Raw genomic sequence first — 57,671 nt, 5'->3', positions numbered from 1 at the left:
CCTTTCGCCTTCTAGTGCACCATGTGTCATCTGTGTAGGTGCTACATCTTATCGCGATAGTATTCAAAACCTAAATGGCGAGTGGAAAAAGTACTGGCCAGGACACGGAGGTGTGCGTGTGGAGCCATCGTCGGTCGGTCCTACTTTTGATGGACGTATGAAGCCGGACGTGATGGCACCTGGTAATAATATTATCTCGTCATACAGTTCTTATTATATGGAGAGTCATCCAAACAACAGAGACTTGACGTGGAATGTGGAGTGCTTTGATTTTAAAGGACGTACTTATGCCTGGAACAGTAACAGTGGCACTTCAATGGCATGTCCGGCTGTGGCTGGTGCAATCGCTTTATGGTTGCAGGCAAAGCCGGATTTGACTCCTGACGAGATAAAGACTGTGCTGAGTCATACCGCCCGTCATTATGATGAGTCATTGTTATGGCCCAACAACGAATATGGCTATGGTGAGATAGATGTTTATCGTGGACTATTATATATATTAGGTATAGATGGCGTTCCTGCTATTTCGCAGCAGCATACGAAGGCCCGTGTCTTTAGTTCTGGAAAACAAGTTCGTGTTGTGTTGCCAGAATTGTTGTCTGCACCTTTAAATATATGTATATATAATATGAGCGGTCACCTTGTGAAGGCAACCGCTCTTGATGCAGGGCAGACGGACTATGCCGTTCCTGTTAGTTATCTTCCTTCTGGAATCTATGCTGTCCAAATCAATGGTTCTTCAAAATATGATGGATCAACATTGATTAAGCTTTAGAAGCTTTCTCAAACTGTTCCATCAGCCAATTGTTCTGTTCTTCAATGGTCATGTGACTATTGTCGAGCAAAATGGCATCGTCAGCCTGGTGGAGGGGAGATACGTCACGATGTGAATCGATGTAGTCGCGCTCCTGCACATTTTTTAGAATATCAGCATAGTCGGCAGGCATGCCTTTCGCTTGCAACTCTTCAAAACGGCGCTGGGCACGTACCTCTGCTGAGGCCGTCACAAAGATTTTCAGTTCGGCATTGGGGAATACAGTGGTGCCAATGTCGCGACCATCCATCACGATGCCACCTTCCAATCCCATCTTCTGTTGCTGAGCTACGAGTGCTGTACGTACAAAAGGGATGGCAGCGATGGGACTTACGTGATTGCTTACTTCAAGATTACGAATCTCAAGTTCCACATTCTCGCCATTAAGAAACGTGGTGGTTTTGCCATCAATCAGTCGCTGGTCAATATTAATTTCTGGCATGGCCTGGCGCAATTGCTCCTCAAGTACGCTGCCGTCGGCATTAAACAGATTGTTGCGTAAGGCAAACAGCGTGACACAACGATACATGGCACCAGTATCAACATATACATAACCCACTTTGCGGGCCAAGTCTTTGGCCATTGTGCTTTTTCCGCACGACGAATGACCATCAATAGCTATAGTAATTTTTTTCATAATATATACGAGAAGTTAATCATCAAGGATGCGCTGCTTACATGGTATTTTCCATAAGCAATGTGAAGGGAAAGTCGCTCAAGCGTCATGCCAGCACCCAACGAAAGTGCTGCGCCATGAGAACTGCCACCAGAACTTTCTCCGCTCTTATCTTGACCGTCTGCAATCTTCATTTCTGAGGCTCGCATAGCATTGTATCCAGCTGCTATGTAGAATTGATTAGATAACATCAGGTCAGCTCCCAATACAAGATGTTTTCCTATTCCGTATTGCCAATCATTTAGGCGTACTAATGTAGCGGAGAAACGTAAAGGTGAGCCAATGAGGCGCTTGGTGATACCTACTTGGAGGTCAAGGGGCATGCGCTCAAAATCATCCTCATAGGCCGTTAGTTGTCCGCCCAAATTGCGGGCTACGGCTCCAATGCTCCATTCGGTATTGGCGTCGTAGTAGTTGAGGCCTAAGTCTACAGCTGCCGCTATGGAATTGTTATGACCGATATACGAGGCAACCATTTTGGCAGTAATGCCGCCATTGATATGTTCTGTGAGTCCGTATGCGAAAGTTCCGCCAACGGCAAAGTCTTTAGCATTAAATGTTCCTGTTTGTTGGTTGTCGTAGGTCGTTTCCTTCATTTCGCCATAGTTGATGAAACGCCCTTGAAGTCCCCAAGTACCACGGCTTCCAAAGGCTTGTGAATAAGATGCACTTCCAGTGACAGATCCTTGCATGTATGTCATCATATTGAGACCTAAAGTGCGGTCGCTGACATTGTTGACAAGTGCGGGATTATGGAACACCAGTGACGCATCATCGTCGCATAATGAAATATTGTCGCCTCCTAATGCTGCGGCATGGGCGCTGATGGGTAGTCTTAGAAAGTTGAAAACAGTCTGGCTGTCCTGCGCCTCTGTGTGAAGTGCAAGCAACGTGATGGCTGTGGTAAGAACTACTTTCTTCATCTTCTTCTGTAAGAAATCGGGCACAAAGATACGAAATAAACCACATATTACAAAAAGAAAAGTAATTTTTCGTTTTGTGTTTTGCTCACTTCTTCGTACCTTTGCACCCCGATGGAAGCGAAGAAAAGTAGAAAAGCTGATTTGGAGCGCGGATGGTTCGGAAGATTCGCGTTAGGCCTGATTGTTGCGCTTTCATGCATGTTTGTAGGCCTAAACTACAGCGTCGAACCCGACGACCCTTTGGACGATCCGGATTTGTTGGATATGTTCTCTATGGACGAGGACCTGTCGTCATTGATGCGTCCGGAAAATGAACTGGAATTGGCTCCCAAAGCAGAACCAGAACCCGCCAAGAAACTAGTGGTTGCTGACGAGGAGAAGCAAAGCGAACCATTGTCGGATGACGAGCCTGTGGAGACGGATATGAACAACGATATGAGTGCCTTGGACGATGAAGAACAGGATAATTCCAAACCAGAAGAGGACGAGGTGATTAGTTTCCGTGTGGTGGAAGACTTGCCTCAGTTTCCTGGAGGCGCTGTCGAGATGATGAAATGGCTGCAACGCAATCTGAAGTATCCTCCTGTAGTTCAGGAACGTAAGATACAGGGCAAGGTTGTTGCTGAGTTTATTGTCAATAAAGATGGGTCTTTGACTGATTTCAAGGTTGTTAAATCACTCAATTCTATGTGTGATCGTGAGGTGTTGCGAGTGTTACGTATGATGCCTCGTTGGACTGCAGGCGTACAAAACGACCAGCCTTGTCGTACAAAGGTTTGTATTCCTGTCGTTTTTAAAATGTAATTCTTAAAACCGATATAGTAATGATGACTTCTGCTGAGATTTTAAAAGTGGTGAATCAAGGTTTGGAATCCTTGTCTTACAATCGTAAGCCAACATCTCTTTATGAACCTATCCGTTATGTGCTTTCTTTGGGTGGAAAGCGTATTCGTCCAGTATTGATGTTGTTGAGTTATAATCTCTTTAAGGATAATCCTGAGACGATCCTAATGCCTGCTTTGGGTTTAGAGACTTATCATAACTATACATTACTCCATGACGACCTGATGGATAATGCTGATGTACGTCGAGGCTGTCCTACTGTTCACAAGAAATGGGATGCAAATACAGCTATCCTCAGTGGCGACTCTATGCTGGTATTGGCATATCAGCGTGTGGCTCAGTGTGAGGCGCAGTTCTTGCCACAGGTTCTTCATCTTTTCACAGAAACAGCATTGGAGATAGGTGAAGGACAACAATTTGATATGGATTTTGAATCGCGTTGCGATGTGACAGAAGATGAATATATTGAGATGATTCGTCTGAAGACAAGTGTTTTGCTGGCTTGTGCGCTGAAAATGGGCGCTCTTCTTGCTGGCGCTTCTGACAAGGATGCTGATTTGCTTTATCAGTTTGGAGAGAAAATTGGTCTAGCCTTTCAGTTGCAAGACGATCTGCTGGATGTCTATGGCAATCCGAAAGTTTTTGGAAAGGCTATTGGTGGCGATATCACTTCCAATAAGAAAACCTACATGCTCATTAATGCTGTGAACCGTGCTAACGATGCTCAGCGTGCCGAATTGTTGAAATGGATAGAGGCAAAACAGTTTGACCGTGCCGAGAAGGTGGCAGCTGTAACGCGCCTTTATGATGAGATAGGAATTCGCCAACTTTGCGAGGAAAAGATTAACTTCTATTTTGAACAAGGCAAACAGTTGTTGGAGCAGGTAAATGTTTCAAGTGATCGCAAGGAAGTGCTTCGTCAATATACAAATGCTATGATGCATCGCGAGAAGTAATATGGAGAAGGCTGTGATGTATGTTGATACGCATTGCCATTTGGATGGCGAAGAATTTAATGCGGATAGGGAAGAGGTGATGCAGAGAGCGCGTGAGGCTGGCTGTCAGGCAATCTTCCTTCCTGCCATAGACATGCCGTCTTCTCAGCGTATTTTGCATCTTTGCCAGCAATATCCTAATTACCTTTATCCTATGGTTGGCTTGCATCCTGAGGAAGTTCGTGGTGATTGGCGCGAACAGTTGGGTGCCATCAAACAGCTCTTTACACCTCAGGTAATAGCTATAGGTGAGGTGGGGCTAGATTTCTATTGGAGCCGTGAGTTTGAGAAAGAGCAGTTGGAAGCTTTTGAGGAACAAGTCCGTTGGTCTATTGACATGCAGTTGCCTTTGATGATTCATTGTCGCAAAGCACAGAACGAGATGGTTTCCATACTCAAGAAGTATGCCCAAGATTTGCCAGGAGGAGTATTTCATTGTTTCACAGGCAATGAGAAGGAAGCTGCGGAGTTGTTGCGGTTTGACCGTTTCGTTTTAGGTGTTGGCGGGGTGTTGACGTTTAAAAAGAGTCACCTGCCTGATGTCCTTCCGCAGGTCGTTCCTCTTGATCGTATTGTTCTTGAGACGGATGCTCCCTATATGGCACCCGTGCCGATGCGTGGACAGCGTAATGAGCCTTCCTATGTTCAGTATGTACTGCAGCGCATGGCCGAAGCTTATGGTATAAACGAGGAAGAATTAGCAAGAAAAACCAACGAGAATGTCGTACGTGTCTTTGATGTAAAAATATAAAGAATATTAAAAAATCGACATTCTTCATTCTACGCTCTTCTCTCTTCACTTTTTTTATTACCTTTGCATCCGCTTAACAGTAAGGAGAGGTGCTCGAGTGGTTGAAGAGGCACGCCTGGAAAGCGTGTAACCGGCAAAACCGGTTCGCAGGTTCGAATCCTGTTCTCTCCGCCAGGAAGAACAGGTTCAAAGCTTTTAGGCGAAATGTTCTCTCCGCCAGGAAGAACAGGTTCAAAGCTTTTAGGCGAAATGTTCTCTCCGCTCTTCCCCTGATTTTATAATGAGTAAGATGAATAGACTGAAAATGGTCCTTGTGTTAACTGTTATGTTGATACTGGGAATGACAATGCAGGCGCAGGATGCGTTGCCCATTGACTCGTTAGTTGGTGCAGATGATATGGCAGCCATAGAGGCTATGGCCAATGATGGCGAGTTAGGGTTTCATGATCAACTGAAAAACAAGTTTGTTGAGGGTGATCCTAAGTACATGTCATTGGTAGCTTTTGTGCTGGTGTTAGGTTTGGCCCTTTGTGTTGAACGTATTATCTATTTGACACTCTCGGAGATCAATACGAAGAAGTTGCTTGCCGATATTGAAAAGAAGGTAGAAGCAAACGATGTGGAAGGCGCCAAGTCTATTTGTCGTGATACACGCGGACCTGTTGCCAGTGTCTGTTATCAGGGCCTCCTTCATATAAACGAAAGTGCAGAGGACATTGAACGTAGCATCATTAGTTATGGTAGTCTTCTTACTGCACGTCTTGAAAGGGGATGCTCATGGATTAAACTATGTATTGCGGTTGCTCCTTCGCTCGGATTCCTTGGAACGGTGATTGGCATGGTTATGGCTTTCGATCAGATTCAGGCAGAAGGTGATATCAGTCCTACTATCGTGGCCGAAGGTATGAAAGTGGCGTTGATTACTACAATTTTCGGTATCATTGTGGCACTTATCCTGCAGGTGTTTTATAACTTTGTCAATACTCGTATTGACCGCCTTACCATGCAGATGGAGGAAGGTGCCATTAACCTCATGGATATCATTGCAAAGCATAAAACATCAAACGCATAAAAGAAAGTATTATGATTGACGTTCTGCTCTATACGATATATGTGCTGATGGCAGTGCTGGCGGTACTGGTTGTGTGGTCTGTTGTTCATCAGTATACCACGCATAACGATTAAGCATATTAAGCTAATAGGATTACAAGTCGTTTGCTGATGTTTGCACGTAGAAGAAGAGAGATGCCAGGTCTGAACACGACTTCAACAGCCGATATTTCATTCATGCTGTTGATCTTCTTCCTTGTTACTTCCTCAATGGATAGCGACTGGGGACTTCCCCGTCAGTTGCCAACTCCTGAAGATCATACTCAAGAACAAGAGGTTGTTGTCAAAAAGCGCAATGCACTTTGCCTTGTACTTGGTGCTGATGGCTTGTTGACATGCAATGGTGAATCTCTTAAGATTGATGACTTGTCAATGCGTGTGGAGGAATTTGTGGACAACGCAAAGAATGATCCTCTTCTTCCAGAGAAAAGTAAGCGTGAGGTTCATTTGCTTGGACTTTGTCAGGTTAGCGATCGTCATGTGATTATGATTGATGTTCATCCTGAAGCTACTTATGATGCCTATTTTCAAATGCAGAATGCTATTGTTCAGGGTTATAACAACCTGCGTAATCAATTGGCTATGCGTCGTTTTGGACGTCCATTAAATGCCTGTAGTACAGAACAGCGCGATGCCATTGGTATGGTCTATCCTCAGCGTATTAGTGAACAGACAATCAGTCAGGAAGGAGGTGCCAGATGAAAAGAGGAGTGTTCCGCCGTCGTCGCCGTGAAATGCCGGGTCTTAATACGGCAGCCTTGCCCGACTTGATTTTTACCGTCCTCTTCTTTTTTATGATTGTCACTCATATGCGTGATGTGGATCCTCAGGTGCGTTATCAAGTGCCTCAGGGTACGGAACTTCAGAAGTTGAATCATAAGTCTGCTGTCAGTTATGTCTATATCGGCCGTGTGACAGGTGCACCCGTTGACAGTTTCTATATCCAGTTGAACAACAAGTTGGCTACGATTGATGATATCAAAGCCTATGTTGAGCAGGAACGCTCGCAAATGTCATCGGAAGACCAGCCTCGTATGACAGTCTCCATTAAGGCCGACCGCGATGTACCATATGCTATTATTTCTGGGGTGAAACAGGCATTACAAGAGTCATTTGCTTTAAAAATCAACTACTCTGCGTCAAAAAAGTAACAAATTGTCGCTTTTTACAAGTTTTTTCTACATAAATTATTGCTATTATCATTTTTTATTGTTAACTTTGCATGTTCAATAAAAGAAAATGTATTATGGCAAATCAAAAACTTGACGGATTAGATAAGCAAATTCTAAAACTTATTGCAGCCGACGCTCGTATCCCATTCTTGGAGGTGGCACGAGCTTGTGATGTTAGTGGTGCAGCTATTCATCAGCGTATTCAGAAACTCACGAATATGGGTGTGTTGAATGGTTCGCAGTTTATTATTGAGCCCGAGAAGTTAGGCTACGAAACCTGTGCGTTTATTGGGCTGAATCTGAAGAACCCTGAGGACTTCGATACCGTTGTTGCAGAGTTGAAGCAGATTCCTGAGGTTACCGAGTGTCACTATACCACTGGTAACTTTGATATGTTCATTAAGATTTATGCGCAGAATAATCATCATCTGCTCACCATTATTCATGATAAACTGCAGCCTTTAGGTCTTAGCAGTTCACAGACACTGATCTCTTTCCATTCAGCATTCGAGCGTCAGTTGCCTATCATGGAGATGATGGATATGGACGATTAATTTTGGGTGAAAGACAAATGAAAAAGCGTGAGCATCCTGCTCACGCTTTTTTGTTATCTATTTGACGTAGTCAACAAAACTGTAGGCCTGCGCATGACGTTCGTCTATAGGATGCTCTTCTCGCCAGATCTCTTTCCATTCGCTGTAGTCAGGAAAGAATGTGTCTGCTTGTGCGGGCGTGTCGTCTACTTCGGTTAGACACAGACGGTCGGCCTTGTTCAGCAGATCGCGATAGAGGCTTGCTCCACCTATTATATATATATCCTCGTCAGCCTTGCATGACTTGATGAAACTGTCCCAATCGTTGAAACACTCGCAGCCGGGCAATTCATTGAGGCTGCGTGTCAGCACGCAGTTGCGACGGTTGGGTAGCGCACCTTTTGGCAGACTCTCAAATGTCTTTCGTCCCATAACAATGGTGTGTCCTGTTGTCAGGGCTTTAAAACGCTTGAGGTCGTTGGGCAGCCAGTATATCAGCTTGTTTTCAAAGCCGATGGCCCTGTTACGAGCCACGGCAGCAATCATATTAATCATTTTTCTATGCGTAGTTTTTTTATGCGCAAAGCATCATTATACGTGCAGGTCTAAAACAAATCGCGTTCCTTTGGTGAACTTAGGATCAAGTTCCAAATCACCATTCATCTTTAGTGCCATCTGTTTGCAAATGGGCAGGCCCAAACCATCACCCTTGGTCAGATCATGCATCTCTACAAACGGCTTGAACAGGTCATCACGTTTCTCTTCGGGAATTGCCTCGCCCGTGTTTGATACAAGGAACTGATAGGTGTGTGGACTGCGTTTCTTAAACTCCAGACTGATAACACCTTCCTCTGATGTGTATTTTGCAGCATTGTTCAGCAAGTGGAGCAGAATGTGTGTGACATAGTCTTTGTTGATGCTAACACTCATCTTCTGAGCATTCACCGACAGAGAGACATTGCTCTTCACTTTATCCTTGATTTGTTCCATGATAGACTCGCAGAACGGGTGAATCTGTGTCTCTTCCAGTACCACAGCCTCTTGAGGGGTGTTCTCCAACTCAGACAATGTTTGAATATGACTGGTAAAGTTGAGCATAGCCTTTACGTTGGCATTGTTAGCATCCAACTTCTTAAGGCTTGGTTCCAGGTGAGACGAGATATTACTGATAAACTTAGCCTTCAGAGCATTGGTCTCGTTGGCCAACTGAATCGTTTTCTTCTGCTTGCGTGTCAATACGATGAAGCGCAGCAGGATGATGGTACCCACCACCAACGCACCTGCCAGGATGGCTGCCAGAACGCCAAGACTGATGATGATGGCCTGTCGGCTGGCCAGTGAACTGTCTTTCTCTTCGATAGTGGCCTCGTGGTCGGCAATCTGCTTATTCAAAGCGCCAATCTGATCGGCCACCTTCATGGCATTGGCAGAGTCTTTCCAAGCAATATAGTTGCTATACGACTGGGCCACCATGTTGGCATTGCCAGAACGACGACCATTAGCTATCAGCGTCTGATATACCTCGTCAACCTTATCGTATTCCTTTGATGCTGTGAGCTTGGCAGCCATCTCTTGGAACACTGCATTGCCCTGAGCATTCTGGCCGAAAGTGTAATAGAAGATAGCTTTGCTATACAGCAGGTCGTTGTCAATGCTCTCGTCACCAGCTTGTCTGGTAAGTCCCTCCAAAATGTTGAGCTGGTCTTTTGCACTCTCGCTTCTTCTCATCTTCATGTACATCTGCATGCGTTCCTTGGTTGCCAGATAGTGCATGGCAGCCTTCTCGCTGTTTGCCAATTTGGAGTCGGCATTAATCACCTGATCAATACGACGCAGCAGGTCGAAAGCTTCTTTGTAGAAATTTTCCTTATAGTACATGGCAGCGCCCTTAACGCCACACTCTACTCCCAGCTTGGTTTGGCCTTTGCTGGCATAATCGTTGAAGGCATGGATATACAAAGAACGTGCCTTCGCTATGTTCTGACTAGCATCAACAGCCTCGGCTTGTTTCTGCAACTCGCTCTTTTCCTGTGCGCTGATAATACCGCAAACGAGCAGACCGAAAAGTATAACAAAGATTCTCTTATTCATGGCAATATGATGTTAAATTATAAATTGTCATTTTCGTTACATTTTAAATTTAAACAGATACCTCTGCCTTGATGTGGGGCCACGGATCGTAGCCTTCCAATTGGAAGTCCTCGTACTTAAAGTCGAAGATGCTCTTCACATCTGGATTAATCTTCATTGTGGGCAGTGGTCGTGGCTCGCGTGTCAGTTGAAGGCGGGCCTGCTCCAGGTGGTTTAGATACAGATGCGTGTCGCCTGTGGTATGAATGAACTCACCAGGTTTTAATCCGCATACCTGCGCCATCATCATACACAATAGGGCATACGATGCGATATTGAAGGGTACACCCAAGAAGGTATCTGCACTACGCTGATAGAGCTGTAATGACAACTTGCCATCAGCTACATAGAACTGGAAGATTGTGTGACAGGGAGGCAACGCCATCTTATTCACTTCAGCCACGTTCCATGCCGACACAATCATACGACGCGAATTGGGGTTGTTCTTAATCTGATCCACCACATATTTTATCTGATCTATCGTGCCTCCGTCGTAGTCGGGCCATGAACGCCACTGATGTCCATAGACAGGCCCCAGCTCACCATTCTCATCGGCCCACTCGTTCCAGATTCTTACACCGTTGTCCTGAAGGTACTTCACGTTTGTGTCGCCATTCAGAAACCACAGCAACTCATAGATAATAGACTTCAGATGCAACTTCTTTGTGGTGAGCAGAGGGAAACCCTTGCTCAGGTCATAACGACTCTGTGTGCCAAAGACGCTCAATGTGCCCGTACCAGTGCGATCGCCTTTCTGCGTTCCTTCTTTCAGTATACGGTCCAGTATGTCAAGGTATTGTTTCATTTAAGTTTTTTGTTTTTATGGTACAAAGGTAGTGCAAAGCAATTGAAATGCAAAACAAAAAGGCATTTATTTCATTTAACTTAGCCAAATTGCAGTTCTTTTTTGCATGATAGGAACAATGTTTGGTGGTGCAGTGAGAAATGAGTTCCTTTGCAGTAAGTTTTTTAATTCAGAAACAAAGAAATGGCAAACGAAAAGATTGTTTTGGTGACAGGTGCCAACAAGGGCATCGGCTTTGGCATTGCAAAGCATCTGGGATTAAGCGGATGGAACGTGATTCTTGGTGCGCGCAACGAGCAGCGTGCAGAAAAGGCTATCAGCGAACTGAAGGCAGCAGGCATCAATGTGTTGGGCTATGTGAATATCGAACTGAAGGACCTGAATGGTGTCAGTCAGGCGGCAAAGGAAATCAGTGAGAAATATCCTGGCCTTTCACTCCTTGTCAACAATGCCGGCATTCCTGGCGATATGAGTGTGGATAGTGCTCATACGGAGTTGAGCGATATTCGCGAGACACTGGACGTGAACTTCATTGGCACATGGGCGCTGACGAAAGCCCTGCTCCCAATATTGACCAGCAACAATGGTCGCATCGTGAATATCACCGTGCCTTCAGAAATCAGTCCCTACTGGCATCCGTTGGCTTATGTAGCCAGTAAGGCAGCCCAGAATGCCATGATGGGGGTGATGGCTATAGAATTCCAGCAGAGCAAAACGTCCGTAGAGATTTTCTCAGTACATCCAGGTCCTACCACCACCGACCTGAATGGCAATATGTCTCTGCCTGGTTTCCACGATATCGAGACAGTAGGTCAGAAAACTGCCGAACTGATTAATGACGGACAAAACCATCAGGGTGAGTTCATCGAACTTTATCCAATCGTAGAGGAGTAAGTAATTATAAAAACAATTTTCGATAAGAAATGCAAGAGAAAAGTTCGTTTTTCTTTTGCATTTCTTTTGTTTAATACTATCTTTGCACACATAAACCAAAACTATGATGATGAGGAAACCTTTTTTGATGGCTATGCTCGTCCTGTCGATATGGGCAGGAAAGGCAGAGGCACGCGATTATAATATTGTGGCGTATGGTGCAAAGGCGGATACCACGGTGCTCAGTACGAAAGCCGTGCAGCAGGCGATAGACGACTGTGCGAAGGCGGGAGGCGGCAGAGTGGTGGTGCCCACGGGCCAGTATAAGATAGGTTCCATCGTATTGAAGTCTGACGTTCACCTCTACCTTGAACAAGGGGCTACGCTCTATGGCAGTACAGACCTGAAGGACTACCTGCCGATGAAGTCCGACTACATCTCATTGCGCACACAGACATCAACCATTCAGTTGATCTATGCCGATAAGGTGAAGAATGTAGTGATTGATGGCTTTGGCACCATCGACGGACGAGGACGCGCCTTCAAAAAACTCACTTGGAACGATGAGGGTATCACTCGTCCACATCTCATTCGTTTTATCCAGAGTCAGGACATCATTATCAAAGATGTTACCCTCAAGAACTCTGGTTGCTGGATGCAGCACTACCTGGCTTGCGACCGTGTGAGAATAGACGGCATCAAGGTATTCAATCGCAACAACTATAACAACGATGCAGTCGATATCGATGGCTGTCATGAGGTCATCGTCAGGGGTGTCATGGCCGACAGCGACGATGATGGTATCGCACTGAAGAGTACCTCGCCCCGTCTTTGCGAGAATATTCTTATTAGCGACTGCGTGATATCCAGTCATTGCAATGCCGTGAAGCTGGGCACAGAGACCAACGGTGGCTTCCGCAATATCAATATCAGTGGTATTGTGGTGAAACCCAGTAGCGACCAGTCCAGTCAGTTCTTTGGCGCTCCTTCGAAAATAGGCACTTCCGCCCTCTCGCTCGAGATTGTTGATGGTGGCTTGCTCGAGAATGTCAGTGCTTCAGACTTCACCGTTGAAGGCACTGAGTCGCCCATCTTCATTCGCTTGGGCAATCGCGGACGAGGCTATCAACTGAGAGAAACAGCCAAAGGACTAAGTGGAAAAGGCAATGATGATACCATTTCAGAACTGATTCCTATTGACCACGTGGGCCGTATCGACGGTATCCGTTTGGATAACTTTCAGATTCGAAATGCAGGTGCTGTGGGCTGTTCTATCACAGGTCTGCCTGGCTATCCTGTGCGCAACGTGTGGCTCTCGAATATCTCCATCCATCATCAGGGAGGCGTGAAAGAAGGTGACCTCAAAGCCATCAATGATTCCATTGTCAATGAGAAAGAAAAGGCCTACCCAGAGGCTACGATGTGGGGCAACCTGCCTGCCAAGGGTTTTTATCTGCGTCACACCCGTCATATACACTTCGATAACGTCGAAGTCAGAACGGAAGCCCCCGATGCCCGTCCGGACTTTGTTCGTGTGGATGCCGAGGGGTGGGGCGATCAGGGCGACGGCACCTACCGTAACCCTGTGCTTAATATTGATTTCTCAGACCCTGACGTTATCCGCGTAGGTGAGAAATATTATATGGTCGCCTCCGATTTTCATTTCCTGGGCATGCAGGTGCTGGAGTCTGAAGATATGGTCAACTGGCAGTATATCAGTCAGATATACCATCGTTTCGATGCACCAGGATGGGATGATAATAAACACTATGCAGGTGGTTCGTGGGCGCCTGCTATTCGCTATCACGACGGCCTCTACTACGTCTATTTCTGTACCCCAGAAGAAGGTCTTTATATGAGCACGGCGAAAGATCCGCATGGACCTTGGGCCCCTTTGCATCTGGTTAAGCGTGTGGAGAAGTGGGAAGACCCATGTCCTTTCTGGGATGAGGACGGCAGTGCATATCTTGGCCGTAGTCGCTATGGCGCAGGTCCCATCATCATTCACCGTATGTCGGCCGACGGCAGGCAACTGCTTGACGACGGCATCACTGTCTATGAGGGGCCTGTGGCCGAAGGTACTAAATTCCTAAAACGCCATGGCTATTACTATCTGGTTATTCCAGAGGGAGGTGTTACCTCAGGATGGCAAACGGTGCTTCGCTCAAAAAATATCTATGGACCATACGAACGGAAAATCGTGCTGGAACAGGGCTCTACCAATGTTAATGGTCCTCATCAGGGCGCTCTGGTCGATGCTCCTGACGGCAGTTGGTGGTTTTATCATTTTCAGGAGACGCCAGTCTTAGGGCGTGTGGTCCACTTGCAACCCGTTCGCTGGCAGGACGATTGGCCCCTGATGGGTGTAGACTATGACGGCAATGGTGTTGGTGAACCTGTGGCGGAATGGCAAAAGCCCATAGCATCGTCGTCAGCATTCCTGCCCCAGACTGCTGACGACTTCAATGGAACTGACCTGGGACTGCAATGGCAGTGGAACCACAATTCTGTTGACACTCATTGGAGCCTGAAGGAGAAAAAGGGTTGGTTGACGCTGAAAGCCCTTCCTGCCGACAGTTTGAAACTCTGTCGAAATATGCTAACGCAGAAAGTTGTGGGCTATCAGAGTGAGAGTACCACATTGCTCACCATTGCGGGCCATTGTTATGCTGGTCTTTGTTGTAGTGGGAAATACTTCAGGGGCATTGGCTTGTGTAAAGAAGGTGTCTTTGTTGAGTCTCAAGGACAGCGCGAGGTCATCCAAAAGGGCAAGTTCCAGAAGCTCTGGGTGCGCGTTCAAAATGATTGTGTGGCCAATAGGCATCAGTTCTTCTATAGCACCGATGGAATTCATTTCGTAAAAGTAGGCGATGCCTTCCCCATGCGTTCTGGCTATTGGAAAGGCATCCGTGTGGGACTTTTCTGCTATGGAAACAGTGGAAAGGCCTCGTTCGATGATTTTACGCAAAGGGTTAGTCCATGAAACGAAGCACAGGCTCGTAGTCCTGAGGTACGTGCGTTGTCTTGATGCGCCATTCCTTAGGATAGAGGTTGTTGGCACGGTTCCCAATGTTTTTTACCAAACCAAGTGGGTGATTCATGAAGCATACCTCCACCAGTCCGCGAGGCGTGTCAGGTGATAACATAATAGCTTCGTGACGCAGATAGGCCATTGCCTGTTGATAAGATAATGGGTATTGTGGGTACCCACTTTTGGTATCCTCACTACCAAGCCTTGGTAGTGTGGCTACCAAGCCTTGGTAGCCTGAGTACCGACGCTTGGTAGCCTGGCTACCAAGGCTTGGTACTGACGCTACCAAAGTTTGGTACTCATCTTGGTACTGTTGTTTCTGAAGGACACACATGAAGAGTCCCTCGCTTCGTGTAATGCCTGGGATAAAGCGATATACGGGTTCGTTGAAACCATCGAGTAGCGAACCAGTGATGTTCCATTCCGTCTTGGTGTCAACGGGCAGTACCTTGGCACCCAGTTCTTCCATCATCCAACGGACGTTCTCCTCGTTTTCCTTTGTATTAAAGGTACACGTACTATATATAAGTAAGCCACCTTCGTTGAGGCACTGCCAGGCTTCACTCACAATGTCACGTTGTAACTGCCAGCATTTCTCCACGTTTTGTGTGCTCCATTCCTTGATGGTGGCCTCGTCTTTGCGAAACATGCCTTCGCCCGAGCAGGGAACATCACACAGAATCACGTCGAACTTCATCTTTGACTTCCGATAGTCCTTGGGAAAGAGGTTCGTGACGTGATGGTTAGCATAGCCCCACTTTTGGACATTCTCCAGCAAAATGCTGGCCCTGTTGCGCATGGGCTCATTACTATAGAGCACGCATTCCTCTGGTAATACTGCACGCAGGAGGGTTGACTTGCCGCCTGGTGCTGCACAAAGGTCAAGTGCCATGTTAACGGTATTCGGCAGATGCTGGCGCAAGGCCTGGTCGAGAAACATGGATGCGGCTTCCTGAACATAATAGCATCCGGCATGAAACAGCGGATCGAACGTGAAGTTGGGTCTGCTTTTCAGATAGAAGGCATTGCGACACCATGGAACAGGCACCATATCATCCTTCAGACATCTTTCTGCCGATGTCTTCTTGGGGTTCAGACGTATGCTCACTGGGGTGTCTTCTTCGAACGAATGCAGGTATTGTTCGAAGCGTTCGCGGCCCATCAAGGCCTCTGTGGTCTGTATGAATTCTGCAGGTAATTGCATAATTGCTTGCAAAATTAAAAAAAAAAACGCACCTTTGCAACTTATTAGGAAAAAGATACGTCAAACATACGGAAATAAAACAAAAAAGGATATGGATATGAAAAAGATTTTATGGACTTTAGCGCTTGTATTCACCTTTCAAGTGATGGCCGTTTCTGTTCAGGCCGCACCCAAGAACTCTGCTAGCCGTCAGGTGGTGGCCTATTCAGACACAACCTCGCTCGATTCTGCCATGACTGCTGCCATGGGTAACTGGGACGATGCAGATGATTGGGACGATTGGGATGAGTGGGAACATGCTAACTCTACCTCGCTGATGGAGAAGATGGGCGTGGAGAATGTGCTGTTAGATGGCATCGGTGGCATGTTTTTTGTGATTGTGGTGCTTATCATCATCTTTATATTAGCGCCTGTGGCCTTGATAGGCATTATTCTCTATTTTGTCTTTAGGAACCGCAGGGAGAAAATGAAACTTATGGAGATGGCTATCAAGAATGGTAAGACGATCCCTTTGGATGCCATGGGAACACCTTGTGCTGGTGGCGACGATTATCTGTGGAACAAAGGTATCAGGCAGGTATTTGTGGGTGCTGGTCTCGCCCTTCTGCTGTGGTTCATTCTTGATGGACTGGGATTGGCCATCGGTGGCTTTGTGATGATATTGGGCTTTGGCAATATGGCCATTGGACATAATGTCATGAAGAGAAAAAAGGAGCAGGAATTGCGTGACCAATATTATCGTCAGAACAGAGAAGAAACAACTTCAGAGGAACAGAAGTAATCAATGAAGTCGTTCAGCGATATCACTCTTGTAGCACAGGTGGCGGTGTTCCACAACCAGCGGGCGTTCGATCAACTGGTTAGGAAATACCAGTCGCCTGTGCGCCGATTCCTGCTTAACCTTACGTTGGGCAACGAAACGCTGAGCGACGACTTGGCACAGGACACGTTCCTGAAAGCCTACGAGCACATCACGCAGTTCAAGGGTATAGCCTCGTTTCAAACGTGGCTCTTTCGCATTGCATATAATGTGTTCTATGACTATAAGCGAAAGAAGACGGAACTGACGCACGACCAGCAGCCAGCGTCCTCTTATACCTCTTCTGCCTCGCTCAAAATGGATATCCGCACAGCGCTGGCTCAGTTGAAGGAAGATGAGCGCGCCTGCGTTACCCTGCAGTTGATTGATGGTTATTCGATTGATGAGATAGCGAATATACTGGGAATGCCTGCCAATACTGTGAAGAGTCATCTTCGCAGGGGAAAGGAGAAACTAACAAATTACCTTAAAGCTAATGGATATGACGGAAATAGATAATAGTTTACTTGAGAAATTCTTTGAACCTGCCCGACAGCAGCATATCGATGACGAGGGTTTTACAGAGAAGGTGATGCGTCAACTCCCTGATAGGGCTATGTGCCTGTCGCATTGGTGGACCTTTTTCTGTGCTGTCCTTGGCATTGTCCTTTTCTTTGTCTTTGAGGGATGGCAGCCATTGCTGGTAAGTGTTATCAAGATGGTATACACTTTCTCATGGAGTGATATTCATCCCATTCCATGCTTCATGACGTTAGGGGTGATTACTTGTTTGGCTCTGCTTGAGCTGGTGCATCGGATGGAGCGGATGCAGGTGTAACAGCCATGCCATAGGTTGTACGTAGTACGATAAACTCTGTACGGCGGTTCAACTGGTTGCATATCTCTTGTTTCTCCTCGTCGTCAAGGGCGCGGATAAACTCTTCTGTCAGCACATCGCCTTCCTTCAGCCAAGGATATTTTTCTGTTAACTTGCGTTTGATAACCTTGGGCTTCATCTTTCCATAGCCCATGGGCGACAAACGGTCTTCTGCGATGCCATGCTCTATAAGATAGTTTACCACACTCTCGGCTCTGCGCTGTGACAAACGCTCATTATAGGATGCCGAACCGCGGTAGTCAGTATGTGCACTTAATTCGATAGTGACATTGGGGTTCTCGTTAAGCAGACTGATTAGCTTGTCGAGGGCTTCCGTAGATTCTGGTCGCAGTGTGGCTTTGTCAAAGTCGTAGAATATATTGTCGATGAGTACGGGGGCAGTGATCGAGGCCAATGGGAACTGCAAGACATATTCTTCTGACTCGAGCACGGGCTCTACGCGCAACTCTTCAGTATGGTTCAGATATCCTTTACAGGTACCAAGGAATACATAGTCTACGCCAGGTTTAATATATTCTGTGAACGATCCGTCGCCCTTGACGCTTAGCTTGAGGTTTGTTCCATCGTTTCCTACCATATAAACCAATGCCTCGGGCAACTCATAACCGTCTTTCTCGTACACCCAGCCCTTCACCGTTTGCACCACCTCTTGCTTCTCAAACGAGTAGATGTGGTCCCAGCCGCGTGCATCGCCACGGTTCGAGCAGAAATAACCGCGGTTGTGCAGACCTTCGAATGTCATGCCGAAGTCGTCGCCAGCAGAGTTTAGTGGTGCACCTGGATGCTCCAACTCCCAGTGAGTGCTGTCTGGTTTGGCAATAAAGACATCTAATCCTCCAAAGCCAGGGTGACCATCGCTTGAGAAATAGAGGTCGCCGTTGGGGCGGAAGGTTGGAAACATCTCGTTGCCTGGCGTGTTGATGGGGGCATCAAGGTTTTCCAGTCCGATAAGTCCATGACTGGTCATCTGTATGCGCCATATATCGTAGCCTCCCATTCCGCCAGGCATGTCGCTGACAAAATAGAGCCACATGCCGTCTGGTGATACTGCCGGATGGGCGAAAGTGGACAATGTGTCTTTGGTTATTTCAAGGGGTGTGGCTTTGCTCCATGAGGCGTCACTTCGTTGGGCAGTGACTATTTGAGCAAAGCGGGGATAGCTGGGATCAGTCTTACAGAGTGTAAGATACATGGTCTTGGAATCGGGCGTAAAGGCGCAGGCTCCCTCGTCAAGTTCTGTATTTAGCTCACTTTCAATGGGTTCTGGCTTCGACCATTTCCCCTTGTCGTCTTTCTGTGAGAAGAAAATATCAGCATTCTTCGTACCTGTGATGCCACTTAATTCATCGCCTTTGGCCTGGTTACGTGTGCTACTGAAATATAATTGGCTATAATCATCGCCTGCCAATACGGGTGAATACTCCGCACGGCGAGAGTTAAATAACTCTTGTTTCTTCACTGTATAGCCAGAATATTGTGCTTCTGACTTCCATTTGGGAGCCATGCGGGCTGATTGTAGTCCGTTCTTTACTAAAATATTCTGGGGCATGGAGTCTTGCAACATCACAAAGGTTTTCTCGGCTTCTTTGTATGAACCGTTCTTCAGTTGCAGACGTCCTAGGTGTAATAATGCTGTTGAGTCAACCTGTTTGTAGCGTACAGCATTATTATAGGATGCAATGGCTTTCTGTGTGTAGTTGATGCGACGATAGCAGTCGGCCATCTTCAGCGCACGTTGACCGCGCAGGGGCTTTTCTTTTGATTTTGTTTGCGAGTAGGCTTTCTTATATTGCGTGGCAGCATCATAGTATTCTCCTAAGGCGAAGAATTTGTCGCCCTTTCTCATGGCCGCATCGGCTCCACATCCCATAATGAGGAGACAGGTCATGCCTGCAAATATGATATTGAATAGTTTGCGCATACCTTATTATAACGTAGGCCACTCTCTTTTATTGTGTTCGAGCGAAACTCACACTCGAAAGCGGATGTAGGCGCGGTCGTCGAATGAGTTGTTGCCTAAGGCAAAGGCCTTTGTGGCTTTAAACTCGCCAATGTTCAAGGGGTCGTTCTTGCGTTGCCAGTCTAGGCGTGATTCTGAGGCCTCAAGGGTTGACTCCAGAAAAGGATAGCCATCACTGGCTAACACAATGTCCCATGGCTGGAAGTCGAGCGTGATGACGCGGACATGCTGTGGCGGAATGGAGAATCCATCGACTACAGCATAATCTTTGTTCTGCTGTTTCATGGCTTCAAGCATGCGGGGAATGATGGCTTCGCGAGCTGTGTCGTGTTCCAGGAATTGTTCAGTTGCTTCCTTGTGCTGGTTAATGATGGCAGCTCGCTGCTCGGCCAGTTCTTGTTCATAGGGTTTGGGGTTGTCATAATACGTATCGCCCACCAAACACTGACAGTCACCAATCATCCAAATCTCTCTGTTTAGTCGGCTGAACACGATAACCGATGCCGTGAGTCGTTCTTCAGGATGCTCGGCTAAATGTGCAATATCGCTCTTCTTATAGTGGCTGGCAATAGCACGCGAGACATCATTGCAGAACTGTTGGCACGTGAGATTCCCTTTGGCCTGGCGGATAAAGCGGCTGATAATCTGCATGGCGTAACGACCATTACTGCGAAAAAGGCTATAACGTCGGTTGGTCTTCGATGTTGAACCGTCAATAACGGCAATATAATCTTTCGTGACGACAATGCCGTCCTCGCTTTTCTTCTTGGGATTCTTGGCAACGAGTACCTGTTCTATGATTTCCATTTATTTATCTTCTATCGGTTGACGGAACGTACATCCTTCTTTCCAGCGTGAGCAGCCATAGGCTGTTTTACCTTTGATAATAGTGCCTTGACCGCATACGGGACAGGGCTTTCCTATCAGAGGATCGGTGGGCGCGGCTGATTGCTCCGTCTTTTTTTTGCGTGATGTTCTTGGCTTTTTTGTCTCACCTTTGGCTTTAGATTTGTTGTCAGCCTTGGGCTGTTCCACCTCTATTGGTACTCGACGATTGCTTTGGTCGCCCATCACCTGCATCACGATATCACTTACCTGTTGTTTCAGTTCATCAAGGAACTGTTTTGGATCGTATTTCTCAGCTTCGATGTCGCGCAGTTTCTTTTCCCAGATACCTGTTAATTCGGCGCTTTTGAGGAGCTCCTCGCGAATTAAGTCAATGAGTTCTATGCCTGTGGGCGTTGCTACCAGGTTTTTGCGTTCCTTTTTAATATAGCGGCGTTTGAAGAGGGTCTCGATAATGGCAGCTCGTGTTGATGGTCTACCGATACCGTTCTCTTTCATGGCACGGCGCAACTCTTCGTCCTCAACCAGTTTTCCTGCTGTTTCCATGGCGCGCAGCAGAGTGGCCTCTGTATAGAACTTTGGAGGTGTAGTCATCTTTTCGGTCAGGGTTGGCGTGTGTGGTCCTTTCTCGCCTTTCTGGAAATCGGGTAGTGTGCGCTCCTCTTCATCGGGCTTTTTGTCCTCGTCGTCGGTTTGCGTGTCTTTGGCATAGACAGCACGCCAACCGGCATCCAGAATGGTACGGCCGGTTACCTTGAACTCGACGGTTTGCTCTGTGGGTTGCGACTCTGTTGCTGCAGAACGAACTTCTCCTAATACCGTTGTCTGTGCAAACTTGCAATCAGGATAGAAGACCGCGATAAATCTTCGCGCAATGAGGTCGTACACCTTGCGCTGCAAATCGGTGAGGTTCTGGGGCACAATGCCTGTGGGAATAATGGCATGGTGATCGGTGACCTTCGAAGAGTCGAATACTTTCTTTGACTTGAGCAGTGGTTTGCCGCCCAAAGGGCGTACTAACTCTGCATAAGGCGACTGTCCTGCAAACTTTACTTGGAAGAGTCCGTTCATGGTTTGTGGACATTTGCCGTAGACGTCATCAGGAAGGAAGGTTGTGTCCACACGAGGATAAGTGGTCAACTTCTGCTCGTAGAGCTGCTGAATAAGGTTCAGCGTCATCTCTGCAGAGAAACCGTATTTTTTGTTGCAATCTACCTGTAATGAGGTTAGGTCGTAGAGTGATGGTGGCACCTCTTTGCCGTTCTTCTTCTCAACTTTTGTTACTTCGAAGGGCTTCCCTTCAATGGTGGCAAAGGCCTGCTCGCCTTCTTCTTTTGATGTGAATTTCCCAGAGGTGGCTGTGAATGTCGTGTCACGATATACAGTGGCCAGCACCCAATATGGCTCTGGTTTAAAATTGTCAATCTCCTTTTGGCGGTTGACGATGAGTGCCAGGGTAGGGGTTTGAACACGACCGATACTCAGTACCTGTCGGTTCTGACCATATTTAATAGTATATAGGCGCGTGCAGTTAATTCCTAAAAGCCAATCGCCAACGGCACGTGAGAGTCCTGCAAGATATAGCGACTGATATTGATTCTGATCTTTCAGATTAGCAAAACCTTCGCGTATAGCCTCATCGGTCATGGATGAAATCCAAAGACGTTGAACAGGACATTTTGCTTGTGCTTTCTGCATCACCCAACGCTGAATAAGTTCACCTTCCTGACCGGCGTCACCGCAGTTGATGATGCTGTCGGCTTTCGACATCAGTCGTTCAATGGTGGCAAACTGCTTCTTGATGCCTTCGTCATCCTTTAGTCGGATGCCGAACTTGGGTGGAATCATTGGCAGTGCCGACAGACTCCACGATTTCCAAACGGGTGTGTAGTCTTCGGGCATTTTTAACTCACACAGGTGACCAAAAGTCCATGTCACTTGGTAGCCATTGCCCTCCATATAGCCGTCGTGCGAGGTCGTTGCACCGATAATTCTTGCAATGTCTTTTGCAACGCTTGGCTTCTCTGCAATGCATACAATCATTCTTTTTTTTTATTTTTATGCTGCAAAGTTAGCAAGAAAAACTGAATATATTCGCTTTTTTGTCCCTTTTTTAGTATCTTTGCGCCCGAATTGAATAAAGATACTCTAGTGAAAATGATAAATATACATCTTTTATGCGCCAAGAAGTGGCTCGTTGGCTTATCGTGTGTGTGTCTGTTGACGTCTTGTAACCATGATCAAGTTCAACCTGCTAGGGAAAATGCTGTTGACAGTTTGCTTGACGAGTTGTCTAACACGCGTGATTTCGATCGCATGATTACGATGGTTGACAGTCTTGAGTCGGAAGGTGATATTCGCGAGATTGATGCGAACCTGAAGCGAGGCTGGGCATATCACAAGATGAGGAAGTTTAATAAGGCTGAGGAGTATTATAATAAGGTGTTAACATCTAATATCTCTACAGTCTTTGAACAGGAGACTTATGAAGATGCTGCTGCTTATTTGGCCGACCTATATTATATTAAGCATGACTATGAGGGTGCACTCCACGTGGCAGTACCATTGATGCATCAAATTGAGGAGCGTGGCTGCCAATCGGATGATGCAATGATTCTGTTGCTCACGTCTATCGGACGTTGTCAGATGAAGTTGGACCGTGTTGGCGAGGCTGCTGTTACTTTTGAAAAAGCATATCAGCGTAATCTACAAGCTATCAAGGCTGACTCTACACGCTCTTCGTTGCGTAATGCTATTGTCCACACGGCCAATATTGGTATACGTTTCCTTAACGCGAAATCGTTCTCATCAGCCAATATGTGGCTCGACCGTACTGAGACGTTACTTGATCAGTTGGCAGTGCGTTTTCACGGTGAGGAGACTTTTGTTACGGAGTATCGGGCACGTCTCCATATCTATCGTGCCTATGCTCTTGAGAGTTTAGGACGTAGCGAGGAAGCTGCTGCCGAATATGATGCTTTCACAGGTTCCGTTTATGCAAAATGTGACGATGGTCGCTTTGATGCTTGTGAATATCTTATTGCGGCTCATCGTTATGATGAGGCTGCCGACATCCTCACAGACCTTGACCGTATGATTGGTGAATGGGACTATGATCTGACACTTGATTGTCTGCAGAGCTATTTCTTGCCGAAGTTCCGTGCTAATGTAGGGGCTGGTCGTCACGACTCTGCTTATGCTGTGGCTGCACAGATTTGCGAGTCGCTCGATTCTGCTATTTATTGGCAGAAGCATAGCGATGCTGCTGAGTTAGCCACGATTTATGATATGCAACAGAAGGAAAACACCATCACTCGCCAGCAGGCCGACATCAAACAGGCTCGTTTGCTCGCCATAGGAATCATTCTGGGCCTTCTTTCATTGTTCCTTATATTCTATATCCTTTATCGTCGTAATACTATGCACCGCTTGGCAGAGAAGAATGCTGAGCTTAAATTGGCCAATGCCCGTGCAAAGGAGTCGTCAGAGATGAAGTCTGACTTTATTAAGCAAATCTCTCATGAGATTCGTACACCATTGAACATCCTTTCTGGTTTCACGCAGGTTCTTACATCAACGGGTATGGATATTGATGAAAACACACGTAGTGATATTAATCGCCAGATAACTGAGAATACGAATCGTATTACGGGACTTGTGAATAAGATGCTGGCACTTAGCGATGCGGGCAGTAAGATGGTTATTGAGCAAAACGACGATGTGTCGCCTTTGCAGATTGCTACACAAGCGGCTAGTGATGCAGGGATTAATGAGGCAAAGCGCATAGTCTTTGATCTTCAGGTTGACGACGAAGCTAAAACAATCATGCTTCATACCAATCTTCAGCAGTCGGTGAGTGCATTGTCGTTGCTGCTTGATAATGCGTTGAAGTTTACGAAACAGGGAAGAGTCACTTTGCGTGTGGCTATTCAGTCGTTGGCTTCAGAACATAACATCTTGTTTACTGTCGAGGATACTGGTATTGGTGTTCCACCAGAGGAGGCAGAACACATCTTTGAAGAATTCGTGCAACTTGATAACTATTACAATGGCACGGGTATTGGTCTTACTATTGCCCGTTCAATAGCCCGTCGATTAGGGGGAGACATCGTGCTCGACACTAGCTATACGGAAGGTGCTCGTTTCGTGATGTCGCTGAAGGCATAAGAAAAAGCGGGAGCTAATTGTTTGTGGCTCCCGCTTTTTTATATTTAGTAGGCATGTTCATCTTTCTCTATCTCTTCAATATCTATCTTTTGGCTGTCAATCTTGCGCCATGCATAGACTATATAAGCCAGAACAAAAGGCACCAAGAGTGAAACCCAGAACATGGTGTTGAGGGTGAAATAACTGCTGCAGGAGTTCTCAAGCGTTAGTGATGATTGAAGGTCGGCCGTGGAGGGATAGTAGGCGGTGTGGTTCCAGGCTGACAACAACAGTAGTGGCGTAACAGTCAGCACTGTGCCAATACCAGCGAACCATATGCCGCATTTGGTATCTTTAAGATAGTCGCTGGCTATACCCCAAAGAACGAGAACAATTCCGACGAGCATCACAAGGGTGAGGTACCACATGTCAATGGCATTGTGAAGGTACTTGTATGGCTCGATAAAAATTATACCGCTATCGTCGAAGGCGTAGCCGTCCTTAGTGAGTAGATGAATTAGATAGATTACAAAGAGTACTACAAAGATGGAGGCATTAATCAATAAATGTTTGTGGCTGCGCTGATGGATGGCTTTGTCAGCTACATTGTTGCGTACATAGAGAATGCCTAATGTACGAGCAAGGAAAAGTACTGCCAGCCCAAATGCTAGTATCCATGGGTTGAGCAGAGCATCAAGACCATGCGTGGCATTGGCCCAACGACTGATGACGGGTGTCACGGCGTAGTCGTTGATAAGATTACTCTTTTCGACGATGAAATTGGAACCCTCGAAGAAGGTTGCTACGGCACCGCCTAAGAGTAGTGGTCCGATAATACCATTTAGTACAAGGAAAAACTGAAAGGTCTTGGTACCTATGATATTTCCAATCTTATTCTGAAACTCATAGCTTACGGCTTGCAGGACAAACGAGAAAAGTATGAGCATCCATAGCCAATATGCGCCACCAAACGATGTGGAATAGAATAGGGGATAAGAGGCGAAAAACGCTCCGCCAAAAGTTACCAACGTTGTGAAGGTAAACTCCCATTTCCTTCCAGTTGAATTGACAAGTAGACGACGCTCTTGTTTTGTGTCCCCTAAAGAGAATATGATGGAGTTGGCTCCTTGAACAAAAAGCAAGAAGACTAATATGGCTCCTAGTAGCGATACGATGAAGCACCAATAGTGTTGTAGGAATGTGTATGTCATAATGCAGGCCCTTTCTTTATTTGTTTAATGAGAATGTTGATTTCTATCACCAGCATGGTGGTGAAGAGAATAAGGAAGATAAAGAACGTTGCCATGATACTCGATGACTGGAGGTCGCTGACGGCTACCCATGTAGGCAGCATGTCTTGTATGGTCCATGGCTGACGGCCAAACTCGGCTACTAACCATCCGCTTTCTGATGCCAGGTATGCCAATGGAACCATAGTGATGGCTACCCAACAAAGCCATCGTGGCATGGCCTCGGCACCTGATACTTTGTCGGATGCTGTCTCGGGTATTAAGCCAATGGCAGATAGTAATCGACGGCATATTTGAGAAAGATATGGAATGTCGTAAATAAGGATATAGATGAGTCCAAAGAACAATATAAATAGACAGCCTAAACCTACCATTATGCGAAAAGCCCAGAAGTTAATTGGAATCGATGGAATTAGGTCTTTTTTATCTTTGACGTAACCATACCCAAAGTATTGATAGTTTGTTTCCAGGAGAGCAAGCTGCTCGGCAAGTGTGGCTTCGTCTGCACCATCGGCTTTGGCTTTTCGATAATTGGCTAATGCTTGGATGGCAATCTTACCTCGATGAATTTTCTCGTCGGCCGAGGGCTCAATTGTTCCATCATTTTTTATATATCCATTAAGTAGGTTGTTGATGCCTGGCACGTAGCCGTCAAGTGTGTTGGTGGCCATCATTGATAGGGCATACGGAATTTCGATACCTTCCACTATCTTTAATCCCTGTTCTGTACCTCCTTCATGGAGTGCCTCCATAGCAGCAAGTTTCATTGGTTGTACCTGTGCGATGGTTTGTCCACTCTTGTGACCAGTAAGACCTGCTCCAAGAGCTGCAAAAAGTCCTACTACGACGGCTATCCTAATACTTTGAATAGCCATACAGACATGACGTTTTTTGAGCAGGAACCAACAACTGACAGCTATAACAAAGACTGCCCCAATGATCCAGGAAGAAATGACGGTGTGACAGAATTTGTCGATGGCAAATGGTGATAGAGCAACGTCGAAGAACGACGTCATCTCGTTTCGCATCGTATCGGGATTGAAAGTACAACCTATGGGATATTGCATCCATGCATTGGCCACAAGAATCCACCAGGCCGAAATCGTGGCACCTGCACCTGTGAGCCATGTTGAAGCAAGATGGAATCCTGCTGAAACTTTCTTCCATCCGAAAAACATAACCGCAACGAAGGTTGACTCCATGAAAAATGCTACAATACCCTCAATGGCTAATGGCGCACCAAAGATGTCGCCTACAAACCAAGAGTAGTTGCTCCAGTTGGTGCCAAACTCAAACTCGAGGATAATACCCGTTGCTACGCCCATGGCAAAGTTTACACCGAAGAGCCGTTGCCAAAATTGGGTCGTCTCCTTCCAGAAACTGGTTCTCTTTCTGTAATAGATGGTTTCTGCAATGCCCATGATGATGGCTAATCCGAGTGTCAGTGGTACGAAAAGCCAATGATAGATGGCCGTGAGAGCAAATTGTGCTCTCGACCAATCAATGGTACCGGCATCAATACTTAAAAATAGGTTAGTCATGCTACTTGAGATTTATTATTGTTATTAGATTTACTTTAGAAATTCGGGCTCGTCTTGGTGGTTTTCATGACAATTACGATGCTCGTTCTATCAACTCGTTGGCTACATATTCTGATTCTCCTCCATCGGGTGTGTGTTCTTTTAAATAGTTTGGGAAAAAGAATATTTTAAGGATGACGAAGATAATAAAGAGCTTGATGAGGACTATGACCCAAAGGGTTCTCCCCAGTGTCATATTGCGGAAACCTTCGTAGTACAGGTTGAAGGCACGGTACAAAAAACCATTTTTAGTCATAGGCAGAACAAAAAAATGTTTTCAAGGGCAAAGATAGTGAAATAAAATTTAATGACCAAATTTGAAGTGGTATTTTTTTTGGCGTTTTAAAAGAAAACCATTATCTTTGCAGGCGTTATATAACATATTATAAGGTAACTATGAAGAAAGTTTTGATTGCTGTGGCGGTAGTAGTCATCTTGGCGATGGCAGCTGTAGTCTTTTATTTGTTGATGGACAATAGAAATCTGGAACAGGAGAAACTGGAGATGCAGGAACTTGCTGAGCTGGACAAGCAGGAGATGGAGAATGACTACGAAAGACTGTCGTTACAGTATAGCGAAATGATGACGCAAATAAACAATGACTCAATCATTGCACAGTTGACACAGGAACAGATGCGCACCCAGCAGTTACTTCAAGAACTGAAAAATGTGAAGGCGAGTGATGCTCGTGAGATTACCCGCTTGAAGAAAGAACTGGCTACGGTGCGTGAGGTTTTACGTTCGTATATTCGTCAGGTGGATTCTCTTAATCAGGTTAATATGAGCCTGATGGCTGAGAATGATCGTGTGAAGGATGCTTTAGCTCAATCAAATCAGGCCAATGAAGGATTGCGCCAAGAGAAGCAGAACCTAACAGAGAAAGTGGCTATTGCCGCTCAGTTGGATGCATCGGGTATCTCAATGCAATTACTGAACAAACGTCAGAAGACAGCCAAGAAAATTAAAGACTGTAAGACTATTCAGGTAAACTTTACGATTGCACGCAACGTGACGGCTGAGAATGGTAACCGTACTCTCTATGTACGTATTCAGACTCCTGCCGGACAGGTGCTTACGGCAGGTTCATTCCCTTACGAGAATCGCCAACTGGAGTATTCAATGAAGAAGGTTATAGAATATGCTGGCGAAGAAGTTGGGGTGCAGACTTTCTGGCAGGTGGGCGAATATCTGGAAGCTGGCCAGTATCGTGTTAGTATCTTTGCCGACGGCAATATGATAGGTTCTAAAACATTTACCTTTAATTGATATGAAGAAATACATTGCTTTTGGCCTTCTGCTTTTTGCCGTTGGTATACAGAATATCGGAGCACAGCAGATGCTTTGCTTGGATAGCTGTAGGGCTATGGCTCTGCGTAACAATAAGCAAATGGGTGTTTCACAATTGAAACAGGAGGTGGCCGTTAACTTGAGAAAATCGGCACGTACAAAGTACCTGCCTCATGTCAGCGCTATTGGCTCGTATCAGTTTACTAGTGAGGAAGTGTCATTGCTTAATAATGAACAGAAGTCCTCGCTAAGCAACCTTGGTACTACGATGGCAGGTAGCCTTCAGGGCTTAGGTAACGGTCTGAACAGTGCGATGGCCCAGATAGGAAGTATGCTAACTCAACTGGGAGTGCCTGCTGCGTCATTTCAGGAAATGGCAGGTAATCTTCAGCAGAATATGCAGCAGGGCATCACTAATACGGCAGGATTGCTGAATACGGAGGGACAGAAGATTGTTGATGCTTTTCGTACGGATACAAGAAATATTTTTGCCGGGTCGGTTCTGGTGACACAGCCTGTCTTTATGGGAGGTGGTATCGTTGCATTAAACAAACTAGCGGATATCAATGAGGATTTTGCTGCTAATTCTGCTGCCGCTCGCCGTCAGGCTGTTGTTTATGCTACGGATCAGGCTTATTGGCAGGTGGTATCTTTGAAGCATAAGCAGCGATTAGCCGAAAGTTATTTGTCTTTGATTAAGAAATTTGATGGTGATGTCCAAAAGATGATAGTCGAGGGTGTAGCCACAAAGAGTGATGGCTTGAGCGTTAGTGTGAAAGTTAATGAGGCTGAGATGACTCTGCAGCGTGTGAACGATGGCTTGGTGCTGTCGAAGATGCTCCTTTGCCAGATGATTGGATTGCCTATGAACGAACAGATTACACTGGTTGACGAGGATTCTGAAGATTTGGCTGTCGTTACGTTGAAGCCCCAATTGGATGTGGAGCGGGCTATTGAAAATCGTCCAGAACTGAAAATGCTCAGCAATACAGTTGATATGACTAAGCAGACTACGAATATCTTGAAGGCGGCAAATTTACCTCAAGTAGCACTGATGGGCGGTTATGCTGTAAGTAATCCAAATGTACTAAATGGTTTTGAGAAGAAATTTGGTGGTTTTTGGAATGTTGGCGTCTTGGTGCGCGTTCCGCTGTGGAATTGGGGAGATGTGGCTTATAAGGTACGTGCTTCGAAGGGGGCCACGGCCATTGCACATCTTGAACTAGCAGAGGCTCGTGAGAAAATTGAGTTGCAGGTGAACCAGAATACTTTCAAAGTGGACGAGTCGAACAAACGCTTGGCAATGGCACAGACAGGCATTGAACGTGCTAACGAGAATCTGCGTACTGCTAATTTAGGTTTTAGTGAAGGCGTTATCTCGCCGACAGTTGTGATGGAGGCTCAGACGGCTTGGTTGCAAGCTCAGTCACAACTTATCGACGCGCAGATAGCTGTTAAACTCAGTCAGGTGGAGTTGCAGAAGGCACTTGGTGCTTTGGAATATGGTAATTGAAACGAAAAAGGAGAATATAAGATATGAGTAATCAAGCAAAAAAACAGCATCATAACATCCTGTATGCCATCATGGGTTTTGCAGGTGTTGTTATTGTAGTGGCACTGATTGGATTCTTTGTCTTGGGTCGTGATCCTGAGTTGATTCAGGGCCAGGTAGAGGTCTCGGAATATAGAGTGTCAAGTAAGGTGCCTGGTCGTATTTTGGAACTTAGAGTCAAAGAGGGTGATTATGTACATGCCGGTGATACACTAGCTATATTGGATTGCCCCGAAGTGAAAGCTAAGATGCAGCAGGCTCAGGGTGCAGAAGGTGCGGCAGCAGCGATTGAGAAAATGGCAAAGAATGGAGCACGTAAGGAGCAGGTACAAGGCGCCTTCCAGTTGCTACAGCAAGCAAAAGCAGGCTTGGAGATTGCTGAAAAATCATATAATCGTGTGCAACGTCTGTTTGACGAGGGTGTGATGAGTGCTCAGAAACGTGACGAGGCTTTGGCTATGTTCAAAGCCTCTGAGGCACAGGTGAAAGCTGCACAGAGTCAGTATGATATGGCTGTAAATGGCGCTCGTCAAGAAGAGAGATTGGCTGCTCAGGCTCAGTTGGATCGCGCCAAGGGCGCAGTCCAAGAGGTTAATGCCTATGTCGGTGAAACGGTTCAAATAGCTCAGATGGACGGTGAGGTAAGTAGTATCTATCCCAAAATCGGTGAGCTGGTAGGAACAGGTAGCCCAATCATGACAATCTCGATGATGAATGATCTTTGGGGAACCTTTAATGTTCGCGAAGACCAATTGAATGGGATGCAGGTGGGTACGGAGTTTTCTGCCTATGTGCCTGCATTTGATAAGGAGGTGAAGATGAAGGTCTACCATATGAAGGACCAGGGATCGTATGCTGTGTGGAAGGCTACAAAAGCTAATGGCCAATATGATTTGAAGACATTCGAAGTCAAGGCCCGCCCAACAGAGACTCTTGAGGGCCTGCGTCCAGGTATGTCGCTGATAATAAGATAAGAGACCATTGAAGACGATTCGATTATTATATCAGATAGGTTTGCGTGAATTGTTGATTCTTAAGCGCAACCGTGTCTATGGGTTTTGTATGGTGGTATTCCCACTCATGGTGATGGTTTTCTTTACCTCACTGATGGATGATGGACTGCCAACAGAGATGCCTGTAGGCGTGGTGGACTTGGATAATACGTCGACATCGCGTTCGTTGACTCATCGTCTTGATGCTTTTCAAATGTCACGAGTAGTTGCCCATTATCCAAGTGTGACGGAAGCTCGAAGGGCGATTCAGAAGAATGAAATATATGCATTTTTCTATATTCCCAAAGGAACGACCAGTGATTTGCTGGCTAGTCGTCAGCCTAAGGTGTCGTTTTATTACTCGTATACGACGCTAGCATCCGGTGCTTTGCTGATGAAGGATCTAAAGACCATTTCAACGTTAGGGTCTGCTGCCGTCGGTCAAGCCACTATGCGTGCGAAGGGCTATACAGATAGTCAGATTCAAACGTTCTTGCAGCCTATCAAGATAGACTTACATCAGATAGCTAATCCATGGACAAGCTATAATTCTTATCTGTCAACGATGTTGGTGCCAGGAATGATAATGCTGTTTATATTTCTTATATCGGCCTATTCTTTGGGTACAGAGTTAAAGTTCGGTACATCGAAGGAATGGCTCGAGTTGGCGGATAATCGCATTGTGGTGGCTTTGGTAGGTAAGTTCCTGCCCCAAACGCTCATATGGCTAGCGATTGTCTACGGCTATGAGTTTTACGTCTTTTATGTGCTTCACTTCCCCCATCTGGGTAGTCCTTGGATGCTCTTGTTGCTGGGTTTTATGCAGGTGTTAGCAGCTCAGGGTTTCGGTATCTTTATCTTTGGTTTGATGCCTTCGTTACGTATGTCGATGAGTGTTTGTTCTCTGTGGGCAGTACTCAGTTTCTCAATGGTAGGCTCTGCTTTCCCAGTGATGGGTATGGACGGTCCGTTACAGTCGCTCTCATGGCTGTTTCCCCTACGTCATTACTATATGGTTTACCAGATATCGGTTTTTAATGGCTTCCCGCTTCTTGAGGCATGGTTCCATTTTGCTGGACTGGCAGCCTTTACATTGTTGCCTTGGCTGGTAATAAGGAAAATTAAGAATGCAATGCTGACTTATGTCTACATACCATAATAGTTTTAGAAGAAGGATTGACGACACCTTGTATATTTGGCGACAAGAGATGCTGCAGGTGTTCAAGGATGAGGGAGTGCTTATCTTCTTCATCATCGTTCCATTGGTTTATCCTCTGCTTTATTCTTGGATTTATAATAACGAGACTGTGCATGAGGTGCCTGTGGTTGTAGTTGACGATTCTCATACAAGTCTCTCAAGACAATTTATTCGTATGTGTGACGCATCACCAGATGTTCATGTGGCGTATTACGCTCAGGATCTGGATGAGGCTAAGTCGCTGGTGAGTAGGCAACTTGTGAGGGGAGTTTATTTGATTCCCAGTGATTTTGAGACGAAGGTTAATCGGATGGAGCAAGCTACAATCAGTGTGTATTGTGACATGAGCCTGATGCTGACATATAAAGCAATTTTCCAAACAGCTCAGTTGGTGTCCATGCAGATGGGGTCTGCCATACAGACAAAACTTGGGCAGCACTATACAAAACGTGAAGAGGTTATTGCAGCACGTCCATTGGCTTGTGACGAGGTTCCCATTTTTAATCCATCGGGTGGTTATGGCTCTTTTGTGTTGCCTGGAGTGCTGATATTGATTCTTCAGCAGACATTGATCCTAGGTATTGGTATGTCGGCGGGAACTGCCCGTGAACGTAATCGCTATCGTCAGCTAATACCAATTAGTAGGCCATATCAGAATGTTTTCCGCATAGTTTTTGGTAAGTCACTATGCTACTTTATGATATATGCTCTTATGGGGGCTTGGCTGGTTATTCTTGTTCCACGCCTGTTCCACTTCCCGCAGTTGGCTACGTGGCAACCTCTTTTGTGGTTGATGTTACCTTACACATTAGCTTGTATCTTCTTTGGTATGGTGGTGTCATGTATTGTAAGGTATCGTGAGAATGTGATGCTGCTCATGGTGTTCGTGTCTGTTCCTTTGCTTTTTATGACGGGTGTTAGTTGGCCTTTGTCAAATATTTCAGGCTTTTGGCAGGGAGTATCATGGGTATTTCCGTCAACCTTTGGTGTAAAGGCCTATGTGCGCTTGAACTCTATGGGTGCTTGTGTTGGTGATGTGTCGACAGAGATAATGGTTCTTTGGCTGCATACTTTTTTGTACTTCTGGCTAGCATGCGTGGTGTACGGATACCAAATCTATGTTACCAGATACGATGCTTTCTGGCGTTACCGCGAGATGAAAGCACGTAAAAGTGTCTTGGCAAGAAACAAGTGAGACTTCATAAACAGAACGCCCGCAGTCAAATGGCTGCGGGCATTCTGTTTATGAAGTTATTATGATTAACCTTTCATTTCGACAATCTTTGTTTTTGGCATTTCTTTGTTCCTGCGGTTAACCACGGTTACAACAGCCTGAGCTAAGTTGATAAAGGCCTGCCCCGTGATGGTATCAACTTTCGTGGCAGCGGGTGTTCCTTCATCGCCGTTCTCACAGATGCTTTGTACTAAGGGAATCTGTGCGAGGAGTGGAACGTTCATTTCTTGTGCTAGTTGTTTGCATCCCTCTTTTCCAAAGATATAGTATTTGTTCTCTGGTAACTCTGCGGGTGTGAACCATGCCATATTTTCAATAAGACCTAAGATAGGAACATTGACCTTGTCATTGTGGTACATGTCAATACCTTTACGAGCATCGGCCAAGGCTACTTGTTGTGGGGTTGATACGATGATGGCACCTGTGATACTGAGCGTTTGAAGTAGGGTTAGATGAATATCGCTAGTACCTGGAGGGGTGTCTAAGATAAAATAGTCAAGTTCTCCCCAGTCAGCATCTGCAATGAGTTGCTTCAAAGCACTGGTGGCCATTCCGCCGCGCCATAGTGTGGCAGTATCTGGATTGACAAAGAATCCAATGCTAAGCAGTTTGACACCATATTGCTCTACAGGTTCAATGAGGTCGCGGCCATCTTTGTTGATGGCATAAGGACGTGCATCCTCAACATGAAACATCTTGGGTACTGATGGTCCAAAAATGTCGGTATCTAAAAGACCGACTTTATAACCTAAACGTGCCAATGCAATAGCTAGGTTGGCTGCTACGGTACTCTTTCCGACGCCTCCTTTTCCACTACTTACAGCAATGATGTTTTTAACTTGCGGAAGTAGTTTCTCAACTTCTGGACGAGGCTTGGATTTGAACTCAGTCTCGATTGTTACTTCTACATCTTGTCCACAGTGATATTTGATAGCTGCTTCAGCAGCCTTAACGGTCGACTTAAGAAACGGATCGGTATCGCGGGGAAACACGAGGATTACTTTTACACTCTGTCCGTTGATGCTTGGCGTGTCGGCAACCATTTCGCTTTCAACCAAATTTTTTTTTGTGCCAGCATAGGTTACCGTTGCTAGCGCATCCATAATGAGTTTTGGATATAATGTCATCGTATTACTTGTTTATCCTGTTATATATGATTCTTAGTTTTGTTCAACTATTTGTGCCAGTTTCTTCCATGACTTTTCACTCTGGTATTTGTTTTTTGCACCGCGTGGTACAATGATACGACATGCATTGTTGGCGATGCCCTTGAAAGTGCTGTTTGTGATGTTTGGTGGCAGGGGAGAACCAACAGCTATCTCATAGAGTGCTGAGCATTTGGCAAATGCATTTCCGCCGATTTTCTTGATTGCTGCGGGGAGTTCCAATCGGGTGAGTGCACTACAGTCGCGAAACGCTGCATTGCCAATTGTCGTGCATGCTGCCGGAATGATGATGTCGGAAAGGGAAACACATTTCTCAAAGGCATTATCACCAATACTTCCTACAGCGATGGGTAGGGTAATGTTTGGCAATGTAAGGCATTCTTCAAAGGTGTTGTCACCAATACTCTTGATCGATACTGGTAATACGATGTTGCGAAGTGAACGACAGTAGCGGAAAAGCTCGTCTTCTAACTTTTCAACAAACCCTTGGATGGTAACGCTATCAAGTGTGTTGCAGTTTTTAAAGGTTGCACTACCTAATTGCTTAGTAAATTTGGGTATGTAAAGTGTTTTTAGGCTAGTGCAATTCTCAAAGGCATGGTCATAGATTCGTGCCAGTGATTCCGGCATGTCTATCCTTTCTAACGAACGGCAGTCGTAGAATGCGCGAGTACCTATGGCTTTAACGGTGTTGGGTGTACAGAACGCTTTCAGATTAGTGCATCCTGAGAACGTTTCGGAGCCGATAGCCTGTAGATTTCCGCTCATTGTTATGTTTGTTAGGTTGCTGCAATTTTGAAAAGCAGCATTGCCAATACGTGATACAGTTCCAATTTCTACGAAAGTTAACTTGGAACACCCTTTAAATGTTTCACTGCCAATTCGTGCTACAGTAACGATAGTTATACTGTCAAGATTGACACAGTTCTCAAACGCATTATTGCCAATTTCTGAAATAGCATCAGACAGCTTGATTGATGTCATACTGGTGCAATTAAGGAATGCGTCATTGCCTACGGCCGTTACTGTTTGAGGTAGTTCTACTTTATCAAGATGTTCACAACCTGTAAAGGTGTTGTCGTTGATACGTTTGATCTCGGTGTCCTGAAGATTGATACTTTCCAGTGTCTTACAGTTATTAAATGCAAAGGCATCAATTTGAGTGGTAGTCTCAGGAAGATAAACCTCACTGAGCTTTACACAACCGTCGAAAGCATGATTCTTAATGCTTTTTAATTGATCAGAGAGTGTTAGTTTTTCCAAACTGATGCAATTGGTGAATGCGTAGTCGCCGATGATTTCGGTGTTTCCCGACATAACTACTTCTTTCAATTTGATGCAACCACTAAAGCAACTGCGACCGATCTCTGTCAGGTTGGTGGGTAGGATGATGCGCTCAAGTGTCTTACAATTCAGAAACATGGATGCAGGTAGTACATTAGCACGTGTGCGAACAATACCTTTACTTTCCTTAATGTCGACTTCTGAAAGATCGAGTGATGTTAGAATTTGGTCTGTTGTTTTCTTTGCTTTCGTTCTATTGGTAAGTGCCTGAATGATTTTAAAGTCGTTCGCATTTAGTGGACCACATATTTTTAAGTCTGTCATGGTATAGCGGATGCTGTCAGGCAGTTGCGTTCCTAACTGACCTTCTGCCTCTACGGTAACTGTTAAGTGCTGTGCCGCCATGGAAATGGGGAGCATAGCAAATAAGGCGGAGGTAATAAACCATCTTACAGTTCCCTTTGTGTGACGAACGTTTCTCATATCATTCATGATTATCTGTTATATCCTCATAGTTGTCATTTCGCGGTTTCCAACGAACTTCGTTTTGTACGGTGGTAGCTGCGATAGTCGTCCAACTCTATTTCAACATTTGGTTCTTCTAATACTCCCTCGTGGGGTAGGTGGAATTTAATGTATTTTATGTTCAGACCACGAGCTAACCACATGGTCTCGTAATAAGTTTGAATAGATGCTGCCTCAGAATAGACTTGGTCTTCTTGCTTATAGAGATCGTTTGTCTTGAGTTCTACTGGTAATTGGTTGTGATCCACCATATAGTTGGTGTAGGTGAAAAGAAAATTGGAATCGGATTTTAGATGGATGATTCCATTGTCTTTCAAGAATCGGCGGTAGCGTTCCATAAAAAAGGTACTTGAAAGACGCTTCCGTGGATTCTTCATCTGTGGATCACTGAAGGTGAGCCATATCTCTTGTACTTCGTTGGGAGCGAAGAATCGGTCGATAATCTCAATGTTGGTACGCAGGAATGCAACGTTTTTTAGTCCTTCTTGCAGTGCCAGTGTGGCTCCAGTCCACATTCGTGCACCTTTGATGTCGACGCCGATAAAATTCATATGTGGATAGCGCTTGGCTAATCCTACGGTATATTCACCTTTTCCACATCCTAATTCCAGAACAATTGGATTGTTGTTCTTGAAATATTGTTCGTTCCAATGACCGCGCATGTCAAACGGGACGTCGCTCACTACCGAAAACGGATACTGAAAGACATTCTCATATGTTTCCATGTCGGCAAATTTGGCCAGTTTTCCTTTGCTCATCTTTTCTGTTTTTCCTATATAGATATGCAAAAGTACGAAAATTATTCGAGATGCCCAAATATTTTTTCTTGAATTACTTTGAAAATGATATTAGAAAAAGCGCGTTGCTATAGAATACAACGCGCTTTTTTTGATATTGAGTTTTTTGTGTTTATCTTGAAGCTAAACCGATAATAGCACCAAAGAATGCGAGTAGTATAATGATGCCAATAAATGAAATCACCAAACCGGCAATAGCAAGGCCACGTGGCTTTTTGAAGATGCCAATGAAGGAGAATAATGCTCCAAGGAACCACACGACGAAGTCTATAACGGGTATCCAGCAGACTAAGAATGCAATTAAGGAAAGGACGAATCCTGCAGTTCCTAGTCCGTTAGAGTGAGATCCCTTGTTTTCTACGATTACTGTCGTCGTAGTGCTTGTTTGATTAGTGTTGTTGAACTGTTGTTGTGGCTGTTGTGCTTGTTGGTCTGGTTGCTGAATAGGACTTTTTCCTGTTGGTTTTCCGCAAGCAGGGCAGAATGCACTACCAGGTTCAATTTCGGCTCCGCAATGTTTGCAAAAAGCTTTCTTTGGCTGCTCCTGATTTGGAGTTTCATTCACTTGTGCAGTTTCGTTCAATTCGTTGTTCTCGGTCATAGTAGTATTCTTTGATGCTCTCAATGCTGCCCATTTGAGAAATATTGGTTGTTAATGGTTTCTTGACATACGAATAAAAGAACGGGGCAACAGTATCTATGGAGAAATAGAATACGCTCTTCCTTCAATATGTGTCCTTGCCGTTTTTTTGTGTTAGGTTATTATGTTGACTTGGACGGGACAAAGATAGTATATAAATTTTTAATATGCAAATGTTTTTTGAAAAATATGTATCTTTTGGTAATGAATTGAAGTTTTATATGCCAAAATAGTTTCGAATTATAATCCAAAATACTGTAATAATGCTTAATCCGTATATAAGAAAGTTGCTCTCAATGACTTTTTTAATGGTCTTTTGAATCTTTCCTCTGAAAACCAAACGCTCGAAAAGTAGAAGGGATGTATATGGGATGAGGATTGCTAAAAGATAGTTATAACTTATAGCTTCTTTAAAACGTCCATGCATGAAGGCATGAAGAAATCTTTGCAGGCCGCATCCAGGACAACTCCATCCTGTATGTTGTTTGAAAAGACATTTGGGAGCAAAAGGGGTGTCAGTTGGATTAAAAAAGTATAACAGCACCAATATGATAGTTGATGCTGTTATACCCAGTATGATTAATGCAATTTTTTTGCTAACCATTACACTTTAGTGCTGCAAAAGTTGTAATGCATGTGCATAATATCCAAATCCATTGGCGATAATACTTACGATAGTGATGATGATTCCGATGGCCAATAGAACGGAACAGATGATGTTGAGCGTCTTGACTTGCTCAGATTTTTTCTTTGCCAACATAATTCCAGTCTCGCCAGCCAAGTAGTACTTGCTTACATCGTTAGAGAAAATGAAAGCAATGATTGACAAGATGAGGCTGATGACACCTGTGCATGAGCAACAGAAAACGATTGATACGATGAGGTTTACTAACGACCATGTCTTATAGTCGTTTGGTTGCTGTTCGGAAATGTTTCCTTGATAATTGTATTCCATTTCTTTTTGGGTATTAATTATGATTAATCAATCACTACTGACGTCCAACCATGTTTGTCTTCAATCTCGCCATACTGGATGCCGCGAAGGGTGTCGTAGAGCTTCTTTGATACGGGACCAGGTTGGTCGCCAAATGAATAACGCTTGCCTGTGTCAAGGTCGTCAATATATGAAATTGGCGAAATAACAGCTGCTGTTCCGCAAGCGCCTGCTTCCTCGAAGGTTTCGAGCTCATCTTCAGGAATCTGACGACGCTCAACCTTCATTCCCAAGTCTTCGGCAACCTGCATCAATGAACGGTTGGTGATTGAGGGGAGGATAGAGGTTGACTTTGGTGTGACGTATGTGTTGTTCTTAATGCCAAAGAAGTTGGCGGCACCACACTCGTCCATGTATTTCTTCTCTTTGGCATCTAGATAGAACTCGCAAGCATAGCCTTTTTCGTGTGCAAGATTGTTGGCAAAAAGGCTCGCAGCATAGTTTCCACCAACTTTATATTTGCCAGTACCAAGAGGAGCACTGCGGTCATAGTCGCGGATGATTACATAAGGATTAGTTGAGAAGCCTCCCTTAAAGTATGGACCTACGGGAGTGACGAAAATCATAAACAGATATTCCTTAGCGGGGTGAACGCCAACCTGCGCACTGGTACCAATGAGTAACGGACGGATATACAATGTTGCACCGCTCTCGTAAGTGGGAATCCATTCCTGATTAAGGCGAACAACCTTGTTAACCATCTCTGTAAACAACTCTGTGGGAACCTCTGGCATCATGATGCCACGGCAAGTACTCTGCAATCGCTCGGCATTGTCTTTTACACGGAATGTGCGTACCTTGCCGTCTTTACAGCGATAGGCTTTTAAACCCTCGAATGCTTCCTGTCCATAGTGCAGGCAGGTGGCAGCCATGTGTAACTTAAGATACTCGTCAGAACATACTTCTATCTCGCCCCATTTTCCATCGCGATAGTAGCAGCGGACATTGTAATCGGTCGGTCTATAGCCGAAGGAGAGATTTTTCCAATCTAATTCTTTCATTTTCTTTATTGTATCTGTTGTTTGATAATGCTCGGCAAAGATAAACAAATTTCTGCTATCTCACAAGTTTTTCTATCGATTTTCTAAAATTTTCTTGATTTCAGTGTCACTTCTGTCAAGTTTCTCTTTGCATTTGCTGATAAGTTGTTGTGCCAACGTCAGTTTTTCTGCCAACTCGTCAATACTGTAGTCGCCAGCTTCCATCTTTTGGACGATGTCCTCCAGTTGTTTCAATGATTCTTCGTAGGTCATTTTGCTATAGAGATGATTATGCCTTGTTCTAGGCGGGTTTCTATTTCTGTTCCGGGTTTAATCTCGGCTGCGTTCTTTATGACGCGCCCTTGGCGTGTAGTTATGCTGTAACCACGTTTTAGAAGCAGGGTGGGGTCTAATGCTTTAGCGCGTTGTTGCAACAATTGTAATTGGTGTCGCTGCTTTTCGAACGTAAGTGTAAGGGCCGATTGTATGCGTGTTGATAGGGTATCGATACGTGCTTCTTGGCGAGTCCTGACTAGCGAGAAAAGAGCTGGTATGCGATCAGCCAATCGGGTAACTTTTAAGTGCTCGGCCTCCATTCTGGAGGTAATGTATCGTATCATGCGTTCTTGACAATTGTCTATTCGTTGAACGGTGGTGTCAATGCTGCCAATAAGGAACTGTGCGGCAGCAGTTGGTGTTTTGACACGCTGATGGCTCACCATGTCGAGTATAGACTCATCGCGATCATGTCCAATGCCTGTAATGATTGGTAAGGGAAACTGTGCTACGTTCTCGGCTAAGGTGAGTGTGTCAAACCCTGAAAGATCGGCCGTGGCGCCACCCCCACGAATAATCACAACACAGTCATAATTTTCTATCTCATTGTAGATGCTGTTTAGAGCATCTATAATACTGTGCTCCACTTGTTCGCCTTGCATTATGGCAGGGTAGAGACGCGTCTGAAAATGGTAGGACGAGTCGGCTAACTGGTTAACAAAGTCGCCATAGCCCGCGGCAGTCTCACTTGATATGACTGCGATGTTGAGGCAGAAAGGTGATAGCTTGAGTTCTTTTTGTAGATCAAATACTCCTTGGCTTTTTAACTGCTGGATAATCTCGAGTTTTCGCCTGGCCAAATCGCCTAAGGTATATGTTGGGTCTATATCGGTTACAATCCATGAAAAACCATAAGTTTCGTGGAATTGTGGATATACCTTCAGACGCGTTTTTAGCCCTGCGTGTAGCGCTTGTCCTGCAGTCTTCTCAAAATAAGGGCCAAGCATGGCCCATGAGCTTTGCCAACATTTGGCTTGTGCTCTCGCTATAGGGGTGTTGCTTTGCTCGTCTTTTTGAATGAGTTCCATGTAGCAATGTCCCCTGTTGATTCTGCATTCTGCCAGTTCGGCTTCGACCCAATACTCCTCGTTTAGGGTCTGATCAATCGTTTGGCGAACCAGAGAGTTTAGCTCATAGAGACTAAAGGTGGCCTTTCTCATTGTTTTTGTTGTGAGGTGTATGCTTTCCAAAAATCGGGTATACCATATCCGAATATGTTGGTTGGCTCATGATACTGACTGGCATTTTCGCGTACTAACTCGATGATCTCGTGCGCAGTCTTGTTCGGAAGTGCCTGCCAAAGGCATGCTACTAAACCAGAAACTATGGGCGTTGAAAACGATGTGCCCATGTCGTGAACTAATGTGCCTCGACCGGAGATAAGTGCCGCAGGAGCACCTTGGGCCATTACATCTGGTTTTACGCGACCATCTTGTGATGGACCAATACTTGAAAATGATGCTAATCGCTGTTCTCTGTCTACGGCTCCAACAGTGATAATGTCAGTTGCGTCGGCAGGAACGCCAATCTTTTTCCATGGACCCATGCCTGAATTGCCAGCAGAGTTGCATAGAACCATGCCTTTATTTGCTAACATAGATGCTTCACGTGAGATGAAAGCTGTTTGCCCGTTCAGGTCTTGTAGTCGATAGTTTCCAAGACCTCCGTCAAAGGCATAGTAGCCCAACGACGAACTGATGATATCTGCGCCAACAGAATCGGCCGTCTCTACAGCCATGCCCCATAAATCTTCTTCAACAGGCTGCTCAATCTGCTCTGCTTCACTGCGCAGAAGCCAATAGTCGGCATCGGGTGCTGTTCCGATGTGTACTTCAGGCGCATTAGCAGCCAAAGCAGAGAGTACCTTTGTTCCGTGGTCAATAACATGGAAAGGGCCACGTTCTTTATCTTTTACAATCTCGTCTATGCGACTGGGGACGAAGTTGAAAGTTCCTTTGATATGCGTGCTTTTGAAAGCCGGAATACGGTCGTAGTTCTGAAAACCTCCGTCAATAACTGCAATAGATATCCCACGGCCAGTACAGTCTAACTCGTGTAATCTGATGCCATTCAACATTTCAATCTGATTGCGTGCCATGCCGTATGGGTCGTTTTTTACAGAGTCCCAGCGGTTAAACTCCTGGTGGACATTCCATCTTACATCACCGGGGCTGTCGATAGAGTCTGGTGCGATGAACACGCAGGTGGCTTTGCGTACAATGTCCAGATGACCGAGCTTGTTAAGAATTGCTGAGTCGTTTGATTGGACGAGGACTGTGTTCTGCCATTTGCTGGTGCCAACTACTTGTGCGCCCCTTACGTTAAACTGTTTGATGTATAATTGACAAACTGGTAGGTCAGTAGAATCGATGGGCAACCCTTGGCGCTGTCTACGCTCTATGCTTTTTTCTGATAAAAATAGTTGGGGGGCGTTGAGTGAATAGCTTGTTGCCGCTTTATCGCATAGGTTGTATCGGTATATATAACATTTGCCGCCAGGAAAATGGTGCTTGGCGGCATCTGTGGTAATACTCGTGATGAGCAACACTAGTAATATGATTGTGCGATTCATCAGATCCGAAGTTGTTTATCGGGCACAAAAGTACGAATAATTATTGAAAAAGCCAAACTTTGGTAGCTTTAAAATTTGGCAATGTCGGAAAAATGGTTTACCTTTGCAAATTGAAATATGGATAATAGACAGAAAGCTTTAGAACTTGGGCAAAAGCCTGTTGGACAGTTGCTTTGGCAATATGCATTGCCGGCTATGGTGGCTATGGTTGCCAGTTCTCTCTATAATATTATTGACCGCTCGGTAATTGGCCAGGTGGTGGGTCCAGAGGCTATCGCTGGTTTAGGCATCACTTTTCCTTTTATGAACCTAAGTGCTGCTTTTGGAGCAGCCGTAGGTGTTGGCGCGTCAACCTGTATCAGTGTAAAATTGGGTCAGCGTGATTATGGTACAGCACAGCATCTTTTAGGCAATACCATTACCCTCAATGTTATTGTCGGCTTTCTTTTTATGCTGGTTAGCTTGGTCTTTCTTGATTCGATTCTGACTTTCTTTGGAGCCTCGGAAGCGACTCTTCCTTATGCCCGTGAGTTTATGCAGGTGATATTGCTAGGTAATATGGTTACCCATATGTATTTTGGCATGAATGCAGTCTTACGTGCTGCTGGAAAGCCACGCCATGCTATGTATGCCACATTGTTTACTGTTGGTTGTAATATTGTGCTGGTGATGACTTTTGTCTGGTGGTTCCGTTGGGGAATCCGTGGTGCGGCACTTGCTACAGTTTTGTCGCAGTCGCTTGCTCTTTGCTGGCAGATGTGGATACTGAGTAATAAACGTGAGCTATTACATTTGAAACGCGGAATCTACCGGCTGAAGACCGATTTGGTTCGTAATATTGTCGCCATTGGTATATCTCCATTCTTGATGCAAACCACTTCGTGCATCATTGTTATTTTCATGAATAACCAGTTCGTAAGCTATGGTGGCGATATGGCTGTAGGAGCGTATTCGATAGCCAACTCCATGGTTATGGTGTTCTTTATGTTCGTAATGGGAGTTACTCAAGGCATGCAGCCAATAGTGGGCTATAACTATGGCGCGCAGAAATACGATCGAATGATGCGATGTGTGTGGATGTCTATTGCTGTTGCAACGTCTATTCTGCTTTTTGGTTGGTCTGTTTCTATGCTTTTCCCACGTCAAATTGCGGGGATTTTTACTTCCGACCCCGTACTGCTTGATATGTCAGCGCGTGGTGTCAAGTTGGCAATGCTGGTATTCTTTGTGGTTGGTTCGCAGGCCGTCATTACAAACTTCTTCCAGTGTATAGGTAAGGTTAAGATTAGTATTTTCCTCTCTTTGTCTCGACAGCTAATACTTTTGTTGCCGATGGCATATCTGTTCCCTTTGCAATGGGGGCTTGATGGTGTGTGGTATTCTATGCCTGCCAGTGATTTCTTGGCTTTTGCATTCACCATTCCCATATTGTTGTGGCATATAAGAAAATTTAAGTCTTATGGACAAACATATCATCATTAACGTCGGTCGTCAGGTTTGTGCTGGTGGACTGGAAATCGGAAAGCTGCTAGCCAATGAATTTCAGGCCAAATATTATGACCGGGAGCTGCTGAACTTAGCTGCTAAGGAAAGCGGCTTTTCGGAAGAGTTCTTTAAACAAAGTGATGAACGTAAGGGCTTCTTTCGTTCTTTTCTCCATCTTCCTTACCTCAATAATTGGGGCGGTGGCAGTAATTTCTATCAGAACAATTTCTCGCAGGAGAACTTGTTTAAGTTCCAGAGTGATGCTATCATTAAGGCTGCCCAAGAGGGTTCGTGTGTGTTCGTTGGTCGTTGTGCCGATTATGTATTGCGTGATTTTCCCAATGTTGTTAATGTGTTTATTACTGCTCCCATAGAATCTCGTGCCCAACTCTTTATGAAGGAAAAAGATGTGACGTATGAGGAAGCAATTAGGCGAATACAACATGTGGAAAGCCGACGAGCATCCTATTATAATTACTACACTGGCAAACAATGGGGGCACGCCGCCAGTTATGACTTTTGCATTGACTCTGCTGCTATAGGCTCCCAGGAAACGGCTCGTCTTATTGCAGAATTTGTGAGAAAGAAACTAAAACTATAAATTTCTAAAGAGACTTCTAACCTTGAAAAGAATTGGCATTATCAGCGATACTCATAGCTATTGGGACCCTAAGTATCTACATTACTTTGAGCCCTGTGATGAAATATGGCATGCAGGCGATATTGGTAACTTAGAGGTGGCTGAACGGTTAGCTGAATTTCGTCCGCTTCGTGCTGTATGTGGCAATTGTGATGGAGGGGACCTCCGTCTGATGTATCGGGAGTTGAACAGATTCAAATGTGAGGATGTAGATGTGCTGATAAAACACATTGGAGGCTATCCAGGAAAATACGACCCGTCCGTTATCCGTACGCTCTATACTAATCCTCCTCAATTATTTATTGCAGGCCATTCTCATATTCTGAAGGTGAAATATGATGCGACCTTGAAGATGCTTCACATCAATCCTGGGGCAGCTGGCTTGCAGGGATGGCATAAAGAGCGTACTATAGTACGTCTTACGATAGATGGTTCTGCGTTTAAGGATGCGGAGGTTATAACTTTAGAAGACCCACGTAGAAAATGAAAGAATATATTGTAGATTTCGTTACGGGCACAATAGTAGCTGCTGTTCTTACGTTATTGTCATATATCGTAGGATTCGATAAAACGTGGGATGAGGCTGCTCAGACCTATGGCGTTTGCTTTGTTATCTATATAGCATTAACGCTGTTTAGTAAACTGAAAAATAGAAATAAGTAACATCATAAAAATGAAGAACATTGTTATTACCGGTGGTGCAGGCTTTATTGGAAGTCATGTGGTGCGCCTTTTCGTGAACAAGTATCCAGACTACCATATCATTAATCTGGATAAGTTGACCTATGCAGGTAATCTGGCAAATCTCAAGGATATTGAGAATAAGCCCAACTATGAATTTGTGAAGATGGACATCTGCGACTTCGATGCCTTCTACAAGTTGATGCAGGACAAGAAGGTGGATGGTATCATTCATCTGGCGGCAGAGAGTCATGTGGACCGTTCTATTAAGGATCCGTTTACCTTTGCCAAGACAAATGTCATGGGTACCTTGTCACTGCTTCAGGCTGCCAAACTCTATTGGGAGAGTCTGCCAGAGAAGTATGAAGGTAAGCGCTTCTACCACATCTCTACTGATGAGGTGTATGGTGCACTTGAACTCACACATCCAGAGGGTATAGAGCCTCCATTCACAACAACGGCTTCTTCAGCAGAGCATCATCTGGCTTATGGCGATAAGTTCTTCTTGGAGACAACGAAGTATAATCCTCACTCTCCTTATAGTGCGTCAAAGGCTTCGAGTGATCACTTTGTACGTGCTTTCCATGATACTTATGGGATGCCGGTGGTGGTAACCAACTGCTCTAACAACTATGGTCCTTATCAGTTCCCAGAGAAACTGATACCTCTTTTTATTAATAATATCCGCCATCGTAAGCCCCTGCCTGTTTATGGTAAGGGTGAAAACGTGCGTGACTGGCTTTATGTGGTAGATCATGCACGTGCCATCGATTTGATTTTCCATAAGGGAAAGATTGCCGATACCTATAATATTGGTGGTTTCAACGAGTGGAAGAACATCGATATCATCAAGGTGCTTATCAATACTGTTGACCGTCTCCTTGGTCGTAAAGAAGGCGAGGATATGGATCTCATTACATATGTTACCGACCGTGCTGGACATGACCTGCGTTATGCCATCGACAGTTCAAAACTCCAGAAGGAACTCGGTTGGGAACCATCACTTCAGTTTGAAGAAGGAATTGAGAAAACAGTTCGTTGGTATCTTGACAATCAGGAATGGTTGGATAATGTGACTAGTGGAGACTATCAGAAGTATTACGATAACATGTACGCTAACAGATGAAAAAGATTTTGCTATTAGGCTCAGGAGAACTGGGTAAGGAGTTTGTTATTGCCGCTATGCGGGCAGGTCAGTATGTTATTGCCTGTGATCGTTATGATAATGCCCCTGCCATGCAGGTGGCCGATGAGCGTGAAGTCTTTTCTATGCTCGACGGTGATGCGTTGGAGGCTGTGGTGAAAAAACATCAGCCCGATATCATCGTGCCCGAGATTGAGGCTATTCGTACAGAGCGTCTGTTTAAATTTGAGGAACAGGGCATTCAGGTCGTACCTTCGGCTCGCGCTGTCAATTTCACCATGAATCGTCGTGCCATTCGCGACCTTGCTGCTAAGGAGCTCGGTCTGCGTACAGCCAAATACTTCTATGCAAAGACCTTCGAAGAATTTAAGGCAGCTGCCGATGAGATTGGCTTCCCTTGTGTAGTCAAGCCGCTGATGTCGTCTTCTGGTCATGGTCAGAGTTATGTTCATAACGACGATGAGTTAGAGCAGGCCTTTAAGGAGGCTATGGAAGGCTCGCGTGGTGATGTGAAGGAGGTGATTATTGAAGAGTTTATTGACTTTGACTCTGAGTTCACCCTTCTCACCGTCACTCAGAAGAATGGCTGGCCCACACTGTTCTGTCCTCCCATTGGACATGTGCAAAAGGCTGGTGACTATCGTGAGTCTTGGCAACCTTATAAGATTAGTGACGAGGCGTTGAAGAAGGCCCAGTATATGGCGGACCAGGTGACCAAGGCGCTGACTGGTGCAGGTATCTGGGGTGTTGAGTTTTTCCTGACCAAGCAGGGCGAGGTCATCTTCTCTGAGTTGTCTCCCCGTCCGCATGACACTGGTATGGTGACCTTGGGACATACTACTAATCTCAGTGAGTTTGAACTGCATTTCCGTGCTGTGATGGGGTTGCCTATTCCTGCTATTCATCTGGAGCATGCTGGTGCGTCGGCAGTAATTCTCTCGCCTAAAGAGGCGTCGGCACCTGTTAATCGTTCTCTGCTCGATTATAATCTGGAGGAGGCTCTGAAGGAGGATCGCACCCGCATTCGTATTTTTGGTAAGCCAGAAGCTCATAAGGGGCGTCGTATGGGTGTCGTCCTCTGCTATGGTGAGGTGGGTGATGATGTCAATGCTCTTCGAGATAAGGCCAAGCGCTTGGCGAAAACTGTCCTTGGCACTGATCCGTATACTAAATTCGAACATTAAAAGATGGATAGGGCCAAGATAATTGACCTGCCTAAGATTGTCGATCCTCGTGGCAATTTGACAGTAGCTGAGCAGTTGAAGAATATTCCATTCGATATTGCTCGTGTCTATTGGACTTACGATGTCCCATCGGGTGAGCGTCGTGGTGGTCATGCTCATCGCACTTGCGAGGAGATTATCATAGCAGTAAGTGGATCGTTTGATGTGGAGGTCTATGACGGTGAGGTGCGTCAAACTTTTCATCTGAATCATCCGTATCAGGGACTCTATGTAGGAACTAATGTGTGGCGTACGTTGGAGGATTTCTCAAGTGGCGCTGTTTGTCTGGTGCTGGCATCTGAACTCTTTGATGAGGATGAATATATCTACGACTACGATGAGTTCCTGAAACTGACAGCAAAGTAATGTTTACGATTGTTAGATATACTCCAGCCCATCACGATGTGTGGAACCATTATGTGGAAAAGTCGCGTAATGCCACCTTCTTGTTCTATCGTGAATATATGGACTATCATAGTGACCGTTTCTTTGATCACTCATTATTGTTTTATATTGGCAATCATCTACACTCAGTTCTTCCTGCTCATGAGGTAGGGGATATTTTCTGTTCTCATCGTGGTTTGACCTATGGTGGGTTGTTGATGGATGAAGATGTAACCACCGCTGATGTGCTAGTACTTTTTGAGGAGCTTAATACCTATCTACGTCAGAGTGGATTTAAGAAAGTGCTCTATCGTGCTATCCCTTGGGTCTATCACCGACTGCCATCAGAGGAAGACCTCTATGCCATCTTCTGGAAATGTGGTGCTCGATTGCAACAGCGTATGTCTGGCACGGTCATCTTCCTGGATGCCAATCTGCGTTGGCGAAAAGATCATCGTCGCCGTCTAAAACAGGCTCAGGTGGCAGGCGTTAGGGTGGAACGTGATGCCAATTTGGCAGAATTCTGGCCTGTTCTTAATGATAATCTTCAAAAGAAATTTCAGGCACAGTCTGTGCATACACTTCAAGAGATAGAACTTCTGAAGTCGCGCTTCCCCGATAAGATTATTCAGTATAATGCTTATTTGGACGATAAGGTGATAGGGGGCATCACGTTCTATGTGATGGGACATGTCCTTCACGGACAGTATAGCGGCACAACGGATGAAGGGAAACGTTTGGGTGCTATGGAGGCAATTTACGATCAAGTGATGTATCGTGATTATCGTCACATGCGCTATTTGGACTTTGGAACCTCTAATGAGCAGGGAGGACTTATTCTCAACGAGGGACTTATCGCTCATAAGGAGGGTTATGGTGGTCGTACTGTGATGTACGATACTTACGAATGGATACTTTAATTTTAAACAGATAATTATGGATTACGAAGAAATGAACTATCAATCTTTTTCGCGCGATAGACAACTTGAAGCCTCGTATGCTTTTCCTGCATTGATGCGGAAAACATATCTTTGGATGTCAATGGCGCTGGTTATTACAGGACTTACGGCATATGTTGTGGCAACCAATGCAGCCATCAGTAATTTTCTCTTTATGCATTCGCAACTCATCTGGATACTCTTCCTTGCTGAGATTGGACTCGTTATCGGATTGAGTGCTGCCATTAGGAAGATTTCTTTGTCGGCTGCTACACTCATGTTCGTTGCTTATGCTGCATTGAATGGCGTCACCTTCTCGTCGTTATTCTATGTTTATACAATGGGGAGCCTGGCTTCTACATTCTTCATCACAGCAGGCACTTTCGGTGCCATGTCGCTTGTTGGCTTCTTTACCAAGGCAGATCTTTCGTCTATGGGAAAAATTCTTCTGATGGCGCTTATAGGCTTGATTATTGCTTCTGTGGTTAACATATTTGTAGCTAGTTCAGGTCTTGAAGTACTAATGACCTATCTTGGCGTACTTATCTTTGTGGGATTGACGGCATATGATACTCAGAAAATCAAACAAATGTTTTTGATGGCTCCTGATGCAAGTGAAGCTACACAAAAATATGCCGTCTTAGGTGCACTTACCCTTTATCTTGATTTCATAAATCTGTTCCTCTACCTATTGAGGATTTTTGGAAGAAGAGAATAAATAAGTATTATATAATAAGGTGTATGACTGCAAGTTTGTCAATAAAGACGAAAACTTGCAGTCTTTTTATTAAAAAAACATGGGAAATGTTTGGTGATTCGAGAAAAAGCCGTACCTTTGCATCCGCTTTCGCCTCAAAACTTGGGGCAAGCGAATAAAGAAAGAGTTCTTTGAAAGATTTACATAGACAGAAGTAGTACAAGAAGCGAGCACTTAATTTTTTTAGGTGCTTGGGTAATTGAAACAAACCGTTTAATTCTTGAATACTGGATAGTCATTCTGAGTACAGATTATATGACACGTTAATTCGACTTTTGTTGTTTTGATGATGTCAAGAGATACAAATTTACAATGAAGAGTTTGATCCTGGCTCAGGATGAACGCTAGCTACAGGCTTAACACATGCAAGTCGAGGGGCAGCATAATCGAAGCTTGCTTTGATTGATGGCGACCGGCGCACGGGTGAGTAACGCGTATCCAACCTTCCCCTTAGTAGGGCATAGCCCGGCGAAAGTCGGATTAATACCCTATGTTATCCGTCGATGGCATCTGAAATGGATTAAAGATTTATCGCTAAGGGATGGGGATGCGTCTGATTAGGTTGTTGGCGGGGTAACGGCCCACCAAGCCTACGATCAGTAGGGGTTCTGAGAGGAAGGTCCCCCACATTGGTACTGAGACACGGACCAAACTCCTACGGGAGGCAGCAGTGAGGAATATTGGTCAATGGGCGAGAGCCTGAACCAGCCAAGTAGCGTGCAGGATGACGGCCCTATGGGTTGTAAACTGCTTTTGCATGGGAATAAAGTCGGGGACGTGTCCCCGTTTGTATGTACCATGAGAATAAGGACCGGCTAATTCCGTGCCAGCAGCCGCGGTAATACGGAAGGTCCGGGCGTTATCCGGATTTATTGGGTTTAAAGGGAGCGCAGGCTGCCTGTTAAGCGTGACGTGAAATGCCGCGGCTCAACCGTGGAAGTGCGTCGCGAACTGGCGGGCTTGAGTGTGCACGAGGAAGGCGGAATTCGTGGTGTAGCGGTGAAATGCTTAGATATCACGAAGAACTCCGATTGCGAAGGCAGCCTTCCAGGGCATTACTGACGCTAAGGCTCGAAGGTGCGGGTATCGAACAGGATTAGATACCCTGGTAGTCCGCACGGTAAACGATGGATGCCCGCTGTTGGCGATACAGTGTCAGCGGCCAAGCGAAAGCGTTAAGCATCCCACCTGGGGAGTACGCCGGCAACGGTGAAACTCAAAGGAATTGACGGGGGCCCGCACAAGCGGAGGAACATGTGGTTTAATTCGATGATACGCGAGGAACCTTACCCGGGCTTGAACTGCAGCAGACGGATCTAGAGATAGTGACTCCCTTCGGGGCTGCTGTGGAGGTGCTGCATGGTTGTCGTCAGCTCGTGCCGTGAGGTGTCGGCTTAAGTGCCATAACGAGCGCAACCCTTTTCATTAGTTGCCATCAGGTAATGCTGGGCACTCTGGTGATACTGCCACCGTAAGGTGTGAGGAAGGTGGGGATGACGTCAAATCAGCACGGCCCTTACGTCCGGGGCTACACACGTGTTACAATGGGTGGTACAGAGAGTCGGGTGTATGCAAATACATTCTAATCAAGAAAGCCATCCTCAGTTCGGATTGGGGTCTGCAACCCGACCCCATGAAGCTGGATTCGCTAGTAATCGCGCATCAGCCATGGCGCGGTGAATACGTTCCCGGGCCTTGTACACACCGCCCGTCAAGCCATGAAAGCCGGGGGCGCTTGAAGTCCGTGACCGCAAGGATCGGCCTAGAGCGAAACTGGTAATTGGGGCTAAGTCGTAACAAGGTAGCCGTACCGGAAGGTGCGGCTGGAACACCTCCTTTCTGGAGAGGATGACTATCACGACAGACACTAAGTCAGTCGGAAGCAAAAAAGAAGAGGTTTGATTCAACCCTAGCTTCTTTACTACGCACTGTTTATAATATAAGAGAATGTATGAGGCTGGGCAGAGGCACCCCCTCTGACCGACGACAGAGTCCTATAGCTCAGTTGGTTAGAGCGCCACACTGATAATGTGGAGGTCGGCAGTTCAAGTCTGCCTGGGACTACCTCAAACGATAATTGTCAATTATCAATTTTCAATTATCAATTCTCCTACTGGGGGATTAGCTCAGTTGGCTAGAGCACCTGCTTTGCAAGCAGGGGGTCAACGGTTCGAATCCGTTATTCTCCACTACTCCGGTGAGTTTGAAGGTAAAGGTAACCATATCTTTCATCTCTCATCTCTCATCTGGAACGAGATCTTTGACATATTGACACACAAGACTGTAAGTAAAGACTTATAAGAGTCAAACTGAGTAGATTAATAAATCTCAAAATTACAGCTGAAAGTATGAGCATCTCTTTCCGACGCAAGTCGGGAATGAGGTAGGCGAAAGAAAGTTAGGGCGTCTGGTGGATGCCTTGGCTCTCGGAGGCGATGAAGGACGTGATAAGCTGCGATAAGCCTTGGGTAGGTGCAAATGACCATTGATCCAGGGATTTCCGAATGGGACAACCCAGCCGGCTGAAGGCCGGTTATCATTACAAAGGTAATGAGGCAAACGGGGGGAACTGAAACATCTTAGTACCCCCAGGAAGAGAAAATAAACAATGATTCCCCTAGTAGTGGCGAGCGAACGGGGAAGAGCCCAAACCGCATATGTAGCAATGCATATGCGGGGTAGTAGGACCACGTCGTGGTATCCTGATGACGAGCAGAACGGTCTGGAAAGTCCGACCATAGTTGGTGATAGTCCAGTACGCGAAGTCAGAGGGGGCCTAGTGGTATCCTGAGTAACGCGGAGCACGAGGAATTCTGCGCGAATCCGCCGGGACCATCCGGTAAGGCTAAATACTCCCGAGAGACCGATAGCGAACGAGTACCGTGAGGGAAAGGTGAAAAGCACCCCTATGAGGGGAGTGAAATAGTACCTGAAACCAGTCGCCTACAAGCGGTCGGAGCTAGTATATCTAGTGACGGCGTGCCTTTTGCATAATGAACCTACGAGTTACCATGTCCAGCGAGGTTAAGTTCTTATGGAACGCAACCGCAGTGAAAGCGAGGCTGAACAGGCCGTTTAGTTGGATGGGGTAGACGCGAAACCGAGTGATCTACACATGTCCAGGATGAAGTCCCGGTAACACGGGATGGAGGTCCGCACCGATAAGCGTTGAAAAGCTTCCGGATGAGGTGTGTGTAGGAGTGAAAGGCCAATCAAACTCGGAGATAGCTCGTACTCCCCGAAAGGCATTTAGGTGCCGCGTCGGATGGTCACCGTGAGAGGTAGAGCGACCGATAGGTCAAGAGGGCTTCACCGCCTATCGAGACCTGACGAACTCCGAATGCTCACGGTCTGCAGTCCGGCAGTAAGGGGGCGGGTGCTAAGGTCCGTCCCCGAGAGGAGAAGAATCCAGACCGCCGTCTAAGGTCCCGGAATCCTGTCTGAGTTAGTCTAACGAAGTCTGGCCTCGATGACAGCTAGGATGTTGGCTTGGAAGCAGCCATTCATTCAAAGAGTGCGTAACAGCTCACTAGTCGAGAGGCCGGGCATGGATAATAATCGGGTATAAGGCAGGTACCGAAGGCGCGGGATAGCATTAAAAAGTATCGGTAGGGGAGCATTCCATCGGCGCCGAAGGTGAGCGACGACGTTCACTGGAGCTTATGGAAAAGCAAATGTAGGTATAAGTAACGATAAGGGGTGTGAGATTCACCCCCGCCATAAGACTAAGGTTTCCCGGGCGATGTCAATCACCCCGGGGTGAGTCGGGTCCTAAGTTTAAGCCGAAGGGCGAGAGCGATGGCTGACACGGTTAATATTCCGTGACTACCATACGGGGCGACGTGGTGACGGAGCAGTGACACTGCCGCGTGCTGACGGAATAGCGCGTTGAAGCGTGTAGGTGTTGAGGAGTGCAGGCAAATCCACACTCCGAGCCGAACGTGAGAGTATGGAGTCTCCTTCGGGAGAATCCAATAGTGCAGGTAATCAGACTCCCGAGAAAAACCGCTAAGCTTAACCCGTGTGGTACCCGTACCGCAAACGGACACACGTAGTCGGGTAGAATATACTAAGGCGTTGAGAGATTCGTGGCTAAGGAACTAGGCAAACTGACCCTGTAACTTCGGGATAAAGGGTCCTCGTTTCGGCGAGGCGCAGAGAATAGGTCCAGGCAACTGTTTAACAAAAACACAGGGCTGTGCAAACTCGAAAGATGAGGTATACAGCCTGACACCTGCCCGGTGCTGGAAGGTTAAGAGGAGATGTCAGTCTTCGGATGAAGCATTGAATTGAAGCCCCAGTAAACGGCGGCCGTAACTATAACGGTCCTAAGGTAGCGAAATTCCTTGTCGGGTAAGTTCCGACCTGCACGAATGGTGTAATGATCCGGACGCTGTCTCGGCCACGAGCTCAGTGAAATTGTAGTATCGGTGAAGATGCCGATTACCCGCGATGGGACGAAAAGACCCCGTGAACCTTTACTACAGCTTAGCACTGACCTTGGTCATCGGATGTGTAGGATAGGCCGGAGGCTATGAAGTGGGCGCGCCAGCGTTCATGGAGCCGCCGTTGAAATACGGCCCTTCTGCTGCCTGAGGTCTAACTTGTGGATACAAGGACACTGTTTGGTGGGTAGTTTGACTGGGGTGGTCGCCTCCAAAAGCGTAACGGAGGCTTCCAAAGGTGCCCTCGGGCCGATTGGTAACCGGCCTTATAGAGTGTAAAGGCATAAGGGCGCTTGACTGGGAGGGAGACATCCCGAGCAGGAACGAAAGTTGGGCTTAGTGATCCGGTGCAAGTGTATGGAAACTGCATCGCTCAAAGGATAAAAGGTACTCCGGGGATAACAGGCTGATCCCCCCCAAGAGCTCATATCGACGGGGTGGTTTGGCACCTCGATGTCGGCTCGTCACATCCTGGGGCTGGAGAAGGTCCCAAGGGTTGGGCTGTTCGCCCATTAAAGTGGCACGCGAGCTGGGTTCAGAACGTCGTGAGACAGTTCGGTCTCTATCTATCGTGGGCGTAGGAGTCTTGAGTGGATCGGACACTAGTACGAGAGGACCGTGTTTGACTGACCTCCGGTTTACCGGTTGTACCGCCAGGTGCACCGCCGGGTATCCGCGTCGGGATCGGATAAGCGCTGAAAGCATCTAAGTGCGAAGCCGGCCACAAGATGAGGGCTCCATTGAGGGTCGTGGTAGACTACCACGTTGATAGGCAGCAGGTGTAAAGACGGTGACGTCAAAGCCGAGCTGTACTAATTGCCCGAGATCTTTCGCTGTGAAGCGCATATTTTCAACTGTGAGCGGTTTGGTTTATATAGGTAAGTGCTACAGTTCTTGTGTTGATATGCCAACCTTATACGGATAGGCTTTTCCTAGGCAGTCCTAGGCAATCCTAGTCCAGAGATATTCAGGTGGTTATTGCGGCGGGGTCCCACCTCTTCCCATTCCGAACAGAGAAGTTAAGCCCGCTTGCGCCGATGGTACTGCAATGCAATGCGGGAGAGTAGGAGGCCGCCATCTTTTATAGCACGACCCTGATTCAGAAATGAGTCAGGGTCTTTTTTGTGTTTTATATTTCATTTTCCATTGTTAAATGAAATATTTTCTTTATCTTTGCCAATGCTAACCAGAAATTAATTTATTATGAACAAGTTTAGATTAATGGTGTTACCATATGCACCAGAGGCTTTAGAGCCAGTGATTAGTTTTGAAACCATTGGTTTTCATCATGGGAAGCACTTAGCGGCTTATGTTAATAATTTGAATGGACTGCTCGAAGGCAGTGGGTTTGAGAATTCGTCTCTTGTTGATATTGTCTGTAAGGCAACAGGTGGTCTACAAAACAATGCTGGACAGATTCTTAATCATGAAATGTACTTCGGCCAGTTTGCAGGTAAACCTATGAAGACGGAGCCAACGGGCCCCTTGGCCGAAGCTATTACGCGTGACTTTGGTTCATTTAAGGCTTTTAAAGACGAGTTCCACAAGAAGGGAACCACACTCTTTGGATCAGGTTGGGTTTGGCTGTCAGCCGATAAGGATGGAAAGCTAGTCATTACCCAAGAAGCCAATGCCGCTAATCCAGTACAGAAAGGCCTGAAACCGCTGTTGACTTTTGATGTTTGGGAGCATGCCTATTATCTGGATTATCAGAATCGCCGTCCAGACCATTTGTTATCCCTTTGGCAGATCATTGACTGGAGTATTATAGAGAAGCGATATGTCTAAGGAATAAGAACGACTTTTATATGCCTGAATTATATAGCCTGTTGTCTGTCTGGACAACAGGCTATACTTCATTATTGAGCACACTTAAGAACATCCTTTGATATGCCTCTACCTTTTTGTCGAACGACAGAGGGTAGGCGCGCGAAGAGGAGGGCAGGCGATAGAGCAGGATCTGTTCGCCGTGGCTGTTGTATGTTTCAGGAATGGCGATAGCATTGTTCACTTTGGGGATTGCAGGAATGTGCATTGCCTGACAGATGGTGTCCGTGGCCTTTTCGCCCGTAGTGACGATGGCGCGACAGAGCGGCAGCTGTTGTAGCAACGTAGGAATGTCTGTAGGCTCTACCACCTCCAGGAACTTATCCGAAGCATTGTCCTGCAACCGTCTGATAGCCGTAGACGTGTCGAAGAAAGCCAAACCACGCTCCTTACAGAAGGCCACAATCTCGTCGATTTTAAAGCACTTGGCATTCGTGTCAACGAAGTGATTCCTATTGCCAAAGAACACCTGTCCCTCAATGCGCCAATGGTCGTTGATGAAGTTAGGATAATAGAAATCCATGCACCATCGTTTGCGCTGTGGAGGAAAACTACCCAGGAACAGCACACGCGCATTTTCAGGTAAGAACGGGCGGAGCGGATGATATTCCACTCCGTCTGTACTGCGTTCTATATTTTCGATATTCAGATAAGATATCATTCTTTAAAAAGATATTGCGCGAACTCGTGAAGCGACTTTCGCCGTGCCTGCATCGGACAGCAACAGCGAACAGAGGATGCGTTCACGGGTTTGGGTTGGTTCCATATCACAAATATAATTATTATGTTCCAGGTAGTCGATGCATACCATTCGTTTGCAAATTTACAAAAAAATCCCTTATTATGCATGTAGTTCTAAAAAAAGTATTACCTTTGTAGCGCAATTCCATAGAAGAGTTGCCCGTAAAGGTGCACTTAGCTGTGCTTAATTGGGAATGTGAGTGCGAATCTCCGACTGTCCCGCAGCAGTGAGCTCCATTATGGCTCTTAAGCAGAAAGCCATTGCCCATTTGGGTGAGAAGGCGCTTGAGAGTGGAGTAAAGTCTGAAGACCAGCCTTGTACGGTTAGCAAGTCGAACGACCCTCGATGTAAGGGCGTGCGGCATCAGAAAATTTTTGTTGGCTACATGTCATGATGATGTTTTTTGTCTCTGTGTTGGTATAAAGCACAGGCATGTGCATACGTGTATTATTATATAAGTTCGGGTGCAATGTTGTCGTGAGACAGCGTTGCATCCTTTTTTTAGGTTT

At 45.8% G+C, this 57,671-nt stretch carries 51 protein-coding genes, 3 tRNA genes, 3 rRNA genes and 1 riboswitch (1 of these 58 cut by a window edge); of the genes, 34 read left to right on the top strand and 23 right to left on the bottom strand.

Going from position 1 to position 57,671, the window contains the following annotated elements:
• Positions 1-775, top strand: partial view of a S8 family serine peptidase gene (locus M1D30_RS09225; protein WP_248503267.1) — the final stretch only. The gene continues 1,403 nt to the left of window position 1, outside the view; only the last 775 of its 2,178 coding nucleotides appear in the window; its start codon lies off the left edge, out of view; it ends in the stop codon at positions 773-775.
• On the opposite strand, the gene cmk is transcribed toward M1D30_RS09225, so the two are convergent.
• Complete coding sequence (gene cmk, locus M1D30_RS09220) at positions 765-1,451, bottom strand: (d)CMP kinase (protein WP_248503265.1); 687 nt, start codon at positions 1,449-1,451, stop codon at positions 765-767. The genes M1D30_RS09225 and cmk overlap by 11 nt on opposite strands.
• Positions 1,448-2,413, bottom strand: a complete 966-nt coding sequence (gene porQ, locus M1D30_RS09215) for a type IX secretion system protein PorQ (RefSeq protein ID WP_248503258.1) — start codon at positions 2,411-2,413, stop codon at positions 1,448-1,450. The genes cmk and porQ overlap by 4 nt, the downstream gene beginning before the upstream one ends.
• A gap of 111 nt (positions 2,414-2,524) precedes the next feature.
• Between porQ and M1D30_RS09210 the strand changes: the two genes are divergently transcribed.
• From M1D30_RS09210 to M1D30_RS09175, 8 genes are all read left to right on the top strand, one after another.
• A complete protein-coding gene (locus M1D30_RS09210) occupies positions 2,525-3,217 on the top strand; it encodes an energy transducer TonB (RefSeq protein WP_248503256.1) in 693 nt (230 codons plus the stop codon).
• 20 nt (positions 3,218-3,237) lie between these two features.
• Positions 3,238-4,212 (top strand): polyprenyl synthetase family protein, encoded by a 975-nt coding sequence (locus M1D30_RS09205; protein ID WP_248503254.1) that lies wholly within the window; start codon positions 3,238-3,240, stop codon positions 4,210-4,212.
• A gap of 1 nt (position 4,213) precedes the next feature.
• Positions 4,214-5,002, top strand: coding sequence for a TatD family hydrolase (locus M1D30_RS09200; protein ID WP_248503253.1), 789 nt, complete (start codon positions 4,214-4,216; stop codon positions 5,000-5,002).
• An 83-nt stretch (positions 5,003-5,085) separates the two neighbouring features.
• Positions 5,086-5,176: transfer RNA gene (locus M1D30_RS09195), tRNA-Ser, on the top strand.
• Positions 5,177-5,291: 115 nt separating this feature from the next.
• The gene (locus M1D30_RS09190; RefSeq protein ID WP_248503251.1) at positions 5,292-6,074 is read left to right on the top strand and encodes a MotA/TolQ/ExbB proton channel family protein; all 783 of its coding nucleotides are present in this window, start codon (positions 5,292-5,294) and stop codon (positions 6,072-6,074) included.
• Between the two features lie 173 nt (positions 6,075-6,247).
• Positions 6,248-6,814, top strand: a complete 567-nt coding sequence (locus M1D30_RS09185; protein WP_248503250.1) for a biopolymer transporter ExbD — start codon at positions 6,248-6,250, stop codon at positions 6,812-6,814.
• Entirely contained in the window at positions 6,811-7,263 is a 453-nt protein-coding gene (locus M1D30_RS09180) for a biopolymer transporter ExbD (protein WP_248503249.1), read from the top strand. Before M1D30_RS09185 ends, M1D30_RS09180 begins: the two co-directional genes overlap by 4 nt.
• 95 nt (positions 7,264-7,358) lie before the next feature.
• Positions 7,359-7,838: an Lrp/AsnC family transcriptional regulator gene (locus tag M1D30_RS09175; RefSeq protein WP_248503247.1), complete on the top strand. Its 480-nt coding sequence runs from the start codon at positions 7,359-7,361 to the stop codon at positions 7,836-7,838.
• A 57-nt stretch (positions 7,839-7,895) separates the two neighbouring features.
• On the opposite strand, the gene M1D30_RS09170 is transcribed toward M1D30_RS09175, so the two are convergent.
• From M1D30_RS09170 to M1D30_RS09160, 3 genes are read right to left on the bottom strand one after another with little or no spacing between them, the layout of a single operon-like run.
• Positions 7,896-8,372 carry a dihydrofolate reductase gene (locus M1D30_RS09170; RefSeq protein WP_248503245.1) on the bottom strand — a complete coding sequence of 159 codons (477 nt, stop codon included), beginning with the start codon at positions 8,370-8,372 and terminating at the stop codon, positions 7,896-7,898.
• 36 nt (positions 8,373-8,408) lie between these two features.
• Positions 8,409-9,908, bottom strand: a complete 1,500-nt coding sequence (locus M1D30_RS09165) for a HAMP domain-containing sensor histidine kinase (RefSeq protein WP_248503244.1) — start codon at positions 9,906-9,908, stop codon at positions 8,409-8,411.
• A 49-nt stretch (positions 9,909-9,957) separates the two neighbouring features.
• Complete coding sequence (locus M1D30_RS09160) at positions 9,958-10,752, bottom strand: thymidylate synthase (protein ID WP_248503243.1); 795 nt, start codon at positions 10,750-10,752, stop codon at positions 9,958-9,960.
• A gap of 183 nt (positions 10,753-10,935) precedes the next feature.
• Here M1D30_RS09160 and M1D30_RS09155 point away from each other — a divergent pair, with 183 nt between their 5' ends.
• Positions 10,936-11,646 (top strand): SDR family NAD(P)-dependent oxidoreductase, encoded by a 711-nt coding sequence (locus M1D30_RS09155; protein ID WP_248503240.1) that lies wholly within the window; start codon positions 10,936-10,938, stop codon positions 11,644-11,646.
• 103 nt (positions 11,647-11,749) lie between these two features.
• Complete coding sequence (locus M1D30_RS09150) at positions 11,750-14,608, top strand: family 43 glycosylhydrolase (RefSeq protein ID WP_248503239.1); 2,859 nt, start codon at positions 11,750-11,752, stop codon at positions 14,606-14,608.
• On the opposite strand, the gene M1D30_RS09145 is transcribed toward M1D30_RS09150, so the two are convergent.
• Complete coding sequence (locus tag M1D30_RS09145) at positions 14,598-15,860, bottom strand: hypothetical protein (RefSeq protein ID WP_248503237.1); 1,263 nt, start codon at positions 15,858-15,860, stop codon at positions 14,598-14,600. The two genes, M1D30_RS09150 and M1D30_RS09145, sit on opposite strands and share 11 nt — an antisense overlap.
• 97 nt (positions 15,861-15,957) lie before the next feature.
• Between M1D30_RS09145 and M1D30_RS09140 the strand changes: the two genes are divergently transcribed.
• From M1D30_RS09140 to M1D30_RS09130, 3 genes are read left to right on the top strand one after another with little or no spacing between them, the layout of a single operon-like run.
• Positions 15,958-16,641, top strand: a complete 684-nt coding sequence (locus tag M1D30_RS09140) for a DUF6249 domain-containing protein (protein ID WP_248503235.1) — start codon at positions 15,958-15,960, stop codon at positions 16,639-16,641.
• A 3-nt stretch (positions 16,642-16,644) separates the two neighbouring features.
• On the top strand, positions 16,645-17,178 hold the full coding sequence (locus tag M1D30_RS09135; RefSeq protein ID WP_248503233.1) for an RNA polymerase sigma factor: 534 nt from the start codon (positions 16,645-16,647) through the stop codon (positions 17,176-17,178).
• Positions 17,162-17,497 carry a DUF5056 domain-containing protein gene (locus M1D30_RS09130; RefSeq protein WP_248503231.1) on the top strand — a complete coding sequence of 112 codons (336 nt, stop codon included), beginning with the start codon at positions 17,162-17,164 and terminating at the stop codon, positions 17,495-17,497. Before M1D30_RS09135 ends, M1D30_RS09130 begins: the two co-directional genes overlap by 17 nt.
• On the opposite strand, the gene M1D30_RS09125 is transcribed toward M1D30_RS09130, so the two are convergent.
• Genes M1D30_RS09125 through M1D30_RS09115 form a run of 3 tightly spaced genes read right to left on the bottom strand, consistent with a single transcriptional unit; the run spans position 17,442 to position 22,406 of the window.
• Positions 17,442-19,478 carry an OmpA family protein gene (locus tag M1D30_RS09125; protein ID WP_248503230.1) on the bottom strand — a complete coding sequence of 679 codons (2,037 nt, stop codon included), beginning with the start codon at positions 19,476-19,478 and terminating at the stop codon, positions 17,442-17,444. The genes M1D30_RS09130 and M1D30_RS09125 overlap by 56 nt on opposite strands.
• Positions 19,479-19,526: 48 nt before the next feature.
• On the bottom strand, positions 19,527-20,324 hold the full coding sequence (locus M1D30_RS09120; RefSeq protein WP_248503227.1) for a hypothetical protein: 798 nt from the start codon (positions 20,322-20,324) through the stop codon (positions 19,527-19,529).
• Positions 20,325-22,406 (bottom strand): DNA topoisomerase 3, encoded by a 2,082-nt coding sequence (locus M1D30_RS09115; protein WP_248503226.1) that lies wholly within the window; start codon positions 22,404-22,406, stop codon positions 20,325-20,327.
• Positions 22,407-22,520: 114 nt separating this feature from the next.
• Here M1D30_RS09115 and M1D30_RS09110 point away from each other — a divergent pair, with 114 nt between their 5' ends.
• On the top strand, positions 22,521-24,530 hold the full coding sequence (locus M1D30_RS09110; protein WP_248503224.1) for an ATP-binding protein: 2,010 nt from the start codon (positions 22,521-22,523) through the stop codon (positions 24,528-24,530).
• A 44-nt stretch (positions 24,531-24,574) separates the two neighbouring features.
• Here M1D30_RS09110 and M1D30_RS09105 read toward each other — a convergent pair whose 3' ends face one another.
• From M1D30_RS09105 to M1D30_RS09095, 3 genes are all read right to left on the bottom strand, one after another.
• Positions 24,575-25,720: a cytochrome d ubiquinol oxidase subunit II gene (locus tag M1D30_RS09105; RefSeq protein ID WP_248503221.1), complete on the bottom strand. Its 1,146-nt coding sequence runs from the start codon at positions 25,718-25,720 to the stop codon at positions 24,575-24,577.
• Positions 25,717-27,300, bottom strand: a complete 1,584-nt coding sequence (locus M1D30_RS09100; RefSeq protein WP_248503219.1) for a cytochrome ubiquinol oxidase subunit I — start codon at positions 27,298-27,300, stop codon at positions 25,717-25,719. Before M1D30_RS09100 ends, M1D30_RS09105 begins: the two co-directional genes overlap by 4 nt.
• A 73-nt stretch (positions 27,301-27,373) precedes the next feature.
• Positions 27,374-27,595 carry a DUF4492 domain-containing protein gene (locus M1D30_RS09095; RefSeq protein ID WP_248503217.1) on the bottom strand — a complete coding sequence of 74 codons (222 nt, stop codon included), beginning with the start codon at positions 27,593-27,595 and terminating at the stop codon, positions 27,374-27,376.
• A 140-nt stretch (positions 27,596-27,735) separates the two neighbouring features.
• Between M1D30_RS09095 and M1D30_RS09090 the strand changes: the two genes are divergently transcribed.
• From M1D30_RS09090 to M1D30_RS09070, 5 genes are read left to right on the top strand one after another with little or no spacing between them, the layout of a single operon-like run.
• Entirely contained in the window at positions 27,736-28,605 is an 870-nt protein-coding gene (locus tag M1D30_RS09090; protein ID WP_248503215.1) for a hypothetical protein, read from the top strand.
• 1 nt (position 28,606) lies between these two features.
• Positions 28,607-30,139, top strand: coding sequence for a TolC family protein (locus M1D30_RS09085; RefSeq protein ID WP_248503213.1), 1,533 nt, complete (start codon positions 28,607-28,609; stop codon positions 30,137-30,139).
• A 23-nt stretch (positions 30,140-30,162) separates the two neighbouring features.
• Positions 30,163-31,152 carry an HlyD family secretion protein gene (locus M1D30_RS09080; RefSeq protein ID WP_248503212.1) on the top strand — a complete coding sequence of 330 codons (990 nt, stop codon included), beginning with the start codon at positions 30,163-30,165 and terminating at the stop codon, positions 31,150-31,152.
• A 7-nt stretch (positions 31,153-31,159) separates the two neighbouring features.
• Positions 31,160-32,329, top strand: coding sequence for an ABC transporter permease (locus tag M1D30_RS09075; RefSeq protein ID WP_248503210.1), 1,170 nt, complete (start codon positions 31,160-31,162; stop codon positions 32,327-32,329).
• Complete coding sequence (locus M1D30_RS09070; RefSeq protein ID WP_248503208.1) at positions 32,313-33,563, top strand: ABC transporter permease; 1,251 nt, start codon at positions 32,313-32,315, stop codon at positions 33,561-33,563. The genes M1D30_RS09075 and M1D30_RS09070 overlap by 17 nt, the downstream gene beginning before the upstream one ends.
• Positions 33,564-33,628: 65 nt before the next feature.
• Here M1D30_RS09070 and M1D30_RS09065 read toward each other — a convergent pair whose 3' ends face one another.
• The 10 genes from M1D30_RS09065 to M1D30_RS09025 all read right to left on the bottom strand — a co-directional run bounded on the left by M1D30_RS09065 (position 33,629) and on the right by M1D30_RS09025 (position 42,896).
• Positions 33,629-34,729 (bottom strand): Mrp/NBP35 family ATP-binding protein, encoded by a 1,101-nt coding sequence (locus tag M1D30_RS09065; RefSeq protein ID WP_248503206.1) that lies wholly within the window; start codon positions 34,727-34,729, stop codon positions 33,629-33,631.
• A 33-nt stretch (positions 34,730-34,762) separates the two neighbouring features.
• A complete protein-coding gene (locus tag M1D30_RS09060; RefSeq protein WP_248503204.1) occupies positions 34,763-36,544 on the bottom strand; it encodes a leucine-rich repeat domain-containing protein in 1,782 nt (593 codons plus the stop codon).
• Between the two features lie 26 nt (positions 36,545-36,570).
• Positions 36,571-37,335 (bottom strand): tRNA (guanosine(46)-N7)-methyltransferase TrmB, encoded by a 765-nt coding sequence (gene trmB / locus M1D30_RS09055; protein ID WP_248503202.1) that lies wholly within the window; start codon positions 37,333-37,335, stop codon positions 36,571-36,573.
• A gap of 151 nt (positions 37,336-37,486) precedes the next feature.
• Positions 37,487-37,975, bottom strand: coding sequence for a zinc ribbon domain-containing protein (locus M1D30_RS09050; RefSeq protein ID WP_248503200.1), 489 nt, complete (start codon positions 37,973-37,975; stop codon positions 37,487-37,489).
• A 256-nt stretch (positions 37,976-38,231) separates the two neighbouring features.
• Positions 38,232-38,618, bottom strand: a complete 387-nt coding sequence (locus M1D30_RS13815) for a DUF2752 domain-containing protein (protein ID WP_371874066.1) — start codon at positions 38,616-38,618, stop codon at positions 38,232-38,234.
• A gap of 6 nt (positions 38,619-38,624) precedes the next feature.
• The gene (locus tag M1D30_RS09045; protein WP_248503198.1) at positions 38,625-38,969 is read right to left on the bottom strand and encodes a CD225/dispanin family protein; all 345 of its coding nucleotides are present in this window, start codon (positions 38,967-38,969) and stop codon (positions 38,625-38,627) included.
• Positions 38,970-38,992: 23 nt separating this feature from the next.
• On the bottom strand, positions 38,993-40,051 hold the full coding sequence (locus tag M1D30_RS09040; protein WP_256466184.1) for a branched-chain amino acid aminotransferase: 1,059 nt from the start codon (positions 40,049-40,051) through the stop codon (positions 38,993-38,995).
• Positions 40,052-40,081: 30 nt separating this feature from the next.
• The gene (xseB, locus tag M1D30_RS09035; protein ID WP_248503194.1) at positions 40,082-40,261 is read right to left on the bottom strand and encodes an exodeoxyribonuclease VII small subunit; all 180 of its coding nucleotides are present in this window, start codon (positions 40,259-40,261) and stop codon (positions 40,082-40,084) included.
• On the bottom strand, positions 40,258-41,484 hold the full coding sequence (gene xseA / locus M1D30_RS09030) for an exodeoxyribonuclease VII large subunit (RefSeq protein ID WP_248503192.1): 1,227 nt from the start codon (positions 41,482-41,484) through the stop codon (positions 40,258-40,260). The genes xseB and xseA overlap by 4 nt, the downstream gene beginning before the upstream one ends.
• Positions 41,481-42,896 carry a S8 family serine peptidase gene (locus M1D30_RS09025; protein WP_248503185.1) on the bottom strand — a complete coding sequence of 472 codons (1,416 nt, stop codon included), beginning with the start codon at positions 42,894-42,896 and terminating at the stop codon, positions 41,481-41,483. Before M1D30_RS09025 ends, xseA begins: the two co-directional genes overlap by 4 nt.
• A gap of 117 nt (positions 42,897-43,013) precedes the next feature.
• Here M1D30_RS09025 and M1D30_RS09020 point away from each other — a divergent pair, with 117 nt between their 5' ends.
• The 14 genes from M1D30_RS09020 (at position 43,014) to M1D30_RS08955 (ending at position 56,381) form a co-directional block, all read left to right on the top strand.
• A complete protein-coding gene (locus tag M1D30_RS09020) occupies positions 43,014-44,378 on the top strand; it encodes an MATE family efflux transporter (RefSeq protein ID WP_248503184.1) in 1,365 nt (454 codons plus the stop codon).
• Positions 44,356-44,982 (top strand): AAA family ATPase, encoded by a 627-nt coding sequence (locus M1D30_RS09015; protein ID WP_248503182.1) that lies wholly within the window; start codon positions 44,356-44,358, stop codon positions 44,980-44,982. The genes M1D30_RS09020 and M1D30_RS09015 overlap by 23 nt, the downstream gene beginning before the upstream one ends.
• Before the next feature lie 22 nt (positions 44,983-45,004).
• A complete protein-coding gene (locus M1D30_RS09010; protein WP_248503181.1) occupies positions 45,005-45,508 on the top strand; it encodes a metallophosphoesterase in 504 nt (167 codons plus the stop codon).
• 186 nt (positions 45,509-45,694) lie between these two features.
• Complete coding sequence (rfbB, locus tag M1D30_RS09005; RefSeq protein ID WP_248503179.1) at positions 45,695-46,828, top strand: dTDP-glucose 4,6-dehydratase; 1,134 nt, start codon at positions 45,695-45,697, stop codon at positions 46,826-46,828.
• Entirely contained in the window at positions 46,825-48,030 is a 1,206-nt protein-coding gene (gene purT, locus M1D30_RS09000; protein WP_248503178.1) for a formate-dependent phosphoribosylglycinamide formyltransferase, read from the top strand. Before rfbB ends, purT begins: the two co-directional genes overlap by 4 nt.
• Before the next feature lie 3 nt (positions 48,031-48,033).
• Positions 48,034-48,435 (top strand): FdtA/QdtA family cupin domain-containing protein, encoded by a 402-nt coding sequence (locus tag M1D30_RS08995; RefSeq protein WP_248503176.1) that lies wholly within the window; start codon positions 48,034-48,036, stop codon positions 48,433-48,435.
• Positions 48,435-49,373, top strand: a complete 939-nt coding sequence (locus M1D30_RS08990; protein WP_248503174.1) for a GNAT family N-acetyltransferase — start codon at positions 48,435-48,437, stop codon at positions 49,371-49,373. The genes M1D30_RS08995 and M1D30_RS08990 overlap by 1 nt, the downstream gene beginning before the upstream one ends.
• Before the next feature lie 16 nt (positions 49,374-49,389).
• Positions 49,390-50,109: a Bax inhibitor-1/YccA family protein gene (locus M1D30_RS08985; RefSeq protein ID WP_248503172.1), complete on the top strand. Its 720-nt coding sequence runs from the start codon at positions 49,390-49,392 to the stop codon at positions 50,107-50,109.
• A 348-nt stretch (positions 50,110-50,457) separates the two neighbouring features.
• A 16S ribosomal RNA gene (locus M1D30_RS08980) occupies positions 50,458-51,987 on the top strand.
• A 151-nt stretch (positions 51,988-52,138) separates the two neighbouring features.
• Positions 52,139-52,212 (top strand) — tRNA-Ile (locus tag M1D30_RS08975).
• 51 nt (positions 52,213-52,263) lie between these two features.
• Positions 52,264-52,337: transfer RNA gene (locus tag M1D30_RS08970), tRNA-Ala, on the top strand.
• Between the two features lie 198 nt (positions 52,338-52,535).
• Positions 52,536-55,429 (top strand): 23S ribosomal RNA (locus tag M1D30_RS08965).
• Positions 55,430-55,560: 131 nt separating this feature from the next.
• A 5S ribosomal RNA gene (gene rrf / locus M1D30_RS08960) occupies positions 55,561-55,673 on the top strand.
• Together the 16S, 23S and 5S rRNA genes with 2 tRNA genes alongside form the textbook arrangement of a ribosomal RNA operon.
• A gap of 123 nt (positions 55,674-55,796) precedes the next feature.
• On the top strand, positions 55,797-56,381 hold the full coding sequence (locus M1D30_RS08955; RefSeq protein WP_248503171.1) for a superoxide dismutase: 585 nt from the start codon (positions 55,797-55,799) through the stop codon (positions 56,379-56,381).
• Positions 56,382-56,442: 61 nt separating this feature from the next.
• On the opposite strand, the gene M1D30_RS08950 is transcribed toward M1D30_RS08955, so the two are convergent.
• Positions 56,443-57,081, bottom strand: a complete 639-nt coding sequence (locus M1D30_RS08950; protein WP_248503169.1) for a uracil-DNA glycosylase family protein — start codon at positions 57,079-57,081, stop codon at positions 56,443-56,445.
• A 229-nt stretch (positions 57,082-57,310) separates the two neighbouring features.
• A riboswitch (cobalamin riboswitch) is annotated at positions 57,311-57,495 on the top strand.
• Positions 57,496-57,671: the final 176 nt, after the last annotated feature.

This window comes from Prevotella sp. E15-22, assembly GCF_023204875.1.
In the GTDB taxonomy this organism is placed as follows: domain Bacteria; phylum Bacteroidota; class Bacteroidia; order Bacteroidales; family Bacteroidaceae; genus Prevotella.
Note: the sequence above shows the minus strand (reverse complement) of the source record. Positions and strands in the feature narration are given on the sequence as shown.

Excerpts from the sequence above, each read along its gene's own strand:
- M1D30_RS09070 (WP_248503208.1), top strand. The coding sequence starts at position 32,313 with ATGTCTACATACCATAATAGTTTTAGAAGAAGGATTGACGACACCTTG.
- M1D30_RS09170 (WP_248503245.1), bottom strand. The coding sequence starts at position 8,372 with ATGATTAATATGATTGCTGCCGTGGCTCGTAACAGGGCCATCGGCTTT.
- M1D30_RS09100 (WP_248503219.1), bottom strand. The coding sequence starts at position 27,300 with ATGACTAACCTATTTTTAAGTATTGATGCCGGTACCATTGATTGGTCG.
- M1D30_RS09150 (WP_248503239.1), top strand. The coding sequence starts at position 11,750 with ATGATGATGAGGAAACCTTTTTTGATGGCTATGCTCGTCCTGTCGATA.
- M1D30_RS08990 (WP_248503174.1), top strand. The coding sequence starts at position 48,435 with ATGTTTACGATTGTTAGATATACTCCAGCCCATCACGATGTGTGGAAC.
- M1D30_RS09015 (WP_248503182.1), top strand. The coding sequence starts at position 44,356 with ATGGACAAACATATCATCATTAACGTCGGTCGTCAGGTTTGTGCTGGT.
- purT (WP_248503178.1), top strand. The coding sequence starts at position 46,825 with ATGAAAAAGATTTTGCTATTAGGCTCAGGAGAACTGGGTAAGGAGTTT.
- M1D30_RS09080 (WP_248503212.1), top strand. The coding sequence starts at position 30,163 with ATGAGTAATCAAGCAAAAAAACAGCATCATAACATCCTGTATGCCATC.
- M1D30_RS09145 (WP_248503237.1), bottom strand. The coding sequence starts at position 15,860 with ATGCAATTACCTGCAGAATTCATACAGACCACAGAGGCCTTGATGGGC.
- xseB (WP_248503194.1), bottom strand. The coding sequence starts at position 40,261 with ATGACCTACGAAGAATCATTGAAACAACTGGAGGACATCGTCCAAAAG.
- M1D30_RS09060 (WP_248503204.1), bottom strand. The coding sequence starts at position 36,544 with ATGAATGATATGAGAAACGTTCGTCACACAAAGGGAACTGTAAGATGG.
- M1D30_RS09085 (WP_248503213.1), top strand. The coding sequence starts at position 28,607 with ATGAAGAAATACATTGCTTTTGGCCTTCTGCTTTTTGCCGTTGGTATA.
- M1D30_RS08985 (WP_248503172.1), top strand. The coding sequence starts at position 49,390 with ATGGATTACGAAGAAATGAACTATCAATCTTTTTCGCGCGATAGACAA.
- M1D30_RS09065 (WP_248503206.1), bottom strand. The coding sequence starts at position 34,729 with ATGACATTATATCCAAAACTCATTATGGATGCGCTAGCAACGGTAACC.
- M1D30_RS09180 (WP_248503249.1), top strand. The coding sequence starts at position 6,811 with ATGAAAAGAGGAGTGTTCCGCCGTCGTCGCCGTGAAATGCCGGGTCTT.
- M1D30_RS08950 (WP_248503169.1), bottom strand. The coding sequence starts at position 57,081 with ATGATATCTTATCTGAATATCGAAAATATAGAACGCAGTACAGACGGA.
- M1D30_RS09190 (WP_248503251.1), top strand. The coding sequence starts at position 5,292 with ATGAATAGACTGAAAATGGTCCTTGTGTTAACTGTTATGTTGATACTG.
- M1D30_RS09130 (WP_248503231.1), top strand. The coding sequence starts at position 17,162 with ATGACGGAAATAGATAATAGTTTACTTGAGAAATTCTTTGAACCTGCC.
- M1D30_RS08995 (WP_248503176.1), top strand. The coding sequence starts at position 48,034 with ATGGATAGGGCCAAGATAATTGACCTGCCTAAGATTGTCGATCCTCGT.
- M1D30_RS13815 (WP_371874066.1), bottom strand. The coding sequence starts at position 38,618 with ATGGTTAGCAAAAAAATTGCATTAATCATACTGGGTATAACAGCATCA.
- M1D30_RS09105 (WP_248503221.1), bottom strand. The coding sequence starts at position 25,720 with ATGACATACACATTCCTACAACACTATTGGTGCTTCATCGTATCGCTA.
- M1D30_RS09120 (WP_248503227.1), bottom strand. The coding sequence starts at position 20,324 with ATGGAAATCATAGAACAGGTACTCGTTGCCAAGAATCCCAAGAAGAAA.
- M1D30_RS09045 (WP_248503198.1), bottom strand. The coding sequence starts at position 38,969 with ATGGAATACAATTATCAAGGAAACATTTCCGAACAGCAACCAAACGAC.
- M1D30_RS09175 (WP_248503247.1), top strand. The coding sequence starts at position 7,359 with ATGGCAAATCAAAAACTTGACGGATTAGATAAGCAAATTCTAAAACTT.
- porQ (WP_248503258.1), bottom strand. The coding sequence starts at position 2,413 with ATGAAGAAAGTAGTTCTTACCACAGCCATCACGTTGCTTGCACTTCAC.
- M1D30_RS09135 (WP_248503233.1), top strand. The coding sequence starts at position 16,645 with ATGAAGTCGTTCAGCGATATCACTCTTGTAGCACAGGTGGCGGTGTTC.
- M1D30_RS09050 (WP_248503200.1), bottom strand. The coding sequence starts at position 37,975 with ATGACCGAGAACAACGAATTGAACGAAACTGCACAAGTGAATGAAACT.
- M1D30_RS09125 (WP_248503230.1), bottom strand. The coding sequence starts at position 19,478 with ATGCGCAAACTATTCAATATCATATTTGCAGGCATGACCTGTCTCCTC.
- rfbB (WP_248503179.1), top strand. The coding sequence starts at position 45,695 with ATGAAGAACATTGTTATTACCGGTGGTGCAGGCTTTATTGGAAGTCAT.
- M1D30_RS09165 (WP_248503244.1), bottom strand. The coding sequence starts at position 9,908 with ATGAATAAGAGAATCTTTGTTATACTTTTCGGTCTGCTCGTTTGCGGT.
- M1D30_RS09210 (WP_248503256.1), top strand. The coding sequence starts at position 2,525 with ATGGAAGCGAAGAAAAGTAGAAAAGCTGATTTGGAGCGCGGATGGTTC.
- M1D30_RS09200 (WP_248503253.1), top strand. The coding sequence starts at position 4,214 with ATGGAGAAGGCTGTGATGTATGTTGATACGCATTGCCATTTGGATGGC.
- M1D30_RS09090 (WP_248503215.1), top strand. The coding sequence starts at position 27,736 with ATGAAGAAAGTTTTGATTGCTGTGGCGGTAGTAGTCATCTTGGCGATG.
- M1D30_RS09160 (WP_248503243.1), bottom strand. The coding sequence starts at position 10,752 with ATGAAACAATACCTTGACATACTGGACCGTATACTGAAAGAAGGAACG.
- M1D30_RS08955 (WP_248503171.1), top strand. The coding sequence starts at position 55,797 with ATGAACAAGTTTAGATTAATGGTGTTACCATATGCACCAGAGGCTTTA.
- M1D30_RS09025 (WP_248503185.1), bottom strand. The coding sequence starts at position 42,896 with ATGAATCGCACAATCATATTACTAGTGTTGCTCATCACGAGTATTACC.
- M1D30_RS09020 (WP_248503184.1), top strand. The coding sequence starts at position 43,014 with ATGGATAATAGACAGAAAGCTTTAGAACTTGGGCAAAAGCCTGTTGGA.
- trmB (WP_248503202.1), bottom strand. The coding sequence starts at position 37,335 with ATGAGCAAAGGAAAACTGGCCAAATTTGCCGACATGGAAACATATGAG.
- M1D30_RS09110 (WP_248503224.1), top strand. The coding sequence starts at position 22,521 with ATGATAAATATACATCTTTTATGCGCCAAGAAGTGGCTCGTTGGCTTA.
- M1D30_RS09115 (WP_248503226.1), bottom strand. The coding sequence starts at position 22,406 with ATGATTGTATGCATTGCAGAGAAGCCAAGCGTTGCAAAAGACATTGCA.
- xseA (WP_248503192.1), bottom strand. The coding sequence starts at position 41,484 with ATGAGAAAGGCCACCTTTAGTCTCTATGAGCTAAACTCTCTGGTTCGC.
- cmk (WP_248503265.1), bottom strand. The coding sequence starts at position 1,451 with ATGAAAAAAATTACTATAGCTATTGATGGTCATTCGTCGTGCGGAAAA.
- M1D30_RS09155 (WP_248503240.1), top strand. The coding sequence starts at position 10,936 with ATGGCAAACGAAAAGATTGTTTTGGTGACAGGTGCCAACAAGGGCATC.
- M1D30_RS09140 (WP_248503235.1), top strand. The coding sequence starts at position 15,958 with ATGAAAAAGATTTTATGGACTTTAGCGCTTGTATTCACCTTTCAAGTG.
- M1D30_RS09205 (WP_248503254.1), top strand. The coding sequence starts at position 3,238 with ATGATGACTTCTGCTGAGATTTTAAAAGTGGTGAATCAAGGTTTGGAA.
- M1D30_RS09185 (WP_248503250.1), top strand. The coding sequence starts at position 6,248 with ATGCCAGGTCTGAACACGACTTCAACAGCCGATATTTCATTCATGCTG.
- M1D30_RS09095 (WP_248503217.1), bottom strand. The coding sequence starts at position 27,595 with ATGACTAAAAATGGTTTTTTGTACCGTGCCTTCAACCTGTACTACGAA.